Annotated in this window: 46 protein-coding genes, 1 tRNA gene, 3 rRNA genes and 1 riboswitch (2 of these 51 only partly in view); of the genes, 9 read left to right on the plus strand and 41 right to left on the minus strand. The window is 58.5% G+C overall.

Annotated elements, in window-relative coordinates; translation table 11 throughout:
- Nucleotides 1–131 carry the end of an MBL fold metallo-hydrolase gene (locus I6E51_RS09445; protein ID WP_197110062.1) on the plus strand. The gene continues 970 nt to the left of window position 1, outside the view, so 131 of the gene's 1,101 nt are visible here — the last part of the coding sequence; its start codon lies beyond the left edge, outside the window; it ends in the stop codon at nucleotides 129–131.
- A 152-nt stretch (nucleotides 132–283) separates the two neighbouring features.
- On the opposite strand, the gene I6E51_RS14425 is transcribed toward I6E51_RS09445, so the two are convergent.
- The 3 genes from I6E51_RS14425 to I6E51_RS09455 all read right to left on the minus strand — a co-directional run bounded on the left by I6E51_RS14425 (nucleotide 284) and on the right by I6E51_RS09455 (nucleotide 3,147).
- The gene (locus I6E51_RS14425; protein ID WP_255530054.1) at nucleotides 284–409 is read right to left on the minus strand and encodes a hypothetical protein; all 126 of its coding nucleotides are present in this window, start codon (nucleotides 407–409) and stop codon (nucleotides 284–286) included.
- A gap of 262 nt (nucleotides 410–671) precedes the next feature.
- Nucleotides 672–1,175 (minus strand): hypothetical protein, encoded by a 504-nt coding sequence (locus I6E51_RS09450; RefSeq protein ID WP_197110063.1) that lies wholly within the window; start codon nucleotides 1,173–1,175, stop codon nucleotides 672–674.
- Between the two features lie 1,105 nt (nucleotides 1,176–2,280).
- Nucleotides 2,281–3,147 carry a hypothetical protein gene (locus tag I6E51_RS09455; protein WP_197110064.1) on the minus strand — a complete coding sequence of 289 codons (867 nt, stop codon included), beginning with the start codon at nucleotides 3,145–3,147 and terminating at the stop codon, nucleotides 2,281–2,283.
- Between the two features lie 477 nt (nucleotides 3,148–3,624).
- Here I6E51_RS09455 and I6E51_RS09460 point away from each other — a divergent pair, with 477 nt between their 5' ends.
- Entirely contained in the window at nucleotides 3,625–5,220 is a 1,596-nt protein-coding gene (locus I6E51_RS09460; RefSeq protein WP_197110065.1) for a hypothetical protein, read from the plus strand.
- Between the two features lie 169 nt (nucleotides 5,221–5,389).
- Here I6E51_RS09460 and I6E51_RS09465 read toward each other — a convergent pair whose 3' ends face one another.
- From I6E51_RS09465 to I6E51_RS09480, 4 genes are all read right to left on the minus strand, one after another.
- The gene (locus I6E51_RS09465; RefSeq protein ID WP_197110066.1) at nucleotides 5,390–5,668 is read right to left on the minus strand and encodes a hypothetical protein; all 279 of its coding nucleotides are present in this window, start codon (nucleotides 5,666–5,668) and stop codon (nucleotides 5,390–5,392) included.
- 171 nt (nucleotides 5,669–5,839) lie between these two features.
- A complete protein-coding gene (locus I6E51_RS09470) occupies nucleotides 5,840–5,980 on the minus strand; it encodes a hypothetical protein (RefSeq protein WP_197110067.1) in 141 nt (46 codons plus the stop codon).
- A gap of 1,032 nt (nucleotides 5,981–7,012) precedes the next feature.
- Nucleotides 7,013–7,492, minus strand: coding sequence for a hypothetical protein (locus I6E51_RS09475; RefSeq protein WP_197110068.1), 480 nt, complete (start codon nucleotides 7,490–7,492; stop codon nucleotides 7,013–7,015).
- Between the two features lie 875 nt (nucleotides 7,493–8,367).
- A complete protein-coding gene (locus I6E51_RS09480) occupies nucleotides 8,368–8,634 on the minus strand; it encodes a hypothetical protein (RefSeq protein ID WP_197110069.1) in 267 nt (88 codons plus the stop codon).
- A gap of 852 nt (nucleotides 8,635–9,486) precedes the next feature.
- Here I6E51_RS09480 and I6E51_RS14645 point away from each other — a divergent pair.
- The gene (locus I6E51_RS14645; protein ID WP_197110070.1) at nucleotides 9,487–9,702 is read left to right on the plus strand and encodes a helix-turn-helix domain-containing protein; all 216 of its coding nucleotides are present in this window, start codon (nucleotides 9,487–9,489) and stop codon (nucleotides 9,700–9,702) included.
- Nucleotides 9,703–9,894: 192 nt separating this feature from the next.
- Nucleotides 9,895–10,773 (plus strand): hypothetical protein, encoded by an 879-nt coding sequence (locus I6E51_RS09490; RefSeq protein WP_197110071.1) that lies wholly within the window; start codon nucleotides 9,895–9,897, stop codon nucleotides 10,771–10,773.
- Nucleotides 10,774–11,500: 727 nt separating this feature from the next.
- Here the strand turns inward: I6E51_RS09490 and I6E51_RS09495 are convergent.
- From I6E51_RS09495 to I6E51_RS09540, 10 genes are all read right to left on the minus strand, one after another.
- Nucleotides 11,501–12,370: a hypothetical protein gene (locus tag I6E51_RS09495; protein ID WP_197110072.1), complete on the minus strand. Its 870-nt coding sequence runs from the start codon at nucleotides 12,368–12,370 to the stop codon at nucleotides 11,501–11,503.
- Nucleotides 12,371–12,585: 215 nt separating this feature from the next.
- Nucleotides 12,586–13,497 (minus strand): co-chaperone YbbN, encoded by a 912-nt coding sequence (locus I6E51_RS09500; protein WP_197110073.1) that lies wholly within the window; start codon nucleotides 13,495–13,497, stop codon nucleotides 12,586–12,588.
- Between the two features lie 145 nt (nucleotides 13,498–13,642).
- The gene (locus tag I6E51_RS09505) at nucleotides 13,643–14,845 is read right to left on the minus strand and encodes a tyrosine-type recombinase/integrase (protein ID WP_197110074.1); all 1,203 of its coding nucleotides are present in this window, start codon (nucleotides 14,843–14,845) and stop codon (nucleotides 13,643–13,645) included.
- A complete protein-coding gene (locus I6E51_RS09510) occupies nucleotides 14,845–15,048 on the minus strand; it encodes a helix-turn-helix domain-containing protein (RefSeq protein ID WP_307783896.1) in 204 nt (67 codons plus the stop codon). The genes I6E51_RS09505 and I6E51_RS09510 overlap by 1 nt, the downstream gene beginning before the upstream one ends.
- Before the next feature lie 278 nt (nucleotides 15,049–15,326).
- The gene (locus tag I6E51_RS09515; RefSeq protein WP_197110075.1) at nucleotides 15,327–15,926 is read right to left on the minus strand and encodes a hypothetical protein; all 600 of its coding nucleotides are present in this window, start codon (nucleotides 15,924–15,926) and stop codon (nucleotides 15,327–15,329) included.
- Between the two features lie 60 nt (nucleotides 15,927–15,986).
- Nucleotides 15,987–20,069 (minus strand): AAA domain-containing protein, encoded by a 4,083-nt coding sequence (locus I6E51_RS09520; RefSeq protein ID WP_197110076.1) that lies wholly within the window; start codon nucleotides 20,067–20,069, stop codon nucleotides 15,987–15,989.
- Nucleotides 20,070–20,148: 79 nt separating this feature from the next.
- Nucleotides 20,149–23,274 (minus strand): type I restriction endonuclease subunit R, encoded by a 3,126-nt coding sequence (locus I6E51_RS09525; protein WP_197110077.1) that lies wholly within the window; start codon nucleotides 23,272–23,274, stop codon nucleotides 20,149–20,151.
- Entirely contained in the window at nucleotides 23,274–24,554 is a 1,281-nt protein-coding gene (locus I6E51_RS09530; RefSeq protein ID WP_197110078.1) for a restriction endonuclease subunit S, read from the minus strand. Before I6E51_RS09530 ends, I6E51_RS09525 begins: the two co-directional genes overlap by 1 nt.
- Nucleotides 24,551–26,503 (minus strand): class I SAM-dependent DNA methyltransferase, encoded by a 1,953-nt coding sequence (locus tag I6E51_RS09535; RefSeq protein ID WP_197110079.1) that lies wholly within the window; start codon nucleotides 26,501–26,503, stop codon nucleotides 24,551–24,553. Before I6E51_RS09535 ends, I6E51_RS09530 begins: the two co-directional genes overlap by 4 nt.
- 105 nt (nucleotides 26,504–26,608) lie before the next feature.
- Nucleotides 26,609–27,046, minus strand: a complete 438-nt coding sequence (locus I6E51_RS09540) for a hypothetical protein (protein WP_197110080.1) — start codon at nucleotides 27,044–27,046, stop codon at nucleotides 26,609–26,611.
- A 377-nt stretch (nucleotides 27,047–27,423) separates the two neighbouring features.
- On the opposite strand from I6E51_RS09540, the gene I6E51_RS09545 reads away from it, so the two are divergent.
- Nucleotides 27,424–28,179: a uracil-DNA glycosylase gene (locus I6E51_RS09545; protein WP_307783898.1), complete on the plus strand. Its 756-nt coding sequence runs from the start codon at nucleotides 27,424–27,426 to the stop codon at nucleotides 28,177–28,179.
- A 63-nt stretch (nucleotides 28,180–28,242) separates the two neighbouring features.
- On the opposite strand, the gene I6E51_RS09550 is transcribed toward I6E51_RS09545, so the two are convergent.
- The 5 genes from I6E51_RS09550 to thiM form a co-directional block, all read right to left on the minus strand.
- Nucleotides 28,243–28,968, minus strand: a complete 726-nt coding sequence (locus I6E51_RS09550) for a hypothetical protein (RefSeq protein ID WP_197110081.1) — start codon at nucleotides 28,966–28,968, stop codon at nucleotides 28,243–28,245.
- A gap of 358 nt (nucleotides 28,969–29,326) precedes the next feature.
- Nucleotides 29,327–29,400 (minus strand) — tRNA-Pro (locus tag I6E51_RS09555).
- Between the two features lie 76 nt (nucleotides 29,401–29,476).
- Nucleotides 29,477–31,030, minus strand: a complete 1,554-nt coding sequence (locus tag I6E51_RS09560; protein ID WP_231599715.1) for a bifunctional hydroxymethylpyrimidine kinase/phosphomethylpyrimidine kinase — start codon at nucleotides 31,028–31,030, stop codon at nucleotides 29,477–29,479.
- Entirely contained in the window at nucleotides 31,027–31,722 is a 696-nt protein-coding gene (gene thiE, locus I6E51_RS09565; protein WP_197110082.1) for a thiamine phosphate synthase, read from the minus strand. The genes I6E51_RS09560 and thiE overlap by 4 nt, the downstream gene beginning before the upstream one ends.
- On the minus strand, nucleotides 31,719–32,528 hold the full coding sequence (thiM, locus tag I6E51_RS09570; RefSeq protein ID WP_197110083.1) for a hydroxyethylthiazole kinase: 810 nt from the start codon (nucleotides 32,526–32,528) through the stop codon (nucleotides 31,719–31,721). Before thiM ends, thiE begins: the two co-directional genes overlap by 4 nt.
- A riboswitch (TPP riboswitch) is annotated at nucleotides 32,520–32,611 on the minus strand. It overlaps the preceding gene by 9 nt.
- A 181-nt stretch (nucleotides 32,612–32,792) precedes the next feature.
- On the opposite strand from thiM, the gene I6E51_RS09575 reads away from it, so the two are divergent.
- A complete protein-coding gene (locus I6E51_RS09575; protein WP_197105411.1) occupies nucleotides 32,793–34,301 on the plus strand; it encodes an MDR family MFS transporter in 1,509 nt (502 codons plus the stop codon).
- A 200-nt stretch (nucleotides 34,302–34,501) separates the two neighbouring features.
- Here the strand turns inward: I6E51_RS09575 and der are convergent, their stop codons facing one another.
- From der to I6E51_RS09635, 12 genes are all read right to left on the minus strand, one after another.
- A complete protein-coding gene (gene der, locus I6E51_RS09580; protein ID WP_197105410.1) occupies nucleotides 34,502–36,022 on the minus strand; it encodes a ribosome biogenesis GTPase Der in 1,521 nt (506 codons plus the stop codon).
- A 14-nt stretch (nucleotides 36,023–36,036) separates the two neighbouring features.
- Entirely contained in the window at nucleotides 36,037–36,711 is a 675-nt protein-coding gene (gene cmk / locus I6E51_RS09585) for a (d)CMP kinase (protein ID WP_197105409.1), read from the minus strand.
- The gene (locus I6E51_RS09590; protein ID WP_197105408.1) at nucleotides 36,708–37,790 is read right to left on the minus strand and encodes a prephenate dehydrogenase; all 1,083 of its coding nucleotides are present in this window, start codon (nucleotides 37,788–37,790) and stop codon (nucleotides 36,708–36,710) included. Before I6E51_RS09590 ends, cmk begins: the two co-directional genes overlap by 4 nt.
- Complete coding sequence (locus I6E51_RS09595; RefSeq protein WP_197105407.1) at nucleotides 37,787–38,560, minus strand: pseudouridine synthase; 774 nt, start codon at nucleotides 38,558–38,560, stop codon at nucleotides 37,787–37,789. The genes I6E51_RS09590 and I6E51_RS09595 overlap by 4 nt, the downstream gene beginning before the upstream one ends.
- Nucleotides 38,547–39,128, minus strand: a complete 582-nt coding sequence (locus I6E51_RS09600; protein WP_197105406.1) for an SMC-Scp complex subunit ScpB — start codon at nucleotides 39,126–39,128, stop codon at nucleotides 38,547–38,549. Before I6E51_RS09600 ends, I6E51_RS09595 begins: the two co-directional genes overlap by 14 nt.
- Nucleotides 39,118–39,960 (minus strand): ScpA family protein, encoded by an 843-nt coding sequence (locus tag I6E51_RS09605; protein ID WP_197110084.1) that lies wholly within the window; start codon nucleotides 39,958–39,960, stop codon nucleotides 39,118–39,120. The genes I6E51_RS09600 and I6E51_RS09605 overlap by 11 nt, the downstream gene beginning before the upstream one ends.
- Nucleotides 39,944–40,831, minus strand: a complete 888-nt coding sequence (locus I6E51_RS09610; protein ID WP_197105404.1) for a ParA family protein — start codon at nucleotides 40,829–40,831, stop codon at nucleotides 39,944–39,946. Before I6E51_RS09610 ends, I6E51_RS09605 begins: the two co-directional genes overlap by 17 nt.
- Nucleotides 40,832–40,991: 160 nt before the next feature.
- Complete coding sequence (locus I6E51_RS09615) at nucleotides 40,992–41,927, minus strand: site-specific tyrosine recombinase XerD (RefSeq protein WP_197110085.1); 936 nt, start codon at nucleotides 41,925–41,927, stop codon at nucleotides 40,992–40,994.
- A 23-nt stretch (nucleotides 41,928–41,950) separates the two neighbouring features.
- Entirely contained in the window at nucleotides 41,951–42,583 is a 633-nt protein-coding gene (locus I6E51_RS09620) for an NUDIX hydrolase (RefSeq protein WP_231599716.1), read from the minus strand.
- Nucleotides 42,573–44,273, minus strand: coding sequence for a CTP synthase (locus I6E51_RS09625; RefSeq protein WP_197110086.1), 1,701 nt, complete (start codon nucleotides 44,271–44,273; stop codon nucleotides 42,573–42,575). The genes I6E51_RS09620 and I6E51_RS09625 overlap by 11 nt, the downstream gene beginning before the upstream one ends.
- A gap of 155 nt (nucleotides 44,274–44,428) precedes the next feature.
- Nucleotides 44,429–46,141 (minus strand): DNA repair protein RecN, encoded by a 1,713-nt coding sequence (gene recN, locus I6E51_RS09630; protein ID WP_197110087.1) that lies wholly within the window; start codon nucleotides 46,139–46,141, stop codon nucleotides 44,429–44,431.
- Nucleotides 46,138–47,082, minus strand: coding sequence for an NAD kinase (locus tag I6E51_RS09635; protein WP_197110088.1), 945 nt, complete (start codon nucleotides 47,080–47,082; stop codon nucleotides 46,138–46,140). The genes recN and I6E51_RS09635 overlap by 4 nt, the downstream gene beginning before the upstream one ends.
- Nucleotides 47,083–47,341: 259 nt before the next feature.
- On the opposite strand from I6E51_RS09635, the gene I6E51_RS09640 reads away from it, so the two are divergent.
- From I6E51_RS09640 to I6E51_RS09650, 3 genes are read left to right on the plus strand one after another with little or no spacing between them, the layout of a single operon-like run.
- Nucleotides 47,342–47,593 (plus strand): SHOCT domain-containing protein, encoded by a 252-nt coding sequence (locus I6E51_RS09640; RefSeq protein ID WP_197110089.1) that lies wholly within the window; start codon nucleotides 47,342–47,344, stop codon nucleotides 47,591–47,593.
- Nucleotides 47,593–49,059, plus strand: a complete 1,467-nt coding sequence (locus I6E51_RS09645) for a multicopper oxidase family protein (RefSeq protein WP_197110090.1) — start codon at nucleotides 47,593–47,595, stop codon at nucleotides 49,057–49,059. Before I6E51_RS09640 ends, I6E51_RS09645 begins: the two co-directional genes overlap by 1 nt.
- A gap of 16 nt (nucleotides 49,060–49,075) precedes the next feature.
- Nucleotides 49,076–49,495, plus strand: a complete 420-nt coding sequence (locus I6E51_RS09650) for a DUF302 domain-containing protein (RefSeq protein WP_197110091.1) — start codon at nucleotides 49,076–49,078, stop codon at nucleotides 49,493–49,495.
- 23 nt (nucleotides 49,496–49,518) lie between these two features.
- On the opposite strand, the gene I6E51_RS09655 is transcribed toward I6E51_RS09650, so the two are convergent.
- The 7 genes from I6E51_RS09655 to I6E51_RS09685 form a co-directional block, all read right to left on the minus strand.
- Nucleotides 49,519–50,313, minus strand: a complete 795-nt coding sequence (locus I6E51_RS09655; RefSeq protein WP_197110092.1) for a TlyA family RNA methyltransferase — start codon at nucleotides 50,311–50,313, stop codon at nucleotides 49,519–49,521.
- Complete coding sequence (locus I6E51_RS09660) at nucleotides 50,306–50,458, minus strand: hypothetical protein (RefSeq protein ID WP_197110193.1); 153 nt, start codon at nucleotides 50,456–50,458, stop codon at nucleotides 50,306–50,308. The genes I6E51_RS09655 and I6E51_RS09660 overlap by 8 nt, the downstream gene beginning before the upstream one ends.
- A gap of 2 nt (nucleotides 50,459–50,460) precedes the next feature.
- Complete coding sequence (locus tag I6E51_RS09665) at nucleotides 50,461–51,495, minus strand: HAD-IIA family hydrolase (RefSeq protein ID WP_197110093.1); 1,035 nt, start codon at nucleotides 51,493–51,495, stop codon at nucleotides 50,461–50,463.
- Complete coding sequence (locus I6E51_RS14240) at nucleotides 51,449–52,834, minus strand: hypothetical protein (RefSeq protein ID WP_231599717.1); 1,386 nt, start codon at nucleotides 52,832–52,834, stop codon at nucleotides 51,449–51,451. Before I6E51_RS14240 ends, I6E51_RS09665 begins: the two co-directional genes overlap by 47 nt.
- Before the next feature lie 90 nt (nucleotides 52,835–52,924).
- Nucleotides 52,925–53,041, minus strand: a 5S ribosomal RNA gene (gene rrf, locus I6E51_RS09675).
- A 181-nt stretch (nucleotides 53,042–53,222) separates the two neighbouring features.
- Nucleotides 53,223–56,340, minus strand: a 23S ribosomal RNA gene (locus I6E51_RS09680).
- A 511-nt stretch (nucleotides 56,341–56,851) separates the two neighbouring features.
- Nucleotides 56,852–57,671 (minus strand): 16S ribosomal RNA (locus I6E51_RS09685); it runs 705 nt beyond the window's last position.
- The 16S, 23S and 5S rRNA genes sit together here, the layout of an rRNA operon.

Genomic DNA, 57,671 nt, shown 5'->3' on the forward strand with positions numbered 1-57,671 from the left:
CTCAGCATTTTGCGAGGTGGCAGGCGAACCACGTCCATCCGGACAAACATCCCAGCCAACCTTGCTGGAACACCCACCAGAAAGGGTCATTTCAGCAGGCACCCCAAAAACCAAAAATCGAGCTGTCCTAAGAACTCAACCTGCCGCGGAAACGCTGGCCATTTTCCTGCCGCTGATAGGGGCGTTCCTCCCGACCTCCGAAATTTATTCTCGACTGGTCTCTAATAGCTCGGGTTGCTATCCAATATTGGCAGGCGAGCTCACCCGTTCGGCGTCCTCTTGCTTAGGATGCGCCCGCAAGGACTACAACGGTGGCTGTGATCCACCAAAGTTGGAGGTCGACGCGGCACACAATAGTGATCTCCAAAACTGTCAGTCCGACGAAGTCGGTAAGCATTTCAAGCGTCACGTGCACGCTGTCGCACTAAGTCCGGGCTGCCCGGACCTGCACACATCGGACCGTGGATGGCTGTGAATAAGAGCGAGGTAGAGGAATTGCGCTTCGACCCGCTCGTTAAGCATTAGCTATTGAGACCCGGCCGATGCCACAGCGACTTGGGGCGCTGAATGAGTCATTCGTGTGAGAGAGGCGGTAGTTCACGCCACGCGATAGGTCGGGCGCGCAAATCTTGCACACGATCTTTGGGCTGCGGGGTGACGTTTTGCGAGCGTTACTCTTCGGAGGTCGCGTTCACGCGCGCGATCGATTCGCCATCGAGAATTCGTGCACTGTCAGGCATCGAATCCAAGCCGTTGCCGGAGCGGAGCGCTGCATTGAGTGTTTCGGAGTCCTCCGCACTCATCAAATATGCGAACACCGTGAACTCGCGCCGATCGACTTCATGTTCATCTTCGGTGCCAATTATCACTTCGAGGGTCTGGCTGCCGTCGGTGCGCGGAATGACGCCGGACTGCGGGTAGTAGAGGTCGTTTGGGGCAAGAATAACCACCCAGATGCGGTCCTTGGACGCGGCGTAGTTGATTATGTCAATTGTGATCTGGAAATTTCGACTCCCCGTCTCGGATGCCCCAGTGAATAGCGTCGCGGATGGCGCGACGCCCGCTTCAACGACGGGCGTAGGCGGAGTGCTGGAGATCAGATTAGAGCTTGGTTCTTCGACTACCGGCCGAATCAACTGAATGACTGTAATAATTCCCACAACGATTGTGAACACTGAAGCGACTACGGCGAGCCATTTTAAGAGCTTCTTCAGCTTGAACCTTCGGGGTCGCTGAGGAGAAACCGGTTTCATCTGTCTCACGGCAGTGTGTGCAGGAGTCTGAGCCATGCCCCAGTATGGCATCGTGACGATCTGCCTGGGAGGGCTGACACTTCGCCCAAAGCGAAACATCCCGGCCTCCGGCAGCGGAACCAAGCTGGGGCGGTAATCGCGCCGATTGTTGGCGACGCTGCGCCTGAATTGAACGCCGCGATATCAGATAACGGAACTAGTTCGACTCCCTCCAAACGCGCGAGCTCGCTCAGCGGGACATCGCTTGTAGTCATGACAGCGCTACATCGGTCGCTGGTTCCGTACTAGTCGGCATCGGCATGTGCGGTTGAAGCAGAGAAACGTCAACGTCAGTAGATCATCGTCGTCGAGTTTCGAAGTCGCAGATGGAAAAAGTAAGGATCGAATAGAGAGCGCACAGTGCCACTACCCCGACAGGAAAGTTGATATCGCTCATCGCGTGCCTATGACACCTTTTATGGCAGCGAGCTCTAGCGTCGCCCCAACCCTGGTAATCCCCCTGGACACTGTCCAGACGTTAGACGACGAACGGCGACTGGCTTCGGAGCCGCCCTTGCACCAGCCGCCAGTCTGGCGATTGGTATGCCCGGATATGCCGTCCCTAGCATTTGAGCCCACCTTGCGACCACACACGTTGCACATCTCGCGTTTCCTGATGGTGGTCTGTCGCTCGATAGGTTTTCGTGCTCGATGGGTTTCTTCAGCAGCAAACACAGACTTTTTACGATTGAGCTCGGCCGGCTCCTTCGGAAATGGTCGCTTAAGCACACCCTTCATCTCAGAGCGCGCGGTTCTCACGAAAGGACACGTACCTTCACCATCGGGATGAGAGTCTACGAATTTATCTCGTCGAACTTGCACTTCGGCAAGGCACTCCGGGCAGCGGCTCTGAACGGCCATCGAGCTAACGCTTTCTCGTTGCGCCAAGGCAAATAGTGCAGCAGCTGGTAATCCGCTGATACACCAGCAGCATGGAGTGGATTCAGGAATCGCTCAAGAGGAGGGAACCGCCGGATTTCGCTAGCGCTTAGGCCTCGTCGAGCTGAGCCGCCTCGATCCGGGCAGATGCGGGCTGCGATTCTTCACTTCCACCCGGGGTCGGCTCATCTTCGAATTCTTGATCGATGGTCGCAGCATCCTCGCCACGATGGCCTGGCTTCGTCAGTTCCAAACTTGCGAGATGCTTTTGGAGTCTCTTCGACATGGGAAGGAACGTGCCCAGCGTAAGACCTCCCGAGAGAACTGCGCCGACAATCGGAATCGCCTTAGCGACGCCACCTGCAAAAATCTTCTTGGTCATGTTGGTCCCGATGTATCCCGCGACCTTCTTGACCACTGGGTAAATGACTCCCTTGGTGAGCGCCTTCTGTGGGAGTTTCTTCGCCACGTTCGCGGCGATCATGCCCGCGACTTTCGCTACGCCGCTTTGTGCGATCTGGATACCGAACATGACGCCCACGAAAAGGATGAGCATGCTCTCCGTCGCCTCGTCGAGTTCCTCGTCCTCAGCGAACAGATCGGGCCAACTGTACAGATAGGCGAGCTTCTGAGTGATCCGAAGCATGTGTCCCATATATTGAGCCAGGTCGGCTGGCACCGTGCCAAGCATCGCAAGCCCACCAGGTATCCCTGCGACTGCCGATAGCCCGGTCACCTTCGAAGTTTCGTACCCGATCGAGGTGTTCGCTACTTGGGTGATAACCGACAGGGGGACGCCCGCGGCTGCCGGGCTTTCGGCCACAGCGATCTCGATTTGCTCCGCAGTGCAATATCGCTTCAGCGCAGAACGCAGATACGCCGCCCGATTGATCCGAACACCGGGGAGCTTTGCAGCTGCATCCAGCACCTGGGTAAATTTGTTCCCAGTTTCTTCAAGATCTTTGGTGTCCGCCATTTGAGTAATCCTACTGATTGTGGACCGACATCAAAGGATTCAAGCGTGCAAGTCTCATTTTAGTCCGCTCAACTCTGGGAAGCGATCATGCCATGATTCGTGATCCCTGCAAGGAAGCCGGAGAAGCATCGGAGGCGGTGCGCAGGCAACACTGCTCGCTAGGGCACTACCTCTGGTTCGCCGTGCACGAAGCGATCCAGGTCAGACACTTAGCAGTTTGGATCCAGCGTGTTGCGTGCTAAGCGACACGACCAAGCCCTGGTTGTTAGAGGAAAGACGCTGATAATTACTCAGAACCGGGTCGATATCTCGATTCGCCCGGAACTCGGATTCCCACATGTGTCGTCTACGGCCGTCAGAGGAACGTCACCTGACACTTAGCGAATGCCATTAGGGACGAACCCTTCCATACATTCGGCGCGGCGCAGCGCATTCAGGATCACAGGCAGTCCCGATCGCTATCAATAAGATGTGAAGATGTCTTACGAAACTCCCGCATACTATCGCGCCCTCAAAGAACTCAACTGGGCAATGAGTGAGCGGAAGTACCGGCAGGCTTTCGTTGCCCTGAAGGCAGGTATTCGCGTAATGAGACGTCAACTTCGCGCGATGAGCAAGGACGGCACCACAGCCCTCGTATACACCGGAAGTTTGATCGGTGCAGGGGGTGCGGTCGCAGCGCTGATGAACAACTCCAAAGAGTTCGATCTCATGGACGATATTTCCACGTATTTCGTTAATCCATCCAAGTTGGGTATCGAACAACTCCGCCAAGATGGGGCTGCGATTGAACGAATCCGGGAAACGCTTCGTACGACAACGGAAGTTTCACTCGATGGATTGAAGCGAGCTGCGGACCCGGAAGTTCGCGGTCGCCTTTCACGCTTGATTTCATGGATGGAAAAGAACTCTGAACTATCTGTCGAAAAGCTTGATGATCTAACGATTGTCCGAGCAGGCCCGTCTGTCCGCAAGCCAACGGTCGTCGATCCGACCTTCCGCGATGGGCAAACTCCATGCAACCCGGTTCAAGTGTGGCTTCCGCCGTTTGAGGACGAGGACGAGGACGAGGACGAGGACGAGAATGAGGGCAACGTCAAAGTCGCGCGCAGCACCCACCGTCTAGCCCCTTCCGAGCGGCTTCCGGGCGTAATGCATACCTACGCGCTGAGAGGCGGATTTTGGTTAGTCGGGTACCCCCGAACACTCCCGAATGGGGAAAGCCAAACGAAAATTATCGTGAAGTCTAGGGTCGGTGAGACGCTGCGTAGCTTCGTCCTCAAGCAATACGTGGTGCGCGTTTTTTCGAGCTTTCAGCGCGAAAACATAATCATTTTGGACTCGACCCTCGGTGTAGCTGTCCTCGATTTAATGGGTAGACACATTCACGGGTTCTCGCTTGCCAAAAATCCCGAAGTTCAGTCGGTTTTGAGAACGTTGCGAGAAGACACCAAACCCAGAAATACCATCCGAGGGATAGACATCTCGCCAACAAGCGGAGACATAGCGTTCAGCGTTGTCGACCATGTATGGCGTTTCACGAGCGATGGGAGCCTGGTTTCGGCGTTTCATTTGACTCTTCACAACCCAACCGAGATGAGCGAAGCCCTAGTTCTCGCGCCGGGAAAGTCTTTAGCACTGCCTCATGCATTTGAAGGCGAATTCGAACTCCACCGAGATTGGATCTATTTCCTCCGGATCTCCGATCATGACGACTCAATGTTCATTTCCAGATACTCCGGCGATCTCATCAATATTCCCCGCTACGGAGAGTGCAAGCGACGGTGGGATATTTTTGCACCGGCTGAAGACATTCTAGAATCCGAAGACCAAATAATCGCCTCGACTTGGTCGGGCACCTCTGTCATCAGCGCGGATGGGTCAATCTCACGTTTCCCATATAGCGGCACTTTCTACTCCGAGACGCAACTCGTAGGCGGCGGTCTCTTCAATCCCAAGAGCCAGACCGGCGCTGATGTTTTTCCCGAAGGGCGAATTCAAGGGCTGTATCCAGTAGCTGGGAAACTCCGAGTCGAGACGAGGGCAGAATACTTCGATGTTGAGTTTCCCTAAGGCTAGAGTCAGAATCCTTCGACCATGTCACCGCACGAGCTTATGCTCGTGCAGTCTCCAAAGTCTCAATGCACGACAGACGAAGGACGCGTGAGCCAAGTGCCTGGATCGCCGACGCATAGGCAGCGCTCGCCCGTTCCAGACCCACTCCATCGTCAGGATGCTTCAACTACGCAATGCCGACGCTCACCGAAGAGATCACGACTCGATCGGCATTGCCCGACACCTCATACAGCACCGTCGCCTTTTCCTGATGATCGACCGCCTTTTCGAGATTGTCGGCACGGTCACCGATTTCACGATAGGTGCATGCCGTCGCAAGCCCGTTGTGTGCATTAGCGAGGACGTCGTCATCTTTCGCGCGACGAACCCACTTCACTGCTTCTAGGTGGTCATGGATGGCCATCTCAATGTTCTCGCTCCGCACCCCCGTCACCAGTTTTTTCACGCGTTTCCCGTAGCTACCCCGCCTTTGGCGCGCTGAGAATCGGTGCCAATCACCTCCCAGAGATCTCGTGCCGACTCGTACGTGCGAAGCGCCTCGTCAAATCGCTTCGCCGGAGGCGTCTGTAACCGGCTCCCAATTGCGCTCCCGTAGCGGTACTGTGCCTCCGCCCGCTCAAGTGGGTCGCGTGCGAGATTCCACACCATCAAGATCACCCAGCGCCAATGCCAGGGCTTTCTCTGTTGCACTCGTGCGGTCACCAAAGTAGCCGCCGTACGCGTCACTAGCCTCGGCGCCGGTACTGTACTCAGACATCTCCAACTCCTCCGACCAGTCGAGTTTACGAGTCGAACGGCTCGCGCCAGACTGCCAGTTCGATCACGAAGGACGCATCAACGCATCGACAGCGGCGAAGTTTAAATTCAGCTACAAGAACCACCGACCCGGTCATCGAGACAGGGACGTTGAAGTCTGCCTTCATACGTAATTTGGACACACTCCGCCTGCAACCAACAGCATCAGCGTCTTGAATCTAATAGGACCCGTTCATCCAGAGCGAAGGGTGAACCTAGGCCGAAATCCGCTCGTCTGCACTCATCGTCAGGCCCGAATCGTCCTCACAAAAAGACAAGATCCCTCCAGATTGAAATCAAGAGGGATTCTGCGGTGAGTATTTGAGGCAGTTTTTAGAAAGACTTTTTTTGTCGGCTGTTCGCGAAACCCTTCAGCGTACAAAGGTGAGCCACGACGAAGAGGCGGGTCCCTTGACCGCAGGACGTTCTTCCTACGTTTGCATTCGGGCGAACCAAGGACGACTTCGGGCTGCACACCGGGTTCGGACCCGTAAGTGCACGTCTGGGCACACTGCGCGCAGCTTACATTCAACGTAAACGCGACGATGCCTAATTCTCACTCGTCGTGTGACCGTAAAACTCGGCTAGCTTGTCTCTCAACAGCTTCGCTGCCTCTGCGGCGGTCAACGAGAGAATCGTATCTTCGCCTACGCCTTCCTTACTCAGCGCCCGAACCAAGTAAAGCGGTATCGGCTCTCGTACCGTTACCGATTGAGGCGCGCCCCTGTCGGGCAATTTCTGATTCTGCACGCAATCCCAGAAGGTTTTGGCCTCGACCAAAAGCTGTTGACTAAGGATGTGGGCCCACATGGTCCGGCCGTAGGTGGTTGAGTTTACAGGCTTTGAAATCCTCGTCCGGAGGATACGCCCGTCCCACAGTGACAACTCGTAGGTTCGATGGTGGCTGACTGGTTTTCCAGTAGCTCCTCTAACGAGCTCCCAATTCTCAGTCGAACAGAAATCGTCGTGATGTTCACGAGTCGCGGCAGGGTATTTACTCACCGCCGGACTCGAACCAGTCAACGAGTTGTTCGTCGGTCGAAATCTTTACGAGTTGAACTAGCGCCCAATTGCTCTCGTGGTTTGGAACCCGCTGAAGTCGCTCTTCCCAGTCCTCGGCGTATTCCCTAAGTGAAAGTACTAAGTCAGAAAGCGCATCATCAACCGTCGCCCCTTCTGAGACGAATGGTCGACCTTCCATCAAGGCCACCGTACGGCCTTCCTCGCTGGCGATGGTTACTCGCGGTGAGACCGCGCCGAAGAAATACGAGCGCAAACGGTCGACGGGTACAACCGCCGAGAGTTCACCATCTCGTCCGACCGTAACGATACGGCCGCGCGAGGTGGCGTCGAACACATCTTTTAGGTGTGTTCGAGTATCGGTAAAAGAGCCGTAATCGGCAACGATTGACATTTTGACCTTATTCTTCGCGGGAAATCCCACATTCGCGTACATGATGTACATGATGTACATCAAGTACATGTTACGCCAGCAAGCGTAACAATTGACACCCCCCTGTCAATCTTGCTGCTGTGAATGTTGCATTTTTGCAAATGGTTTGCAGTAGCTCCATCACTATTCTTAGCCCTAAATGCGAAGCAACCGTATTCAACGTCTCCTGTTGGACCATAAGTTACTCGGCGCTCAACAAATCGCGCCATTATCTATTGCTCCGAAAACAGCGCCGACGCCAGCACGCCTCATTGGCTGGAACGAGCTTGTCGCCGACGAGAGTCCTCGCATAATGATTCGCGGTTTTTCGATCAAACTCACCGCAACTATGCTCTGCAACACCCGTCGCACTCATGGGCGCTTACGTCCTTGCCTCCGCGCAAATTGAAGCCGATATCGTCCGGATCAGGATGTCCAAGCCCGTGCTCGCATAGGCGTTCAGCCGTCCGTCTGTCGGATCTCCATTGGATAGGCCAAGTGACCATGTGATGAGTGGACGGGTTGTGTACCCAGCAATTCGTGCCTTCACACCGTCGAGGGCGGTGCACGTTCGTCAGGATTCCGTTGGCCAGCGCAACCAAACCGCCGGCCGCGAGGTCCGCACTTTCGGCGATGAATTCTGGGTCATCGGGAGTCACTTCTTCATCCATCTTTTGCCTCGTTTTAGTTCATTGAAGTGTTACTGATTGGCTGAATCTCAGGTCCAACAGGCCCGACATCGTGCGAACGTCGGCTGCACGGAAGCTTCAGACTCCGTGGATCGCTCGCGATTAGTGAATCGCCTCACTGAGTCCCGTCTCAACGTAAATTGCCTTCAAGATTTACATTCATGTTTCGCGAATAGATCGGGGCCGAGGAGGTCAGGTTAGGTGATCTATGGGTAGGCGCGTTGTCATTTATCCGCCACGCTCAACCGCCGATGCCCACACCCAGGCCCGATGCTCCTCCCCCGTTGGCGTCTTCCAGCGGACAGCCACAGCCCGCGGAGTCCACGCAACCACTTCAACATCGAGCTTTGTTGCGATACCCGCATAGCGAACCCATGCCTGAGCCAGAACTGCAACCGGTGTCTTCGTGAGGGGGTGAAGGTCAAGTTCCAGCTCAGCTTCAGAAAGCGTCTCCGGCATTCCACGCATTGTCATCTCATCGACACGCGCATTCATACGAGCGTCGATCTGTGCGGCGTAGCGCTTGTTTGACCCGATGGCGAGGCTCCCTTTGAAAGCGTCCGGCCACGCAATGCGATTCTAGGGGCTGGCCCTGACGTTCGAAGTGCGCAGGGGGCGTCGGGGCCGCCCTATCCCGTTTGTCGTCCATACTCGTCGATCATTCTCGACGCAGCGAGGGACAACCACGCTTGCCGCTCTGGACATGAAAGCCCGTCCCTCCATTGGCGGACAAGCTGGACTCGGCTTTGACTCATGCGACAGTCAACTATCTGCCTATTTTGCGAGCGAATCCACCCGGCTAGTTTTCGCTCTTGAGGATCAGATGACCTTCGCCGAGGCTGTCGCTCGTACTTCGTGAAGAAGGAATGCGTCGCCTCGAAAAGCAACTCCCACTGATCTTCTCGCGGTGACCACGAAAAGCCCGGGATTACGTCGAGCCGCAAGAACTGGAATTCGCTGAGATCCGACTCCTTCTTGCGTTGACGTTGCACCCAAGCGTGCAGGCGGGCCTCATCTAGCACTCCACTTGCCCCTGATGAATACGAACGCGGCAATCGTCCGAAACGGCACACAAATGAGTCAACTTGTCGCACTTGCGCAGCCCAGCGCGCGGCGAACGAGGATACTGAACTCTCGGTGTGCATGGCACGATACTCCGCCGCTGCAAACGGATCTTGGTCTTTGAATTCGGCCACTAGTTCCGATCTGTCATTCTTCAAAAACTCCACGGAAACGACCTTCCTGGGCCGGTCCTTCCGTGCCCGCCATTTCTATGCGCGGCATGATCCGATCAAGCGTGGATAGTCGAGGCTTACTGCTCGGTCACGCTTGGAGTACCTTCCCCGCATGGCCACACATACGGAACCTCCTCGTGATCCTGACTGGATCACTATCGTCGAGGCGGCAGAGCTTCTGCGTTGCAGCACGAAGACGATTCGGCGGATGATCTACGACGGAGATATCTACGCAGTAAGAATCGGAAAACGTATGATCCGGATCAGGGCAAGCTCACTCCGAGAAATAGGCGAGCCGATGGCGTGGCGAGATCCCCAGCAAGATTGAATCGACAGCGATAATTTCGGACTCCGCTACTCCCTGAAAGGGGCCGCTAGATGGTCTGCAATTCGACGTAAACGGACCGATAAGAGTGAGTCGGGGCTATTGCGTAACGATACTGAGATCGAACCAGTATCGCTCGTACGAATAGGTAAAAGAGCAGGTCAAATGTCAGTTGTTTCCACTACAGTCTTCTTCATGGACGCCCTTTCTGCCCCAAAAGCAACCCGTAAGCGCCGCCGGAGTTTCGGAGCCGTCCGTCCCTCTTCTGGATCGCGTTTTCTCGCTTCCTATTCGGGGCCGGATGGTGCTCGTCACCAGGCTTCGCATTCATTTAGCTCTGCCGAGGATGCAGCTCGTTGGCTTTCGTATATCAATGAACTGAGGTCAACTGACGATTGGAACCCCGATGTGGCAGCGTGGGTGCCGAGCGTCAAAGTCTTGCGCGAGTTCGAAACGATGCAAAACGATGGGACCGCCGAAGAACTCAAGTGGCACATGCTGCACGCGGCGAACCTTGAACGGCTGTATTGGGATCGTAAGCTGCTCGGCCATGAGGTAGGGCGGCGGACAGTCGTGACCGATATCGACATCTGGTCGCTCGGTATTGAGTCCTCGTATGAAGAACTATTGAGGTCGCGTGCCGAGAGAGCACTCAGCCAATTGAAGTCTCTCGTGGACGAAGAATCAGGAAGAATGCAGCCCTGGCAGGTGGACGGAGCTCCAACTGTAGAACGCGAGCCGCTTACGGAGTGCCCTAGCGACCTCAAGGTCCACTTGTCGCTTCGCGCCGCCTGGCGTGCACCACTAGTTGATGTAGTCGATCTTGAAGTGCAAGTCACACTGCCGCCTGTCAGCGCCGGCTACGACCAAAAAACTGTAAATATGATGGTCAGGGACGCACTCGGAGAGTTGTTCGAAGCGGAGTATCTGGGCGCCGACCCGATTGAGGATGTACTCCGGTTTCAAATAGTTGATGAAATCGTCGTTTACACCTCAACGGCCATCCCCGACTGTCTGACTCTCTCCGGCTGGTCAATTGATGTGACCGGAGAGCCGTTCGAAGCCTGTAGATAGCCGGTATACCTATACGCAGCGGCTCCCGCCCTCCACCGCAAAGGTCGACTCGAACCAAGAGTTGACCGGGGATCGGAGACGAAATATACCGCAGGGCACGCGGAGGGCTTCTCTCCACTCAAAGGGACCTCCAGTCGCGCTCCCGAGTGAGTATGTTCTTCGCGCGAAAAATCTCCGGAGTCTGACTGCGAATGAAATCTCTGAATTCGTCGGACGCGCCATTTCCGCCCCACACCCATTCCGCGACAAGCGGCTTTGCTTCGGTCATCCACGGCAACGGCACTTCACCTCGGCTCAACATAGCGTGAGCGAATGCAGTCGCGATAAGAGTCGCGTATCGCGGATCCGTAACCGGCTGCGGCGCTTCGAGCACAACCCTGGGAATTGTCACGTGGTCGAGTGGCTGAATGATTCGGCTAACTGCCTCTGTCAAATGGCGAATTGCAGAGGGCTCATGTCCGAAGGCAAGGGCATCCTGAATCACAGCGGCGGTCTCTTCCGCGGAGATGAACCGGGGCTCAGCCTTCATAGTCCCAATCGTAGCGAGACCTTTACAGCTAACGCTCCGAATCGCGGCGACGACCGCACCCCTCGGAGCGGACCGCCACGAATGCCGTGAGTTTTGGGCATCACGCGGCTTGAAAGCTGACGAGCAAGCGCCCACGTATGCCTCGCTCAAGATCTGAGATAGTTCAATACTCGACAGCAACATGGCATGGCTAATGCGCTAGATGGGATCGCCCGAACCGATCGCTTCACGGTATCGAACCATCAATTGCGTCGTTTCTCGCCAGTTCTTAGTCTGGCCAGCTTCGCGTAGCCATTGCCCGACGAAGCCCTTGGCGTAGCGAACGCTGCCTCGAAGGCCCATCAGGATGCCCAATCGGACGCGAAGCGGGGGCTGCTTTCGTTGGTTGAACGACGGCAGCCGCACGTAGATGCTTTCGATTCCGGCGTAAAACGATAGTCCATAGACGAATGGGAGCAGAGCGAACGGCAGCCAAACCGACATTGCAACGGTGCGGCCAAGCAGTGGCAAATCCAACGTCCAAGCGTTCAGGACAAGCCACACCGTTGTGTATGAAAGCATGCCTAGTCCCACGACGACTAATAAGCCATCCATGAGCCTCGCTGCCGCCAAGTTTTCGCCACCGCTGTGCCTCGCGTATACGGATACAGCGGCTGCTAGGACGACGACCGACTGGAGGAGGATCTCTGCGATCAGATTCAGCGAAGTCAGATTCACATACAGAGCCACGATGGCGCCGTCGCCTATGCTTTCCATCACGACACGACGAGTTATCTCACCACCACTTTTAGCGTTGATCGAGCGGAACAACATCGGGAATCCCACACCCAAGACGACGATCACCGTGTCCTTCAGCATCGGCCACTCCCAAGCGCGAAGCAGCCAAGACAGGCTAATCCAGCTTGCGGCGTAGAGCACATAAACCAGCGTCGGACCCCAAATCTGGTGCGCTCCGAGGAAGACTCTTATGAGCTGGACGAGCGCCTTTCGCGCGCCGCGCTTGGTTAGGCCGAAGACCGCGAAGGCAGCGAAGAGTAAGAGAGAGGCAATTTCGCGGTCGGTGAACATCAACACGATTATGGACCTGACCACTGACTTCCATCGACCTGACGCCCAAAACTAGCAACATTCAATAGCCGCAAGTTACCGACTGCACAGCGCCCCATCTGTTGCTCCCCGGCGAATGCCTTGTCGAGTCGACGATCCACTAGCGTCGGTTGCTCGGCACGCTGCTGCGCTCAAACCGCCAAGGGGGCCATGCATAACTGCCTCACCGGTCTCGTTTAGAGGTACTCGGCGAATTCACGCCTGAGGTCAGGGACCGAATGCATCCCTACATAGGACTTGACGACCGCCCCTTTGGCTAGGACCTTGAATACCGGGATCGGATCAGTCTCAAATCGCTCAGCTAACTCTGGACAATTATCGACGTCCACAACGAGCACCATGACTCGTGGAGAATGAGCAGACGCGAAGGCATCCAACGTCCTTTTTGCATCTTCCCAAAGCTTCCCTTGCCATGTCGGGCCGAATCCAACAAGAACGGGACCGCTGTGGCTAGAAACAAGATGATTAAAATTATCGTCAGTCGCTACGGTTGCGCGAGTTCGAGATTCTGCCGGCGGGGCGAAGGCCGACGACGCTGGATTGAGTGACTGGTTACGTGTTCGCTTTAAAAACTTGATTTCCCTCCGACCGGTTAGCTTCTCTGGCAGGTCATTGGAATAACGTCGCACCGGCGGCCACGAATAGGTTCGCGATAGTCGCCGCCAGGGAAATAGCGGTGATTGCCACTGAATAGTGAGATAAATTCCTTGACCGGGTCGAATAGTGAATCGGAGTTCTCCGTCGCGAGGTGGATCGCCAAAGGAAACCTCTTCGGGTTCATACGCCTCGACGGTTAGGTTCTGTCCTCTATCGAGCGCGGCCCGCGTCGTGAGATCGCCGCCTTTAGTAGAAAAACCGTTGTCGTCTAGCGAACCCGCGATCACCTCTATGTGTCGGAGTGGATTCGATCCCACGGACGTGATCGTGACGAACAAGGACGGCGCTACGGAGTCGTCGGAAACGTCTGATCTCACGGTGAGGCGAGCTCGACCCCAAACTGCCCAAACAACACCCGCGAACGCGATTACCCCGGCCAGCACCGTTATTATGTTGGCGATCAGCCCAAACCAAAGGAGAAACGTGTTCATAGGGTCAGTGTAAGCCGATCCGACAACGTGGGTGGTGGGCCCTCGCTCCGCTCTCAGGCTTCTCTTGAAGCCAATATTCGCAAGGAATCGCCGAACTTCATCTGGGTCGAGGACGGGCACTAATTCGCTTATACGCCCGTCGAGGCTAAGACTCTTGTGGTCCCCTCGGCGCCAAGCTCTCAAGCACCGACGCTGTCAGCGGGTTCACCATCGGATGCACTTCGATGTAGTGCTGCTTCGTGACTTCTTCACTGGAATGGCCAAGCATCTCCGCAGCAAGGGCAGCTCCCGACCCGCGTGCGAGCGTCGTGGCGACTGTCTTCCTGAACGTGTGGGGTGTCACCGCAGCGAGGTCCAGACCGGTAAGTAGCGGCGAACGATCTCGGATTTCCCTCCACTGGCGCCTTACGTTATTCGGCCACAACGCAGTTCCCTTTCGAGATCGAAACAAGAGCGTTTCCGGTTCCGGCTCCCCCATCGATGCGATTTGGCGACGCAACGCCTCCGCAGCGAATTCTGGAACAGCAACCATCCGCGATTGCCGCGCTTTCTTCGGATGGTCCTGACGAATGAGCCCGTCCTGCTTAGTGTTGACGAGAGTGCCGGCAATCGTCACCACGGCGGGGCTTGTCGTGACATCGACATCACAGATCCTCAAAGCCAGAACTTCGCCGATTCGGGTGGATGTTCCCAGCAATACTTCGATGATTGTTGCGAGCTGACCGTCCGGTCGTGGCCCTAGGACAGACGCCCCTGTGCGCCAGTCGGATAGAGCGGAACGGACAGCGTGCAGTTCATCCCCGCTAAGAGCCCGGGGCGTCATGTCAGATTTTGGAAGCCGACCCGCATCACGCACAGGATTCGAGGAGATCGCATCGTGCCTTGTCGCCAATCCCATCATCAGAGACAAGACAACGCGGGCATGTTTACCTTTCGATACCCCCTCGCGTGCCAACCGCTTGAGGGTTGCATCAACCCGACCGACAGTGAGCTCACGAAGACGGAACTCACCCAGAAGAGGCAAGATCAGATTTCGAGTATCGCGCTCGTATAGCTCCAAGGTCGTCTGATTCAAGCGGCGTTCTGCCCGGACCTCCTCAAGCCAGAAAGTTGCGAGATCCTTCAGCTTCGTCTCGCCCGTCAGTGCCGCATCACCGACCGGGATTATCCGGTCAGCGATCCGCTCACGCAGCGTATGCTCCGCGGCAGAAATGCTTGCACCCGAAGCCTCAATCGGCCGGACAACACCATCCAAGTCACGAATTCGAGCCTTAGCGACGAAGCGGCCGGACTTCTTTGTCGTCGTGATTTTTCCGTAAGTCCCGATCGCCAAAGCTTGGCGACCCATCAGCGCTGCCCCTGGACATCAAGCCACGCCTCGACCGCGGCCGGGCGCCACCTCAACTGGCTGCCCACCTTTATCGCCGGCGGGCCAGTGCGTTTCAGGCGCCAGTCGTAAAGCGTTTTGGGGCTCACGCCCAGATAGTCGGCGAGGGTGTCTACGGAGAAAAGGCGCTCAATTGTTGGCGCGTCGAGGGTTGAAGTGTTCACGTAGAGTCATGTGCGCGGCACTTTCGAGATGGCTCGAAAAATCGTCGAGTTCACATGGAGGATCGGCGTAGCGCGTGAAACGAGTCATATGGCTGAAGGTGCAACCGAAACCCTCGCCCCGTTTCGTCGAGCTCCATCCGAGCTTCCGCTTCCACGCAGCGGTCAAGCTCTACGTGACGCTGAGTTCGAGACGCTTCGCATACCTACAGGCCGGAGCCGTTTGGCAAGATGAGCCGAAATCGACGCAAATTCTTTACACAGATATCCGCTCTGCAGGCTTAAAGGTCATCGAGCGCTGCCGCCTTTGTTTGCCCGCTCTCAAATTCTTCGAACGCTTTGCCGACGTACTCAATCTGCAAATCGATATCGAAATTGTCCCCGGTTATGACAAGCCAGATATGAGTGTCGCCGGAAGACCATTGGTAGTAGCGGGTCATGTGCCCAGCTGCGACCGCCAAACCATACTCCTGCGGTGAATCCTCGTAGAGATCGTTGCTCCAGTACTGATTTCTTTCGATGGCCTGGCCGTACTTCGACGTCAAAAGCTCGTCGAGAACTGAGAAGTCTCGAAGGTTCAGCGCGTAGTCCGAATGGGGTTGGGTGATGATGTACTTTGCCCTGACCAGAGTGTCGGACACGAAAATATACAATGCAGTAGCCGACAACCCAGCGATCGTTACCGCGTAGCCAAGGGTGGCGTCAACGCCGCCATCGGGCTCGCGCCCCTCACTCGCTTTGACTTCGGCGCGAGTGGCTCCCCACTTTGCACGTCTAAAACCGCCGGTCTCAACAGTCGAGCTACTTGGCGGGACCCGCGTCCAAGTTCCGTCACTGCTCAGCTCCACGCGCGTGCCATCTGCCATCATCGCTTCAACCATGGGAAAACTCCTTCTTCAATAATTCGCGACAGATCTATGCCAAGACGTCGCATCGAAAAATTACTCATTCAACCTATTCAAGTTCGCTTGCGCTTCTGAAATGCGTCGTAGGATTTTGGCGCCGCGCCGCCCGAATCCGAGTTCGCTCATGACCATTGATAACTCGTCATCGGAGCTCCGAACCACCTCATCGCTTCGCAGCCATCGGACCATGCTTACTAGGTCCGTCATGTTGTACTCATCAATAGGGAGCCCCCGTCTCAACGGTGGACGCACCCCCGCCCTTTGCCCGACGGGCAGCTCCCATTCGATTTCGGATTCTGCAGGAGAAGCTTTTGTCTCGGCATCAGAGTGCTCGACCGCTTGTTCGAAAGCGGCAAGAACTGCCGCCACTTCACCCGCGGCATCGTTAAACCAATCGGTGCTCCAGATGCGATGAAACACCCAACCGCGGCGTTCAAGAAGTTGTTGTCGCAGGCGATCTCTTTCGCGAGCCGTGTGCCCGGAGTGATACGCGGCTCCATCTGCTTCAATAGCCAGCACATGTCGACCCGGTTTTGTCGGGTGTCTTGCCGCAAAGTCCAACCGGTAGGAGCCGACGCCGACCTGGCAATCGAGGCGTATCCCTGCCGCTTCCAGACGGTCACGAACGTCGATCTCGAATGCGTTCAGCGGTATGTCTCGGTTAGGGCCATCGCCAAGATCAGTGCCTCCTGCTGCGACAAATCGCACAAACTGATACATCAACTTGTAGCCCCGGCTGTCGTGGCCGTCCTCCGTTAAGTCATCTGGCGAAAAACTGCTGACCAGAGTTAGCCGTAGACGGGCCCTGCTGATCGCGACGTTCAGCCTTCGGTCCCCGCCGTTCTGCAGCAGAGGCCCCCAGAAAAGTCGAAGTTGTCCGTCTTTGCTTTTCCCGTAGCCAACAGTGAGGATAACTGCGTCCCGCTCATCACCTTGGACGCGTTCGATCGATTTCACGAAGAATGGTTGCTTGGCGTTTAGCTTCTCGAATAGGCCAGGATCGTCCGAAAATGCTTTCTCCAAAGCAGCCTCAAGTCGATGCTGGTGCTTAACACCGAAGGCGATTACGCCTAGCGACTCGTCAGGATGACGCAGAGCGTGATCTTTGACAGCCTCAACTACTGCGGCGACTTCTGCTTCGGGGCTGTTTGTACCGCCAGCGATGCCCGGGCTAAATGGAACCTCGATATGACTGATCGCGTCTGGACTATCCGCTGCGGGGAACGTGGTCAGAGAGCTGTCATAGACGTACCTATTCGAGACTGCGATCAGGCGTTCGTCACGGGAACGATAGTGCCATAACAATCGCCGAGACTGCCCTGCCAACAGGCGATCCATGGCGAATAGAATACTCTCGGCATCCCGGGTGAGCGAGCCCAATCGGCGAGGAACCGGTCGCTCGTCTAGCGGCTGTTCAAGGGACGCATCCTCATCCAATTCATCCGAATCTTCAGGATCTTCGAGTGTTTTCGCGAAGAACTCTGTCGGAGGAAGTTGACGGCTGTCTCCTGCGACGATCAACTGCCCGCCTCGAAGGATCGCCGGTATGGCATCTGCCGGCTTCACCTGGCTCGCTTCATCGAAAATGACTAAATCGAAAAGTTGATGTCGTGGGAGTAGTCGCGACACCTGCAATGGACTCATCGCCCAGATTGGTTTAGCTGCGAGCATTACATCGGGCACTTCACGAAGAAGTTTTCGAACTGGAGTGAATCTAGTTTTGCGCGTGACTTCCTTTTTGAGTATGAGGTGCTGCTCAGGATTCGCGTCTAGTTCACGCTTCAGTCGCTCTGCAGCGATTCGACGTATGCGCACCGCGTTAGCTTCCAGATGTCCAAGATCGGCACGTTGGAATGTAGCCGTTGCACGATTCAGATCGCGGCCACTGACCGCAGATAGTTCAGGGTCGAATAGGAGAGCTTCGTCGAGCAGCGAAGCGGAAACGACCCTGTCGAGGTACCGGGGAGCCCTGTCCGGCACTTCGTGACCAATATCTTCACGCATTCCTAGCTCCGCCAGCAACGGACCCAGCCCTGCCGCAACCAGCTTTGAGCGCAAGGCAGACGATCGCGGCATGACTCGTCGGCTCTGGTTTTTCGCCAGGGTCACGAAATGCCTTGGAATATCTTGGATCGGGGCGTTGACCAGTGAAATTCCTTGAAGCGAAGTATCTAACTTGGCCAGGCCATCCCGGAAGGCGAGCGCTTGATCGACCTTTGGTCTCCAGTCGCGAGCAGCTGAGTATTCCGGGCGTCCGATCCAAGAGATTCTGAGGTTCAAAGCAGCGCCCAGTGCATCCCCTCTTGTTGCTCTCGGTAGATGTCGGACAATCGATTTGGCTCTTCGGAGCGCATCGCGGCGTGCGGCGCCAGAGAGTTTTAGCTGCGCGACTTTTCTATATGGTCTGCTGATCGTCAAAAGCGAGTCGCGAATCTCATCCGTCGAATATTGCAGATCGAGACCTTCTGGCATCAAATCTAGAATGCGATCGCGTTCGCGGAGCTGGTTCGCGAATTCTGCTAGGTCTTCCCAGGTGGCTGGCAGCGGGAGCCCAAAGGTACCGGCCAAGGTCGTCATCTCTTCGGCAACGAGAGAATACTGCGACTGTAGGTGGGTTAGAAGCTCGTTTGACTGACGTAGTGCGTCCTCATTGATAATTCGGTCCGGGGACCATCCCACCGCAGTTGACCAGCCCGCCTCAAGCGCACCCAACTCGCTTAACTCCGAGAGGGCAGCGCGATGCCGCACTACGTCTAGTTCAGTCCATGCGCGAAGCGCAGATGCCGGGATTCGCAGGTCGGTTTGAATCTCCAGCGGTGTAGTAATGGAAAGTGCAATCAGCTCGGCGACGCTTATGCCCCAACCGCGGGTCGGGAGGTGGATTGCGGCGTTGTGTCGAACAAGGCGATCACGCGCTTCCTGCAGCGAAAAGTGGAGCTCGTCGGTGCGGGCGATTCCGGCGGTGCTCTGTTTATCTAAGGCTTCTTGGAGCTGGTCTGCTACGAAGCGTCTAGAACTTGCAGCCGCAAAAACGTCAAGAACAAGATGGCTGAGATCGACTTGATCGAGGCGTTCAAGAACCGCAGAAACAGCGGCGCGCTTCTGCGCGACGAAGAGTACGGAGCGACCTGCTGCAGCGGAGGTTGCGATGATATTCGCGATGGTCTGACTCTTGCCAGTTCCTGGTGGTCCTTCAACCACAAGGTTGCGTCCTTCTAGCGCGGCGTTGACGACGTAACTCTGACTTGCGTCTGCATCAAGAACCAAGAACTCGGCTTTGACAGGCATATAGTCAGGCGTAGCGGTAGTCACCTCGTCGGCGACTGAGCGAACGCGCGCCGCTGCGGAAGCATCTCCCGATAGGGCCGTAACGATATCTGATCGACCTAGGGCTTCTAGATCACTGACGTCATCCACCATCGGCTGTTTTGCATAGCTGAAGGCACCGATGAGAATTGTCGAATCGATTTCGAACTCGGCGATGTCGTCACACGCGTCCTCTACTGCGAGTTGCATGTTCTCGATGTCATCGAGTTCACCTTCGTAGTCCAACAGCATGTCGTCGGCAATTCGACCCTTGTCGGCATTTAGGACGTGCGTGAGGACTCCATTGATCTGAAAGTCATCGAGCAGCCGAAGGTCCCAAGCTTGCTGCGCACCTCGACGCAACTCAATCGCAATCGGTCGGAGAAGCAAAGGTGCTCTCGGACGGGTGTATTTGGGTCTGCGTTGTTTGGTTTCAGGTTCGATCTCAGCTTTCCCGTCACCAAGCTCAGCTGCTTCGGCATCAGCGAGACCGGGATTCCCCTCGGGGTCCCACGACACCATTCCGGCGGCGAGGTAAGTAACTGAAATACCGTACTCTTCGACAGCTTCACGCTGTTTTCTGGCCAAAGCAACGCAGGCTTTTTGCGCCTTAGCCAGAGATTCAGCGTCCGTGAAAAGTTCAGAGAGTCGAACTTGGTGTCCCGCCATCAACTTCGCGAGCCCTGCCCTCGGAGATCCGTCAAGCACCAGCGTGGACGCACCGTTGCGGTAGTTGAGAAGCCTATTATTGCCGCCGACGTCAATTAGACCGTTGCGCCATTCTTTGGTAGCAGATTCTATGGACTGGCTCATGTCTTCTCCTTTGAGAAGTTCGAACTGGATGCCCTGTGGGAGTTTGAGAGGCCAAGAGGTTGCCGAGACGCTTCCGATGTCATTTCATCGCCGCGGATCGCTCGGCCTCAGCACGCGTCTGTTCGTACAGCCCCATCGCGAGCAGCACGTCCTTGACCTTGCCGAAGTCTTCCATCTGAAGCAGCGCTTTGTACGCGCCGTTGAGACCGCTAGCGGAGCGATACATCGCGTCTTCGAGTTCATTCACAATCGTGGGTGAACCCTCGAAGTCAGTCTCGGTGTTCGCAATAGCTTCGGCTTGAAGCTGCTCGTTCTCAACGACGTGGCGCAGGAGTGACTCGGCAGCGTTTACTCCGTCGACCTCTTCGATGCCGGTGCCGGCGAAGAGCTGGTTGATCTTGTCGATTACCTCTTGCAGCAGTCCGTAGCGAACTTCGCGTGGCTGGCCTGAACCAGCCCCCTTGAACCCAGTGAGCTCCCCCGACTTGTCCGGAGTGAGCTTCAAGTTCTTGGAGTCGAGCTTGCGCAGCCGGTAGTGGGTGAGCACGATCTCATCGGTGTTGATCTCCGACTGAACCGCTTCTTGGCGTTCGATCACGCGACGGTACACACGCAGGAATATCGCCCACTTTTCGATGTCGGTGTCGCCGTAGTCCATGATTTGCGACAGGAAGTCATAGGCACGCACGAAGGCGTTCACGGTTCCGCGGAAGTCTTCGAGCCGACCGATCTCAAGGTCGTCGGGCGCCGTCTCATCGTTCGCGGTGTTCCAGCGGTCCCAGAACACGTCGCGGGAGGCTTTGATGTGGGAGTAGAGCGCGTTGTGGCTGCTCTTGGTGAGCCACGCGTTGACCACACCATCCACATCGTGTTGATCGATGATGTTCATGCCGCGCAGTTTGTTGAGCATGTCGTGGATGATGTTTCGGTCAGACGGTGTCGTGAGTTCCGCATCCTCGTAATAGGTCTGAAATGCTTCCAGAATCACATCGGGATCGTTGACGAAATCGAGGATGTACGTGTTCTCTTTACCGGGGATTACCCGATTGAGTCGCGACAGAGTTTGCACCGCAGTGATGCCGGAAAGTTTCTTGTCGACATACATGCCCACGAGCAGTGGCTGGTCGAAGCCGGTCTGGAACTTGCTGGCGACGATCATCACCTGGAACTCGTCCCCGCCGAATGCTTTCTCCAGCGAGCGCCCTTTCAGGCCGGTGTTCATCGAAGTCTCAGTGAGGTCCGTCGACCCTGACTCGGGATCGTTCACCGAACCCGAGAACGCGACGAGAGCACCAACTTCACCCTGCAGTTTGTGATCTGCGAGGTATTTATCGATCGCAATCTTGTACCGCACCGCTTCTTTTCGGGAACCGGTAACGACCATCGCTTTCGCACGGCCACCGAGCTCGGTGCGCACGTTGGCCCGGAAGTGTTCGACGATGACGGCGACCTTCTGGGCAATGTTGGTGGGGTGCAGTCGCACCCAGCGCATCAGTTCGCTGTTTGCCTTGGAGGTATCTATTTCCACGTTCTCTTTAGAGGCACCCGAGTGTGCGATCTCGAACGCGAGGTCGTAGGAGATGTAGTTCTTGAGCACGTCGAGAATGAAGCCTTCTTGGATGGCTTGCTTCATCGAGTAGAGGTCGAACTCTTTCTTGACCCCGGTTTCGTCTTCGCGCCCGAACAGCTCCACCGTTTTGCCTTTGGGCGTGGCGGTGAAGGCAAAGAAGGAGATCGTGCCGACTCCGACTTTTCGCGCCATGAGGTCGGCGAGAACATCTTCAACGTCGGTCGTCTCTTCGCCAGCGTCAACACCGTCCGCGGCACTAGCGTCTGCCGTTGCTGGCTTGCCAGCCGTAAGCACTTGCTTGAGGGATGCTGCGGCTTCTCCAGTTTGGGATGAGTGGGCTTCGTCGGCGATGACCGCATACTTGCGCCCAACAAGACCTTCGTTTTCTTCGATCACGCTCAGCGCATGAGGGAACGTCTGGAGAGTCACACCGATGATCTGCTTGTTGGTCAACAGAGCGTCGGCGAGCTTCTTCGACTTTGAGGCGTCCCCTCCCCCTGTAATGGCTTGAAACACGCCAGGTGTGGTTTCGAGCTCCTGTACCGCGGCTCGCAGTTGCCCGTCGAGCACTTGCCGGTCGGAGACGACGATCACGCCGTTGAAGATCTTGTTGCCGGCGTCGTCGTGCAGCTGAGCCATCCGGTGGGCAGTCCAGGCGATGGAGTCGGTCTTGCCCGAGCCGGCGGAGTGTTGGATGAGGTAGTTGTGTCCGGGACCTTCGGTAGTGACAGCGTGTTCGAGCTTGGTGACGGCTCGCCACTGGTGGTAGCGCGGGAACCGCAAGTAGCGGGCATAGGCCTTTTTGCCGTCGAGGGAGTCGACGTGTTCTTCGAACCGGTAGTGCAGGAAGCGTCCGATGAGGTCGAGCCACGTTTCGCGTTCGAGGATTTGCTCCCAGAAGTATGAGGTTGGGCTGGTGGTGCCGTCGGCGGCTACATTGCCTGCACCGTTGTTCTTGCCGCGGTTGAACGGGAGAAAGCGGGTGTTGTTGCCGTCGAGCTTGGTGGTCATGTGCACTTCTTCGTTGGTGACAACGAAGTGAACGAGAGCACCACGCCCGAACGTGAGTAGTGGCTCACCGTCGGGTTTGCGGTCGTGCGCGTACTGCTTGAGACCTGCTTTGAGGTTTTGGGTGAGGTCAGTTTTGAGTTCGATGGTCGTGACGGGGATGCCGTTGACGAAGAGTACGAGATCGATCCGGTTCTGGTTGCGGGTCGAGTACTCGACCTGGCGCATGACCCGTAGTCGGTTCTTCGCGTAACGCTCGGTTGTGGCGGGGTTTAGCGCGGTTGCGGGGCGTGCTTGAAAGAGACTGAATTTGGCGTTGAGTACGCTGACGGGTTTCTTGATCGCGTTGAGTGTTCCTCCGGAGCTCATGGGGTCGGTTTTCATGACCTGAACGATGCGGTCAAGGATCTGTTTGCGTCCCTGATTTTGTGAAACTTCGGATGCGTCGGGCTTGACGATCTTGTCGAGCTGTTCTGGTTGGGTGTCGTTCAGCCACGCCCAAATGTCATCAGGGAACAGAGCACGCTCGCGGTCATACCCAAGGTCGTCCGGTGAGTACTCCCACCCGTGCGCTGCAAGGTAGTCGCAGATTTCTGTTTCGAAGGTGTCTTCATGATGTAGCTGCATTACGCCACCGCCCCGTGTTCACGAACATCAATCTTGCCGGTCACTGCTGCCGAAATAAGTGCTGCGCGGCGTTCGCGGGAAAGCGCGATCGCTTCTTTTGCGTCAGCGATCGTTGCGTCAAATTCAGCGATGTGACGATCAAGGTATCTCACAAGAGAGTGTTGTTCAGCGCGGCTCGGAACCACTATTCGAAGGCTGAGGAAGTCTTGGAAGCTCAGATTCTGCATCGTCGCGCTTGCACCAACGCTCAGAGATCGGAGCTGTGCACGGTAGTAGTCCGAGCGCGTCCAGTAGTAGACGAAAGCGTTCTCTGAATGCGGGAACTCAATTTGCCAGAGCTTGTCGGACAGGAAAAGATAGTCACTCCCCTTGTCAACCAGTGCACCTGTTCCGACAAGGTCTGGCGTGTTTGCCCGATTGATAAGTAGGCTTCCCGACCGGACGGCGCCAGTAACCCGGCCCAAGTCTTCGTCAATAACCCGTTTATTCTCGGACGGGTCAAAGAAAGCTTTTGAGACGCTTCCGGTTTTAAGGACTCCGATCTCTGCTTCCACCGCACGCGTTTGATAACCGTTGACGCTAGTGCCGGATTCGTACAGTGGAGCAAGCCGACGAAGTGGGATCGATTGCCAATGCTGTGGCATTTGGTCGACCCATTCGACACCGCTGTCTTTCATGGGGACGGTCGGGTCGAGGCCCTTGGTGACGGCGTGGCTGATCGTCGCGGCACGCCGCTCGGCGAGCAACCCGATGAGTTCCTCCTGATCCGCGATGAACGCGTCAATCTCCGCCGTCTCCCGAGACAAATACGAGACAATCTCTGACTGCAAGCGAGGACTCGGGAAATCGAACTTGATCGAGCCCAGTTCGCTGAGTCCTATCCGCGGAGTACGGACGTTTGAGCCTTCAGCGGAGCCGATGCCGCGCAGAAGACTAGTCATCTGACTAACGAACCAAGGGGTTTTTATGAGGTAAGTGAGATACTCCGGGTCTGCGAGCGAAGTGGGCCTCATCACCAAATAATCCGGGCTAACTAATCCTTCAAGGGGAGATACACCAACGGCTCCTTTGTAGGCACTCATCCTGTTAAGTACGAGATCGCCGGGGCGACAGGTTTTATAGATGCCGAGATCCTCAGCCCTGGGCGCCGCGTCGTCAATCTCTGATCGCAGAAGCACTCCTCGATACTGCGAGACCGAGAGTAGAGGTAAATCGGTGGCACGCTCACCTGCGCGGGAATCGATTGCTCTAAAGGTCGCCCACATAGGCATGACAGTCATGCCTTCACCGCTTCGAGCCGCGCACGAATCCGCCCGAGTACCGCATCGAGGTCCTCGTCGATCTCTTCGAGGGAGCGCGGCGGCACGTACTTGTAGAAATGACGAGTGAAGGGAATCTCGCAGCCTTCCTTCGTCTTTGACTCGTCGATCCACGCATCCGGCGCGAAAGGCTTCACCTCACGATCGAAGTGCTCGTGAATGTCCTCGCCCCACGGCACGTTCTCGGTGTCGCGCAGTGTCGGGTCCGCTTCGGGGCGCTTCTTAGAATCCACAACGATCGGTGCCAAATCGTCCCGCTCCGACAAGCCCGCAACAAACGCCTTCAACTGCGCCGCGCTGAGCACAACATCAGCCGCCTTCAGCCGCGACTCAATCTGCTTACGGAAAGCCGCGGCATCCGTCATCGACTCGACCGGAACCGCCACAACCTGCTCAGCAAACGCCGACCAATCCGCGTTCGCCTTCTCTAACGCCTTCACCTCACGGGCAACCGCGAAACGCTCAGAGTTCAACGCCCAGTTCAGGCGCAGCGGCCGCTCGACAGTAATAGTGCGGTAGAAAAAGTCCTCCGTCGCAAACCACTTCGAACGGTCATCCTCAGCCGTGCTGTCATACAGCTTCACCAACGCGGCGATGTCCTTCTCGCCAAGCTCGTTACGCTTCGAACCCAAACCCTTCCGCATCTTGCGGAACAGCTTCGAACCATCAATTAGCTGAACCTTGCCCACACGCTCCGGGCTCTTCTTCGTCGACAACACCCAAATGTAGGTAGCGATACCCGTGTTGTAAAACATGTCCGACGGCAACGCAATAATCGCCTCCAACAAGTCACGTTCAAGAACCCACTTGCGGATGTTCGACTCGCCCGAACCCGCACCACCCGTAAACAACGGGCTACCGTTCAACACAATCGCCGCGCGACCGCCACCATCCTGGGCCGGACGCATCTTCGAAATCAGATGCAACAAGAACAGCATCGAACCATCCGACACTCGCGGCAAACCCGGACCAAAACGGCCCGCAAAACCACGCTCCTTGTGCTCTTCGGTGACCGCCTTCTGCTGCTTCTTCCAATCAACACCAAACGGCGGGTTCGAGAGGCAATACGAGAACGTGCTGTTCGTGTGACCGTCATTCAGCAGGGTGTCGCCGAAGACAATCGCATCCACCGACTGGCCCTTAACCGTCATATCGGCCTTGCAAATCGCGTACGACTGCGGGTTGATCTCCTGCCCCGCCAATGTCAATGTCGCACTCGGGTTCGCCCGACGGATGTGATCCTCCGCCACCGACAACATTCCACCCGTGCCTGCTGTGGGGTCGTACACCGACCGCACCACATTCTGCTTCGCCAACGTCTCAGACTCCGGCGCCAGTAAGACGTCGACCATCAACTCAACAACGTCACGCGGCGTGAAGTGCTCACCAGCGGTCTCATTCGAAGCCTCCGCGAACTTGCGGATCAACTCCTCGAAGATGTGGCCCATCTCCTCATTCGGGACCGTCGCCGGGGACAGATCGACCTCTGCGAACTTCTGGGCCACCAAGAAGAGCAGGTCGTGTTCTTCCAACTCGACTAGACGTTCGGCGATCTTGTACTTGTCGAAAATGTCCTTGACGTTCTCGGAGAAACCATTGACGTAATCGAGAAGGTTTGCAGCGATGTTCTCCGAATCACCGAGCACCGATGCCATGTCGAAGCGTGACTCGTTCCAGAACGAATACTCGTGACCGGCCTTATTGCGCAGCAGTGATGCACGCACCGGGATCTCCTGCTTCTTCGCCTCTTCCACCGCAGCGAAAACAGCTTGCTTGGTGGGCGCGAGCACGGCATCCAAACGGCGCAGCACCGTGAACGGAAGAATGATGTCGCCATACTGGTGGGCTTTGAAACTGCCCCGCAGTAGATCAGCGATTGACCAAATGAAAGTGGCGTGGTTATTGCTCAAAACTTAGTACCCCTCATTAACACGTAATTCGAATGCTATCGGGAATCGCAGACAATGCAGTTAGGCCAGTGGAGCGCAGGATTGTTGGTCCGCGGCTCGTGACCGCTACTCGTAAATCTCGATAGAACTGGGGTCGTAGAGTTCGATCTGGGCCACGCCTTCGTAAAGTGTGATGCGGCCCGAGGTGCACAGCGTCACTCCGCCCGCGATTGGCTCCAATGCACCGATGTCCCACACCACAATTTGGAAACGGGCTGGGTCGGGATAATCACGACCGAGATTCAGGAATACGTCGTCATAGGAATTGCCACCACCGGCGAGCGGTCCGCAAACGCGTTGTGTGGTCCCGGCGTGGGCGGCAGCTTCATTCCACGCGATGCCGCCGCCAGGCTGCTGCACTGTTTCCGCGGGCGTAACGGCTGTCTCGCAGAGACCATCAGCACTAAGAAGTTCAATGGCTCGCGACCCGAAGTGGTCCGAAAGCGAATCGCAGGTGTCGGTTCCGAACTGCTCTGCCGAGCTTTTCCCGGAAACATAGTCCACGAAAACGTCGTACTGGCTCGAACAATTACTACTCAACCAATCTAGTTCCGCGTTTATCGCACCAGCAGTGTCGTCAGTCTTCACACGATGCAACACTGTCGTTAGGACGTCGGTGCAGCTAACTGCGGGCTCAGTTCGGACCTGACTCGACTCGTAGCTCGTGCACCCAGAGAGCAGCACGAGCATTGATACGGTCGCTGCCAGCTTCGGAAAGGCTCCGCCTCGAATCCCCATGATTCATGAGCCTCGCAGATCGCGCCGCCCGTGGTCAACGTCTTCGTGAAGTGGTCCCGAACTCGGCTCACCTCGAAACTGGGTCATGTGTGGCGCAATTCGACGCATGTGCTCTATCGCCTTGGCGATATAGGCTCGCCGCTGTGATCTCATCCTCTCCGCGCTCTCTGGGCAAACCTGACATGCTCAGTCAGCGTCTCGAATTGGCGCGCTCTGCTCGTGCATTCGCACCGCTGGCAGCGTGGATTGAACAGCTCAGAGACGGCCGGGCGCGTTCCGGACTAATGACAGAAGTTCCGCTGATGGATCCGGCGGAGGCTGGCTTCGAAGCACGAGTGCTTTTGTTGATGGAAGCGCCCGGTCCGATGACGAACACATCGAACGCGCGTCGAGGTTCAGGATTCGTATCGTCCGATAACGACGACGCGACTGCACACAATCTCTGGAATGCGCGACAAAGTGCAGGACTTCATCACGGCTCTCTCCTATGGAACCTCGTCCCGTGGTATCTCGGTCCGGCGAGGAAGAAGCCTGCTATCGCTGATGTTCGTCAAGGGGCCGAACACCTGCGCGAGCTAATCACGTTGCTCCCTGAGCTGCACACTGTCGTCACACTTGGGCTCTTTGCTCGCAAAGGTTGGACCAGGTTTGGACGCCCAAATGTCGGCATCGCACTTCGAACTATCGACACCTGGCATCCGTCCCAATTGGCGATGAATCAGGCAGGCAAGCGCGAGCACCTTGAAGCGGCGCTCACGCGAGCGAACCGCGACTGGCGCAACGACCGCGAAGCCGCTGGGGAAGTCCAAATTGACCATGACAGGCAAGGGGCTCCAGTCGCGCACTGGTACTCCAACCGCGACGGCGACCGGATCGACCTTCACCCACGTTGGTGGTGAGGGGTTCGACGACGCATCTGCCGAAGGTTCAGCTCGTGAGCGTTTCGACCATGTCGTCTCGCGTCAGCTCAAGTTCGATTTGGCCCAGGCATCAATTCGACTATTTCGTTCCCGAAGAAAAGCGGTTGCGTTGTCTCGATACTCCCGGTACTGCTCTACATCGCGTGGAAGCGCGGGAGTAGTGCCAAACTCCCCGAACGGTGTGAAGAACTTGACTCTCTGTTGGTGTTCATCCCAAAGATCTTGAAGCAAAAAGTGCTCTAAATAACCGTCGAAATTCTCAAACAGATCGAAGAAGTCACGGTAATTATTGAACGTCTTGCTCAGAGGGCTTTGCTCACCCGAATAGTGACGTCGGATTGCTTCCACTGTAAAGTCCAAGCGATCGGCAATCCTAGAGTTCATACCGCGAGCACCGTTGATGGTGAGTGTGCCTTTACGCCGCTCACCGGGGAATACGAGCGCGCCAGCCATTGAATGATTGTGGACCTGAAACTCGTCGAGCTCTGCGCTGTCTAGCTGGTTCGTGATTGGCTTCATGCGCAACCATGACCGAAATGTTGGCACGACGGTATCGCTGGCCAGAAAGAACTTGCCCCTCTCTGATTCGTGAAAGAGATAGCAGCGCTTGCGTGTCGTTACTAGGTCAAACGAATCGCCATTCGGTAGCGGCTTGCTCCATAGGAGCTGGTGGTACCGACGAAGCTTCTTACTTGTCGAGTCAGGGTCTCCTCGTCCGGCGTCATCGCGGGAGTCAAAGTAGGGGTCGATGTTCGGGTCGTCGCTCATAGCCGACACCATAGCGATGTGCGGAGACATTTGTGCCTTGTTCATTCGCGATTCGAGAATCTCGCTTACGGTCTCAAAACGTGAGGCCGAATCGTTGCGGCCGCATCGCGGCGACAAGGTTTCTTCATCGATGTACGTTTGGGGCTCTATCCTCGGTTCTCAAACGCCAGAGAGGTTTCACACCCACCTGTGAAGAGCACGGCAAGCATCACGACGGTCGCCACACAGACTTCTAACTTACGAAGCCCATCTTGCAGTCCGTGCGTCCAAAGTGTTGGGTTTGTGTTGGATTGCGCACTGGCATCCTAAATTCCCATAGAAAAAGCCCCGGACTTCGTGAGAAATCCGGGGCATATTGTCGGGCTGACAGGATTTGAACCTGCGACCCCCTGACCCCCAGTCAGGTGCGCTACCAAGCTGCGCTACAGCCCGCGACAACTCGAATAGCTTACCGCGAAATCTGAGCGCCGATGTTCAGAATGGGGCCAAAAGGGCAACCGGGGCCAAATCAGTTCGACGAGATGCCGTGCGCGGCGGCGAAGAACTCGCGTTCATGCTCCGTGGATGCCACGAAAGCGGTGAGCATTGCATCCCGAACCGGAGGGGTCGCGTCTGCGGCGAGCGCCGTCACTATCGTGATGGCCTGCTCTGTGGCATCCGTGAATGCGTCATCCGCATACGTGGTCAGCCAGTCGGCGTAGCGGTGCTCAGGGTGCGCCAGCGGGTGCAGTCGCGACCCGACGTCGTGGTAGACCCAGAAGCACGGCAACAGGGCTGCGGCAAGGACCGCGTAGTCACCACGGGCTGCCGTCGCCAGCAGATGATTCAGGTACCCCGTCGTTATCGCACTGGGCGAAGCCGAGAACAGCTCACCGGCCACCGACCACGACTCGTGCAACTGCAGCTCCGTCACGATGCACCCCTCGGCACTTGATGCCCAGAACGCTTGTTCCGCTGCGGTGGGTGCCAGCCGGGCAGCTTCGGCGAGCGCCCGCGCGTAATCGCGCAGGTAGAGCGCATCCTGAGCCAGGTACCAGACGAAATCAGCCCGCTCGAGGGAACCATCCCCCAGCGCCCGCACAAAGTCACCATCGTCGATCTGCGCGCGCACAGAAGCGATCTCCGCCCACCACTGCTCGCGCACCTCAGCAGCGGTCAACGCCGTCTCTAGGCCGCCGCGCTCCCACAACCCAGCAAAGTGACTAATCGGGCCACGCCCGCTCCCCACCTGCAACGCCGCACCGGCACGGATGCTTTCGCTCAACCACCGCTTCGACTCCCCCACAGCGGCAGCCCACTCACCGCCGGCCGCAATCCGGGTCGCGAGCGCACTCGACAGCGAACAGCCGGTTCCGTGGGTGTTGCTGGTCTCTATACGGATGCCAGCAAACTCGGTCACGACAGCAGCGTTCCCTGCACGGGCATCCACCAGCGCATCCGGAGCCTCGGCCCCGCTCAAGTGTCCGCCCTTAGCGAGCACGCGCACCCCGTAGGAGGCAGAGACCCGCGCCGCCTGCTCCAGCACCTCAGGCCACGTCTCAGCGGCGGGTTCTGCGGCGATGATCGCGAGCTCAGGAATATTCGGCGTGACAAGGTCACACACCCGCACCAGGTCGCGCAGCGCCTGCTCGGCTTCGGCATCCAGCAGTCGGTCGCCACTCGTGGCGACCATCACGGGGTCGAGCACGATCAACGGAGGCCGCACAGTCTCAAGCCACGCCCGCACAACGCCAACGACCTCAACGGTGCCGAGCATGCCGATCTTCACGGCATCGATTGCTACATCGTCGCTCACCGCATCCAGTTGCTCGCGCAAGAACTCAGCGGGCGGCACATGCACTCCGCGCACCCCCTGCGTGTTCTGCGCCGTCAGAGCCGTGATCGCCGCCATCCCGTAGCCACCGTTGGCTGCGATCGACTTCAGATCGGCCTGGATACCCGCACCACCCGAAGGATCGCTGCCAGCAATGCTCAGAACGCGAGGAACCCGCAGACCGCTACCGTTACCGCGACCGCTTTCGCTCCGTGTCTGGTCCCGTAGCCCGCTCCGTGCCCCGCTCATGCGTCTTCTCCTTCGTCTTCGGCCGCTGGTACGCCAGCCCACGCTGCGGCGAGCGCGCGAGCCGCCTCTCGCGGATCAGCCGCACCACAGATGGCAGACACCACTGCAGCACCGTCTGCACCGCCCGCACGCAGCAGCGCGAGGTCATCCGGCCCCACCCCACCGATCGCCACGGTCGGTCGCTTACTCGCCGCAATGAGCTCGACCATGCGATCGTGCCCGAGAGCATCCGGAGCGTCCTTCTTTGTCGTCGTGGGATGCAAGGCCCCGATGCCGACATAGTCGACACCCGCCGACCCCACACTGGCGTCGTACAGTTGGTCGTCAGTCGATGCGCTCAGACCCACAATCGCCCCCGGGCCTACGAGCGCCCGCACCGACGCTGCGGGCAGATCGCCCTGCCCGACATGCACCCCAGCAACCCGAGCACCCATCTCGCGCGCAGCGAGATAGACATCGACTCGGTCATTGACGAGCACAGGCACCTTCAGCGCCACCGCCGTAGACACCCGCAGCACCAGATCAAGGAAGTCGCGGGCGGGCATGTCTTTCTCGCGCAGCTGCACGATCGTCACTCCCCCGGCCACAGCCTCGTACACGAGATCAACGAGGTCATGCCCGGCAGCCTTCGCCTGAGCCGAATCTGTCACCAAGTAAGTGGAAAGGTCGAAACTCTCTCGGAAGCCGCTCATGCGATCACCGCCCGTTCTGCAATATCGTCCACCGAGACTTCGCTCAGGGCATCCAACAGCGCTACCGCAAAGCTTCCCGGCAGTGCCGAACGCTCCGCCGCGAGGTCGGCCGCTACCGTGTACACGCTCGTTGCCGCCACAGCAGCAGTCAGCGCATCCGGAGTCACCGCCGCAAATGCCGCCATGATCGCGCCAAGCGCACAGCCACCACCCGTCACCTTCGTCAGCACCGGATGCCCGTTAGAGAGCCTCACGACACTCACGCCATCGGTCACCATGTCCGTCGCTCCCGATACCGCGACGACACCGCCGGTCACCCGCGCGAGCATCTGGGAGGCGGTGAGCGCGGCATCCACACTGCTCGTGCTGTCGACGCCTCGACCTCCCGTGCCCAATTCGGCGAGCGCCAGAATCTCGGAGGCGTTGCCCCGCACGATGGAGGGCCCGAGGTCCCGCAGGCGATACGCGAGTGGTGTGCGCACCGGCAGAGCCCCTATGGCGACCGGGTCGAGCACCCAGGGCGTTCCGGCAGCATTGGCGGCCGGTGCAGCTTCAAGGGCTGCAGCGCGCTGCTCTTCGCGACAGGTACCGAGATTGATGAGCACTCCGGATGCCACGCCAGCGAACATGCCGGCTTCTTCCGGGATATCCACCATGGCCGGCGCTGCTCCCACAGCAAGCAACGCATTGGCAGTGAAGCCCACCACCACACTATTGGTGATGCACTGCACGAGAGGCGACGTCGATCTCACCGCCTCGAGCGCATCTTGAGTGGCGGTCAAAAAGTTTGGTGGCGTACGCGACATGCACGACATCCCTTCGCTAGTTCTAACTAGATCAGGTTCGACGGGTGTGTTCTCAGCCCCGCAGGGCACCCCGTGTCACAAGTTGTGCCTCAACGATAGCGGCTTGGCACGGTGTCGTGTTCGCCTCAGGCGAAAGGCAATGTGGACTATTTCAGTGCCGGATGTCGTTGCACCAAGCGACAATAAAGATGACGCGAGATCTGTGCACCCTTTTCAATCCCGGCTGCTGCTTCGTCCTACCGCTTCACACACGACAGGATTTCTATGACCAGCACGGCGCCGATCACCGGCAGCATCCCTCTTTTTGACCCCAACGATGACGGGCCAGCCAGCCCGGTCGATAACAGCGGCCGCAACCGTTTGGTCATCGGCCTGATGCTCGCTGCCACCTTCGTGGTGTTCCTCAACGAAACCTCGCTCGTCGTGGCGATCCCCCGCATCATGGAAGACCTCAACATCGAGCCGAGCACCGCTCAGTGGTTGTCGACGTCGTTCATGCTCACGATGGCCGTGGTGATTCCGATTACCGGATTCCTCATCCAACGCTTCACGACGCGTGGCATCTTCATCACCGCAATGTCTCTCTTCACCATCGGAACTCTGCTGGGGGCTATGGCGCCCACCTTTGCCGTGCTGATTGTGGGACGGGTGATTCAAGCCTCCGGTACCGCCATGATGCTCCCCCTGCTGATGACAACCGTGATGACTCTGGTTCCTGCCGCAACTCGTGGCAAGACCATGGGCAACGTTTCCATCGTCATGTCGATGGCCCCTGCCGTCGGACCAACCGTTGCTGGCCTCGTCTTGGCCGTCTTCGACTGGCGCTGGGTCTTCATCGTCATGATCCCCATCTCCGTCACCGCTCTCCTGCTCGGCATCACGAAGGTAAAGAACGTCACCGACCCCCGCAAGGTATCGATTGACATGCTGTCGGTCATCCTCTCGGCCATCGCCTTCTCCGGCCTGATCTACGGGCTCTCCAGCCTCGGAGAATCAGCCGCCGGAGACTCTGTTCTCATCGCCCCAGCCATCCCCATCAGCGCCGGCGCCATCAGCCTCGTGTTGTTCATCATCCGCCAATTGAAGCTGCAGAAAACAGACAGTGCCCTTCTCGACCTGCGCACTTTCGCTGCCCCCGGCTTTGCCGTCGCAATCGGCCTCATGATGGTCATGATGGCCGCCCTCTTCGGCACCATCATCCTGCTGCCCATGTTCACGCAAAACGTTCTCGGGCTCGAACCCATCCAGAGCGGACTGCTCGTACTGCCCGGCAGCCTCGTCATGGGGTTCTTGAGCCCCTTCGTTGGCCGCCTCTACGACAAAGTCGGCCCGCGCCCCCTCATGATTCCGGGCTCGATACTGGTGAGCGCATCGTTGTGGAGCTTCACGCTGCTCTCCGAAACCAGCTCACCGTTCATGGTCGTCGCCATCCACGTCCCCATGAGCATCGGACTCGCGTTCATGTTTACGCCGCTCTTCACCTCGGCGCTGGGCACGCTCAAGCCACACCTGTACTCGCACGGCAGCGCCACCATCAGCACCGTGCAGCAACTTGCCGGCGCTGCAGGCACGGCACTGTTCATCGCGCTCCTCACGGTGCAGTCGGTCGCCCTTGCCGCTGAAGGCGCGCCAGAGGCCACAGCGCTTGCTGGTGGTGTGCGCCTCGCGTTCATGGCCGGCGGCATCATCTCGCTCTTCGCGATCGTCGCCACGTTCTTCGTGAAGCGTCCCGAATCCGAAACGGCTCCGAGCGACGCCCCTGTCGCTCACTAACTGCACGGTGTGAGCGGACCGCCAACCGGCATCCGCTCACTCCCGGGCGTCACACCCCGGGCGTCACACCCCGGGCGTCACACCCCGGGCGTCACACCCCGGGCGTCACACCCCAGCGGTTAACGCACAAACGGCGAGCCCCTCTCGAAAGAGAGCGGCTCGCCGTTCGGCGTTAAGCCGAAGCTTGTGACCTCGAGAACCTACTTGCGCTTGCGCTTCTCACGCACACGCATGTTGACCTGGATGGGGCTGCCATCGAAGCCGAAGATCTCACGCAGTCGACGCGTAATGAATCGACGGTACTGCGGGTCCAAGAAGCCGGTCGTGAAGAGCACGAACGTTGGCGGGCGGCTTGATGCCTGCGTACCAAAGAGGATGCGCGGCTGCTTGCCACCACGAAGCGGGTGAGGGTGCTCCTGCGTCAGTTCGGCCAGAAGCGCGTTGAACTTACCGGTCGGAATGCGGGTATCCCACGACGCCAACGCCAGCTCAAGAGCCGGAACGAGCTTCTCCATGTGACGACCGGTCTTAGCCGAGATGTTCACGCGAGGAGCCCAGGCGACGTGCGCGAGGTCCTTGTCGATTTCTCGCTCGAGCAGGTCGCGACGTTCGTCGTCGAGAAGGTCCCACTTGTTGAAGGCCAAAACGAGCGCACGGCCCGATTCGAGCACGAGGTCAACGATCTTGAGGTCTTGAACGCTGAGCGGCTGGCTGACATCGAAGATGACAACAGCGACTTCAGCCTTTTCCAGTGCAGCGCTGGTGCGCAGCGTTGCATAGAAGTCAGCGCCCTGCGCCAAAGCAACACGACGACGGATGCCGGCCGTGTCAACGAAGCGCCAGAACTTGCCGCCGAGCTCAATCTGCTCGTCAACCGGGTCGCGAGTCGTGCCGGCGAGGTCGTTGACAACAACGCGCTCTTCGCCAGCAGTCTTGTTCAGCAGGCTCGACTTGCCGACGTTCGGGCGACCGAGGATAGCTACGCGGCGCGGGCCACCCACTTCTTCCTTGGCGACGGTCGAAATCTTCGGCAGAACCGTGAGCACGTGGTCGAGCAGGTCAGCAACACCACGGCCGTGAACGGCGGATGACGGCCACGGCTGACCGAGGCCGAGGCTCCAGAGCGCTGCGGCATCCGATTCCTGGTGGATGTCGTCAACCTTGTTGGCGACCAAAATCACGGGCTTCTTGGTGGCGCGCAGCATGCGCACGACGTGCTCGTCGGTGGAGGTGGGGCCAACCGTGGCATCCACAACAAAGAGCACAGCGTCGGCGAGGTCGATAGCGATCTCAGCCTGGGCAGCAACCGAGGCGTCGATGCCCTTAGCGTCGGGCTCCCAGCCGCCGGTGTCGACGATGGTGAAGTGACGGTTGTTCCACTCGGCCTTGTAGTTGACGCGGTCGCGGGTGACACCGGGGGTGTCCTCCACAACAGCTTCACGACGACCGATGATGCGGTTCACGAGAGCTGACTTGCCAACGTTCGGGCGACCGACGATCGCGAGAACCGGCAGGGCAGGCAGGTAGTAGATGGCATCCGGGTCATCGGATGCGGAGTCGAGAACCGCGAGGTCGTCGTCTTCGAGGTCGTAGTCGCTCAGGCCGGCGCGGAGCGCAGACGTGCGCTGAGCAGCCTCTTCTTCGTTCATTCCCGAAAGACGCTCAACCAGATCTGGGTTCAGTTCGGGAAAGTCGTCTTCGGCGGGCGAATGATCGGCCATGGGTAGTCCTTTGTTTACATGCTGGAGCGAACAAAACTCGCGACGGCCGTCACGGTTTGATCGAAGTCAAGATTGGTGGAATCAATGGTGATGACTCCATCGGCGGCGTTCATGAAGTCCACGACTTTGGAGTCCTGCGCATCTCGATAACTGAGTTGTTGCGCGGTTGTCGTGCTCGATTCTCCGGAGAGTTCGGCCGCACGTCTTCCCATCCTAGCTTCTTCACTGGCTGTGAGCAGAATTCGAGCCTGAGCGTCCGGTGCAACCACGGTCGTGATGTCGCGTCCTTCGACCACAATTCCGGGTTTTTCGCTCCCCGCGATGATGCTGCGGAACAGGTCGACCATGTACTGCCGCACTTCGGGCACGCGTGCGATGTTCGAGACAACGCCCGTGATGCGGGGTTCGCGGATGTCGTCGGTCACGATCTCCGAGTCGACCTTCACAAAGTAGTTGTCAGGGTCAATCCCGATCGAGTACTCAAAACGCGGGAGCGTCTCGATGACGTCACCGGGCCCGAGGGTGTCGACACCGCGCTCGAGGCAGTGCAGGGCAAAACCGCGGTAGGCAGCGCCAGTGTCGAGGTAGTCGAAGCCGAGTTCGCGAGCAGTCGCTTTCGACACACTCGACTTTCCGCTGCCGGCCGGGCCATCAACGGCCACCACAACAAACGACGGGTTCTTGTTCACGCGAAAGTCTCTGCAATCTTCCAACCACGAGCTTCAAGCTCGCTTATCAATACGGCTTCCTTTTCGGGCAGCACCGAGATTTCAGCCAAACCGAACTGGGCACCCGGTGAATGCTCAAGGCGCAAGTCTTCCATGTTCACGTCGGCTTCGCCGATTTCGGTGAGCAGTCGGGCGAGCTCGCCTGGCTTGTCGTCGACCATGACGACGAGTTGGCTGTAGTGCTTGCTCGTTCCGTGCTTGCCGGGAATCCGCGCGACTCCGGCGTTGCCGCCGGCCAAAACTTCGGCGAGGGCACGACGGGCACCCGGAGCATCCGGAGTCTCGAGCGCCTCAATCGCCACACCGAGCTCGGTCTGCAGCTCGCGCAAAATCTCCGCAACGGGGCCCGAGTTTGCCCCCAGAATCTGCACCCACAGCTCGGGGGCGCTCGAGGCAATGCGGGTCGTGTCGCGCAGCCCTTGACCAGCAAGAGCAACTGCGGCATCGGATGCTCCCGCCAACCGGTGCGCGAGCAAACTCGCCACCACCTGGGGAACGTGCGAAATCAGAGCCACCGCGTTGTCGTGATCGGAGGCTGACATCGCGACGGGAATAGCACCCAGCTCGATGACAACATCTTCGACCGCGCGACGACGGAAGGGCTCTCCCCTGCCGATGACCCAGGGCCGACCGATGAACAGGTCCGCGCGGGCCGCAATGGCGCCGCCACGTTCGCGTCCAGCTAGAGGATGCGAGCCAACGTAGCGATCAAGGTCGGCACCCAGCGCAATAAGTTCCTCGAGCACGCCCACCTTCACGCTCGCGACATCCGTCACCGTGGCACGCGGCCAAGCAATGAGTTCGCGAGCGACAACCTCGGCGGTGACATCCGGCGGAACCGCCACAATCACGAGCGTCGGCTTATCGTCAGCCTGCGGCGCACGACCAGCGCCATAGTCAATCGCGAGGGTTGCGTTCGAGCGCGACGCATCGTGCAAAATCACATCGACGCCCTTGGCCCGCAGGCCGTGGCCGATGCTGGCACCGAGCAATCCCGCACCAACGATGCGTACTTGCCCAGTGATGCGGCCTAGGTTCACGACTGTTCCTCGGCCTCGCGGGCAATCGTCAGCACTGCACCCAACTCCACCTTCGTGAGGTTGCGAGTCTTTCCCAGCCCAAGGCTTCCGAGGTTCAGCGGACCAAACTGGCGACGAACGAGTTCGATCACCGGGTGGCCAACTTCTTCCATCATCCGGCGCACAATGCGGTTGCGGCCCGAGTGCAGGGTGAGCTCCACCATTGTCTGGTCGTTGGATGCTCGGCCGAGCGATCGCGCCTTGTCGACGGCAATCGGGCCGTCCTCAAGCTCGATGCCCTTCATGAGCTGCGAAATTGTTTGAGCGCTCACGGTGCCTTCGACCTTGGCGATGTAGGTCTTCATCACGCCGAAGGAGGGGTGGGCGAGCACGTGGGCAAGTTCGCCGTCGTTCGTGAGGACAAGCAGGCCAGAGGTCTGCACGTCGAGACGGCCGACGTTGAAGAGTCGTTCGTCGTAGTTGCCGGTGTACTGCATCAGGTCGGGGCGACCGCTCTCGTCGGACATGGAGCTCACCACGCCGACGGGCTTGTTGAGCATCACGTAGCGCTTGGTGGTGTCGAGCTGGATCGCACTACCGTCCACCGTCACGCGGTCGGTCGGCTTCACGCGACGGCCAGCTTCTTCAACGACCTTGCCGTTGACCGCAACGCGGCCCTGGTAGATCAAGTCTTCCGAAACGCGACGCGATGCCACACCGGCAGCGGCCATTACTTTTTGAAGGCGTTCGCCCTCGGGATTGCTGGGGCCTGAGCCATTAGCGTTGTTCATCAAAACCGTCCGTACCATCAGATAAAAGTGGCGAGATGGGAGGCAGCTCGGCAATGGAGTTGATCCCCAGTTGCACGAGCATGAGCTCCGTTGTTTCGTAGTGGATGGCGCCCGTCTCGTTGTCGGTAAACGCTTCCGTAATAAGTCCTCGACTCAGTAGCGTACGCACTACTGAGTCAACATTCACCGCACGCACGGCAGCAATGGCTCCCCGGCTGATCGGTTGCTTGTACGCAATGACCGCAAGAGTCTCCAGCGCGGCCTGACTCAACCGCGATGGGTTTTGCGTATAAACGAAGTCGCGCACGGCCGAGTCGTAGTCTTCGCGCACATAAATTCGCCAGCCGCCACCGACTTCGCGGAGTTCAAAACCGCGTCGCGGGCCATCGCCTTCACCGTCGAAATCGGCGCACAGTGCAGTGATTGTCTTGCGGATCGCCGCCACGGGTGCGTTCAGGGCCGTTGCGAGGCTCACGAGGCTCTGCGGCTGGTCGGCAACCATGAAGATCGCCTCGAGCCCGCGGGCGAGGTCGACAACGGGGGTGGCTGTATGTTCGTCAGTTTCCATAATCTGCTCCCAGATTAGCGAGGCTATCGTCTGACCAGTGTTCTGCAGTCCAGCGCACGGTCAGTTCGCCTAAGGGTTCGATCTGTTCAAAGGCAACATTGCCGCCGCGATACAGCTCAAGCACAGCCAAGAAACGCGCCACAACAACGCCCTTCAACTCGGCGCCCGCGATCAATTGGCGGAACGTCTTCGGCTCCCCCGCGCGCAACAGCGCGACGACATGCGCAGCCTGTTCGCGGATGCTGATGAGCGGTGCGTGCAAATGGTCGAGTCCCACGCTCGGAATCTCTCGCGGCGTGAACGCGAGGGTCGCGAGGGCGGCGAAATCGTCGAGGCTGAGCGTCCACACGAGTTCGGGAGTTTGAGTGCGGTATTTCTCTTCCAAGCGCACCGATCGCACGGTGCGCGTCGCTTCCGCCTCGAAGTGCGACCCAAACCAATCGCTGGCCTGTTTGAACGCGCGGTACTGCAGCAGACGCGCAAAGAGCAGGTCGCGCGCTTCGAGCAGCGCGACGTCTTCGGCATCCACGAGCTCACCCTGCGGAAGAAGCCCGGCAACCTTGAGGTCGAGCAGCGTGGCAGCAACGACCAAAAATTCGCTGGCCTGATCGAGCTCGTCGATGTCATCCGATCCGTTTTCGGATTCGAAATCGCGCAGGTACGCAATGAACTCATCTGTGATGCGCGACAGCGACACCTCGGTGATGTCCAGCTCATGCTTGGTGATGAGAGACAGCAACAGGTCAAAGGGCCCATTGAAGTTGTTGAGAGAGACCGAGAATCCTGGTGCGGATGCCTCGGTCTCGTCCACGTCGCTAGGCGACGGCGCCACGGGCGATCAGCTCTCGCGCCACCTGGCGGTAGGAGTGCGCCGCAGAGTGGTCGGGGGCGAAGGTCGTGATGGGGGCACCGGCCACGCTGGCATCCGGGAACTTCACGGTGCGACCGATAACGGTCTCGAGAACGTCGTCACCAAAGTTTTCGACAACGCGTTCGAGCACTTCACGCGAGTGCAGGGTGCGCGCGTCAAACATTGTCGCGAGGATGCCGTCGAGCTTGATCGCGGGGTTCAGGCGATCCTGAACCTTCTCGATTGTCTCCACGAGCAGGGCAACACCGCGCAGCGCGAAGAATTCGCATTCGAGCGGAATGAGCACGCCGTGAGCTGCCGTCAGCGCATTGACGGTGAGCAAACCGAGCGAAGGCTGGCAGTCGATGAGGATCACGTCGTACTGGTCGCTGACCTTGCGCAGTACGCGCGCCAGGATCGTTTCGCGAGCGACCTCATTGACGAGGTGCACTTCAGCGGCCGAGAGGTCGATGTTGGCTGGGATGACGTCGAGACCGGGAACTTTGGTGTGAACGATCGCTTCTGCCGGGTTCTTGATTGTGCCGAGCAGCAGGTCGTAGATCGTGGGCACATCGTGAGTGGGAACGCCAAGGCCCGCCGAGAGCGCACCCTGAGGGTCGAAGTCGATGGCCAACACGCGGCGGCCATATTCAGCGAACGAGGCGCCAAGGTTAATCGTGGTGGTTGTCTTGCCGACGCCACCCTTTTGGTTGCACAGCGAAATGATGCGTGCCGGGCCGTGGCCCGTGAGCGGTGGGGGTTCCGGAAAAACTGTGAGCGGCCGGCCGGTTGGGCCCATTGCCTGAACATCCAACCCCGCCAGCGTCGATTCGTTCTCGCGCTGTGTCGTCATACCAAAAGTTTACGTCGCGCATCCGTCGCAGCCCGCGCTCCCACGCGCGGACACGGCAGGGTCGCCTCTACCAAAGGTTGAAGGTTTGGCAGCGCGACACGCGGGTTAGCGGGGTCGCCGATCAGCCAGCCACGGCATCCCGTCACTCCCCCGGCGCTCGCTAACGTGCTCGCGGATGCGCCGTCGTGTACATGTCACGCAGCGTGTCAGCGGTGACCATGGTGTAAATCTGGGTTGTCGCCACCGAGGAGTGCCCCAGCAGTTCCTGCACTACGCGAACGTCGGCACCGCCCGAAAGAAGGTGCGTCGCAAAGGAGTGCCGAAAGGTGTGCGGCGAGATATCGATCTCAAGTTCTGCACGCTCGGCAGCGGCCTGGATGATCAGCCACACGTTTTGACGAGACAGCCGAGCTCCCCGCGCCCCGAGAAACAACGCCGGGGTGGCCGCCCCCTTCGCCGAGAGCACCGGACGAGCACGCACGAGGTACTTCTCGATAGCCGACTGCGCAAAACTGCCGACGGGAACGATGCGCTGCTTGTTGCCCTTGCCGAGCAGGCGCACAATGTCGCCGTCGATCATGTCGTCGACGTTGAGTGCCGTCACCTCAGAAACGCGGGCACCGGTGGCATAGAGAAGCTCGAGCAGCGCAGTGTTGCGAAGCGAAATGACCTCATCGCCGGGAAAGGATGCCAGAACGGCAGCCATCTGGTCGATCGTGATCGCCTTCGGCAATCGCATCGCTTGCTTCGGAATCGCGACGGTATGCGCGACGTCCTCCACCGCGAGCGATTCGTCGACGAAAAACGTGTGCAGCCCGCGCACTGTCGACAGCATGCGCGCGACCGAGGAGGCCGCGAGCGGACGCTCGGCATTCACTCGCAAGCTGTGCGCAAAGGCGGTCACGTCATCCGCTGACACTGCGGCGGGCGTACTGAGACCGCGCGTACTGAGAAACGACAGATAGCCGTCAAGATCGCGGCGATACGCTGCGAGAGTGTTCGCCGAAAGACCGCGTTCGATCGCCAGATGCCGCAGATAGCGTTCTGCGGCGATCGCAATCGCACTTTTCGCTACGGGGCGCGCCGGCTCGGTCATGTCGCTCAACCTACCGCGAGAGGCTATTCAGCGTAGTTTCGCGGATGCCGCGGCCACGGTGCGTCTGGTGCACCTAGCGTGTTCCAGCCACGGTCGCGTCCGAGTTGCGCCGCCAAGAGACCGAGGCACAGGATCGAGTTCTGCACGCGCCGCTCGAGAACCGCCTCAACGGCATCCTCCAGCGGAACCCAGCGCAACTCGATACCAGCTTCTTCCGCATAGCGGTCAAACACTTCCCCGGTCGCACTCACACCACGGGCCAAGTAAATGCGCACGGCTTCATTGCTTCCGCCTGGCGAGGTCAGCATTTCGCTGAGCACATGCCACGATTCGGCTTGCAGGTCGGTTTCTTCGGCCAATTCGCGCTGAGCCGCCAACAGCGGTGACTCGTTCACGACATCGAGCAAGCCAGCCGGCAATTCCCAATCACGCAAGCGCACCGGATGCCGGTACTGCTTGATCAGGAGCACCCGGTCGCGCTCATCCATGGCCAGCACCGCAACGGCGCCGGTGTGGTTCACAAATTCGCGAGTGATCGCAGAACCGTCGAGCTGAAAACGCTCGCGGTCGACGTTCCACACGTGGCCAGCGAACACCGTTTCGGCGCTCAGCAGCTCCGGTGTGACGCGGTCGTCGCTGAGTTCGTTATGCATCATCCTGCTCAGTCACCTCAAAGAGGCGGCTGGACTTTTGGCGCTCAATTGCAGCGGCGACCAGTCCGCGGAACAGCGGGTGGGCACGGTTGGGGCGTGAGAGCAGCTCGGGGTGAGCCTGCGTTCCCAAGTAGTAGGGGTGCACCTCGCGCGGCAACTCGACGAATTCGACGAGGGTGCGGTCGGGCGAAATTCCGGAGAACTTCAGTCCGGCATCCGCAATCTGCTGGCGGTATTCGTTGTTCACTTCGTAGCGGTGACGGTGACGCTCGGCGGCCGTCGGTGCTCCGTAGATTTCTTCAACGATCGAGCCGGGCTCGAGGTCGGCGTTGTAGAGACCGAGACGCATCGTGCCGCCCATGTCTCCGCCCGCGAGGATGTCGACTTGCTCGGCCATCGTCGCGATAACCGGGTACTTGCTGTCGGCATCGAATTCCGTTGAAGATGCGCCTTCGAGGCCGGCCATGTCGCGAGCGTACTCAATGACCATGCACTGCAAGCCGAGGCAAATACCGAGGGTGGGGATGCCGTTCTCACGAACGAATTTGAGGGCGCCGAGCTTGCCTTCAATGCCGCGAACACCGAACCCACCGGGAACGATGATTCCGTCGAGATCGGAAAGTTGCTTGGCCGCGCCTTCGGGAGTTTCGCACTCGTCAGAGGGGACCCAGCGAATGTTAACCTTGGCGCTGTTGGCGAACCCACCGGCGCGCAGCGCTTCGGTGACCGAGAGGTACGCATCGGGCAGGTCGATGTACTTACCGACTAGGCCGATCGAGACCTCGTTCTTGGGGTTGTGCACGGCTTCGAGCAGTTCGCTCCAGCCATCCCAGTTCACTGACTTCGCTTCGAGCCCGAGCTGGTTGATGATGTAGGCGTCGAGGCCCTGGCTGTGCAGCATTTCGGGGATGTCGTAGATGCTGGAAGCGTCGGTCGCGTTGACGACGGCGTCTTCTTCAACGTCACACATGAGCGCGATCTTGCGCTTGTTGGACTCGGAGACGGGGCGGTCGCTGCGCAGCACGAGAGCATCAGGCTGGATGCCGATCGAGCGCAGCGCGGCAACCGAGTGCTGCGTTGGCTTGGTTTTCTGCTCACCGGATGCCGCCATGAACGGAACGAGCGAAACGTGGACAAAGAACACGTTCTTGCGCCCGAGCTCGTGGCGTACCTGGCGAGCGGATTCGATGAACGGGAGGCTCTCGATATCGCCAACAGTTCCACCGATTTCGGTGATGATGACGTCAGGCTGCGGGTCTTCATCGCTGAAAGGGCCGGCGGCCTGCAGGCGCATGCGGCGCTTGATTTCGTCGGTGATGTGCGGGATGACCTGCACGGTGTCACCGAGGTATTCGCCGCGACGCTCTTTGGCAATCACTTCGGAGTAGATCTGCCCGGTAGTGACGTTGGCAGCCTGATTGAGCTTGATGTCAAGGAAGCGCTCGTAGTGCCCGATGTCGAGGTCGGTTTCGGCGCCATCATCGGTGACAAAAACTTCACCGTGCTGGAAGGGGTTCATAGTGCCGGGATCCACGTTCAGATAGGGATCCAGCTTCTGCATGACGACGCGGAGCCCGCGTGCTGTCAGCAGGTTTCCGAGACTCGCCGCCGTGAGGCCTTTACCGAGAGAAGAGACGACTCCTCCGGTGACGAAGATGTGCTTTGTTACGACCGCGTTTGTATTGTCCACCACGGGGTTCCATCCTATGCCTCGTTGAGCAGTTTTGTCGCCGCGCAGGGGTGTTTCGTTATCGGCTTAACAGCTAAGGCCGTCGGTGAGGCCGGAAATGTGGCGGAAAGTGTGCGCGAAAGTGAGTCCGAAACTGTGCACGAAACTGTGTCCGAACGTCAGCGACCGAGAGCAGCGTTTTCGAGGTCGTGCGCGGTCTGAATAAGCTCGCGGGCGTGGGCAAGGCCAGACTCGGAGTCGGGCAATCCCGAGAGCAGTCGCGCCATTTCTGCGATGCGCGCCTCCCCCTCAAGCTTGTGAACACTGGAGGCCGTGACCGATCCGTCGTCGCCCTTGATGACGCTGAGGTGGTTGTCCGCAAACGCGGCCACTTGGGCCAGGTGCGTGACAACAATCACTTGGGCGGTGCGGCTCAGCAGGGCAAGCCGTTTGCCGATTTCGATCGCTGCGGCACCACCGACACCCGCATCCACTTCGTCGAAAATAAAGGTCGGAACCGGATCGTTGCCCGCAATGACGACCTCGATCGCGAGCATGACCCGTGAGAGCTCTCCCCCTGAAGCACCCTTGCCAAGCGGACGCGGCGGTGCTCCCGGGTGCGGCTGCAACAGGATCGCCACTTCATCTTTGCCGCTCAGCGAATAGTCGCTGCGGTCTTCGACCGTGACCACGATCTCGGCGTTGGCCATCGCAAGGTGGGTGAGTTCGTCGGTGACCGCGGCAGCAAGCCGTGCAGCGCTACGAGATCGCACGTCGCTCACCTTGGCTGCGAGCTCGATCAGTTCTGACTGACCTGCTTCGACTTGAGCCCGCAGCTCATCGATGCGGGTGGAGTCGTTATCGAGTTCCAGCAAGCGTTGGCTGCCGGTGTCGAGCACATCGACGACATCGTCGAGGCTCACGCCATGCTTGCGCACGAGAGCGGCAAGTTGGCCGCGACGATCTTCAACCTGTTCCAGTTCGCGGCTGCCATCTGAATCCAGCCCGGCGAGGTAGCCAGAAAGATCAGTCGAGATTTCTCCCAGTGTGATGGATGCTGCCGCTAAGGCCTCAGCGATGGCGGCAAGTTGCGCGTCGTGCTCGGCGACCCGCTCAAGCCCTCGTTGGGCGCTGGCAAGCAGGGCCACTACATCGGAGCCTTCCTCCGCGTCATCCGCCGACAGCACCGCGTGGGCGCCTTCAGCGGCCAGCCTCAGACCTTCGAGGTTCGCCAGACGATCGGCTCGTTCCGTCAGCTCGACGTCTTCGCCGCGACGCACGTCGGCGGCTTCAATCTCATCGATCGCGACGCGGAGTTCGTCAGCCTCGCGACTGCGAAGATCGCTTTCCGCAACGAGTACATCGAGTTCGCCCTGGGCCGCCTGCCAACGACGGAACACTGTTTGATACTGCCCGAGCACGGTCGCGAGTTCGGCTCCCGCATAACGGTCGAGCGCATTTCGCTGAGCCGTCGACGACTTGAGGCGGATCTGCTCAGACTGGCCGTGAACGACCACGAGCTGGTCGCCCAGCTCGGTGAGCACACCGACCGGAGCACTACGACCGCCAACCACAGCACGGCTGCGACCCTCACGCGCAACGGTGCGCACAAGAAGAAGCTCTCCGTCGTCGAGGTCACCGCCGGCGTCGCGCACGCGCTCAGCGACCGCAGACGTGGGGTCAATGACCCATCGTCCCTCCACGGATGCTTGATCGCTATCGGCCCGGATGGCGGCAGCATCGGCCCGCTCGCCGAGCAGGAGGCCCAGGGCGGTCACGACCATCGTCTTTCCCGCGCCCGTCTCGCCCGTGAGCGCGGTAAACCCGGGGCTCAGCGGAAGTCGTGCTGAAGCGATAACACCGAGGTCGCGAATGGAGATCTCTTCGATCACGAGTCGGTTCCCTCCTCCGATGCTGGCCCACGCCATCCGTTGACCGGCAAATTGAATTTCTTGACAAGACGATCGGTGAATGGTCCTTGCGACAGTCTGGCTAGTCTCACCGGCACCGGTGAACGTCGCACGATCACACGAGCACCACGCGGAAGATCGAAAGCGCGTCGGCCATCGCACCACAACACGCCAATGCCCATATTGCGATCGAGAACCTCGACGGCGAGGGCCGAGTCTGGCCCCACGACAATGGGGCGCGCAAATAGCGCGTGAGCGCTTAGAGGAACAAGCAAGAGAGCATCAAGGCTCGGCCACACCACCGGGCCACCAGCGGAGAACGCGTAAGCGGTAGAGCCGGTCGGTGTGGACATGACGACGCCGTCGCAGCCGAATGAGGAAAGCGGTCGGCCATCGACCTCGATGACCACTTCGAGCATGCGCTCGCGACTCGCTTTTTCGACGGTCGCTTCGTTCAGCGCCCAGGTTTCGTAGACAACCTCAGAATCGACCTTCACGCGCACCGACAGCGTCATGCGCTCTTCAACGAGGTAATCGCGAGCCAGCGCGCGCTCCACAGTGGACGTGAGTTCTTCGCGTTCGCTCTCGGCCAAGAAACCGACGTGACCCAGGTTCACGCCGAGAAGCGGTGCACTGCAGCCCCGCGTCAGTTCGGCTGCGCGAAGAATTGTGCCATCGCCGCCAAGCACGATCACGAGCTCGAGCTCTCCGGTTTCGACTTCGTTGCCGAGGCGTCGCACCGGCGAGAGGTCGGGTTCCGCCTGCAGAATCGTTTCGTAGCTATCCGGCGCAAGCACCGGCACGATGCCTGCGCTGATGAGTTGATGGCACACCGAGATGGCGGCCGTCAGCGACTCCGCACGACCGGTGTGAGCGATGACCAGAATGTGACGATCAGAAGCATGAGAGTTCTCGGACTGCACCGTGCACCTCTCATTCGTAGTGATTGTTCGATTTGCCGCCACCGGCTGGTGGGTCGCGGCGATAGCAGAAACCTGCGTTAACCATTCTGTCGGATTCCCACAGCCACGTGCGCCCTGCACACGATTTTGGGGATATTGCTCCTGTGCACACGGGCGAATCCCAGCGTGGAGCCGAATCAGTTCACGCCCAGCCGCCTGTATACCTCCGGGGGTATCGTGTGCTGTGCGGCACAATCCGATGCGAAAGGAACCAAATCTAATGATGTGGAACTACGGAAACATGGGATGGGCTTGGGGATACGGCGTGCTGGCAGTTGTCGGCGTCGCCCTGCTGGTCTATGTCATTGTTCGTTTGGCGTCGAGCACGTCAAAGAGCAACGAAAAACCAGCGGACCCGAGGCACGATGAAGCCTCCGGCGCCAAACGAATCCTCCAAGAACGCTTCGCTCGCGGGGAGCTCACTGAGGAACAATACCGAGAGCATCTTCGGGTACTCGACGAGTCCCCGTAATGCGCGACATCAGCCGGCGTAACGCTCTGATCCTCGGCGGAGTCGGAGTAGCCAGTGTCGCTGTAGGCGGCACCGGTTTCTTCATCAATCAGCGTCACCCCTCGTCATCGTCGTCGGGAACCGTATCCGGCAACGCCTTCACGGAGCCTGTAGAGCTGCGCAGCAGAGACGGCGTGCTCACGGTCGACCTCGAATCATCGCCCCAACGGGTAAGCATCGCTGGCCGGGACGTAAACGCACTGAGCTGCAACGGTGGCCTGCCGGGCCCCACTCTGCGCGTTCGTGCGGGAGACACCCTCAACGTGAACCTCAACAATGGGTTGGCAGATCCCAGCAACTTGCACGTTCACGGGCTCCACGTCTCCCCTAACGACAACAGCGACAACATGTTCGTCACGGTCGCGGCAGGAGAGTCCTTCGACTACCAATACACAGTGCCGGCCGATCATCCACCTGGCGTGTACTGGTATCACCCGCACCTCCACGGTTTTGTCGCCGAACAGGTCTTTGGCGGGCTTTACGGAGCCATCATCGTCGAAGACGCAGAAGTGATCCCCGCTGACCGGGAGCGCCTCCTCGTCATCTCCGATATCACCATCACCTCAGGCGGAAACATCCCATCGGCGTCGCCAATGGACGAAATGTCCGGGCGTGAGGGAGACCTCGTGCTTGTCAACGGGCAGCTCACGCCACATCTGACCGCGCAACCTGGTGAACGCGAGCGATGGCGCATCGTCAACGCCAGCGTTTCCCGCTACTTGCGACTGCGTCTTGATGGACAGCAAATGACCCTGCTTGGAATCGACTCCGGGCGGTTTGAAGCCCCACAGGAAGTCGACGAAATCCTGCTCGCGCCCGGCAACCGGGCAGACCTTCTGGTCACCGGTAGTGCCGGAACAGCCACACTGCGCACCCTCCCCAATGACCGCGGCTCGGCTGACGGGATGATGATGGGCGGCGACACCTCTCGAAGCATCGAAGAAATCACACTGGCCACGTTTACCGTGGTCGGCGAGAACGTCGACGCGCGACCAACGATCCCGCGCCAACCTGCCCAGCGCGACCTCCGCACAGAAACTGTGAACGCGAGACGCGAATTGGTCTTCGCCATGGGCATGGGCGGCGGCATGGGTGCAGGCATGATGACCCCCACGATCAACGACCGCCCATTCGATGCCAGCCGCATCGACACCACCGTGCAGTTCGACAGCGTCGAGGAGTGGCTGCTGACAAACACCAGCACCCTCGATCATCCGCTGCACCTGCACGTCTGGCCAATGCAAATCATTGAACAGGATGGGCAGCCCGTCGACACCCTCCTGTGGCAAGACGTCGTAAACATTCCCGCACGCAGCACCACCCGTGTGCGGATCGCGTTCGAGGACTTCAGCGGAAAAACCGTCTACCACTGTCACATTCTCGACCACGAAGACAACGGGATGATGGGAATCATCTCCGCCAACTAGCACCAAGGAGACAACAATGAACTACGCACTCACCGTCACAGTCCCGCTCCCTTACGAGGAAGCGATTTCCGTGACGAAGCACGAACTAGCGAACCAGGGTTTCGGCGTTCTCACCGAAATTGACATCCGAGCGACCTTCACCACAAAACTCGGCGCCGAAAGCGCGGATGCGGTCGGCGACTACCTGATTCTGGGCGCATGCAACCCGGCCCTCGCGGAGCAAGCACTCGCCGCCGATCCTGACATGGGTCTGCTACTCCCGTGCAACGTCGTCATCCGTCGAAGCCAGTCGGCAGAGTCGACTACGGTTCAGACGATCAATCCCCAGACCATGGTTCAACTGAGCGAAGTCGCAGCAGTTCAGGCTGTTGCCGATCAAGCGGATGAACGACTTCGCGCCGCGCTAGCAGCTATCGAGGGCGCCAGCGGCAAGTAGTCCGACCTCAAGGCCTTCATCGCTCAGGCGATGGCAGCAACCTGCGATATCCACTCCGTCGGGTTGCTGCTGGCTGGGGCACTCAGCCACACAAGATACTCACGGTTTCCCGCGTTTCCCGCGATCGGTGACGAGATGACGCCTGCCGTGCCGAGACCAAGATCCCACGCCGCCCAGAGCACACCCATGATCGCTTCGTCACGAAGTGCGGCCCCGTGCACGATGCCCTCTCGAATGTTGGTTCGCCCAACTTCGAACTGCGGCTTCACAAGCAAAACAAAGTCTGCGGTTTCGCCCACCGAAGCGTGAAGCGCCGGGAGCACGGTGCGAAGCGAGATGAAGGACAGATCAGAGACCACAAGCGTGGGGATTTCGGATGTCCCGCTCAACTCCGCCAGAGATTCAGCGGTGAGATAGCGGGCATTCTCTCGCTCGATAACGCGCACTCGGGCATCCGACCGGATCAGGTCGACGAGTTGCCCGTGGCCGACGTCGAGCGCGATAACCTCGCGAGCACCTCGTTCGAGCAAAACTTGAGTGAAGCCGCCGGTCGACGCGCCAACATCGAGCGCGAGCTTGTCAGTCGCGTCGATACCGAAGGCGTCGAGACCCGCCACAAGTTTGTGGGCGGCCCGGCTTACGTAATGATCGGTCTCAGCGACCTCGATGACGTGGTCGTCGCTCACCGGAGTGGACGCTTTCGGAATCGCGATTCCTGACACCGTGACGAGACCGTCGGCAATCAGTTTGGCGGCGTGCGTGCGAGAACGCGCAAGACCGCGAGCAGCGAGAGCTGCGTCGAGCCGCACGCTAACCATTGCGCGAGAACGCGTCCTTGCCCTCGAGCTGCTGCTGCAGTTCGTCGTGAACCTGAGTGAAGGCGGCAGCTCGAGTTTCGAGCGGTTGGTCTTCGATCAGGCTCAGTCGTGACATCAGTCCATCGACCGGTGATTCATCGCTCATGCTCATGAATATAGCTCCGCTGGCACTTCAAGGGCGTAGATGGCGCTCCCCGAGTTCCAAATTGCTGCTGCGCCGGCACGCAATCGGTCGATGGATGTTCCGGCCGACGTCACGGTCAACCGTTGCCCTTCAAGGCGCACCGTCGCCGTTCCCACCGTCGTCATCACTGCGGCGCCGCCCTGCGTGACGATCGTTTCTGGATAGGGCTCATGCAGCCCACGCAGATCATCAACGATCATCGTCGGTCGCTCATCCGGGATACACGCCAGCACTTGCTTTGCTTGGTCAATGCCGGTCAGAACGAGAAGCGACGGGATGCCGGCCCTGTTAGCCCCGAGAATGTCGGTGTCGAGGCGGTCGCCAATCATCAACGCTTCGCGTGACTCGTAACGAGCAAAGGCCTCCTCGAAGATGGCCACTTCTGGCTTGCCAGCGACGATCGGCAGACGCCCAACGGCGGAATGCACTGCTGACACGAGGGTGCCGTTGCCGGGCGCTGTTCCGCGAGCCTGGGGAATCGTCCAGTCGGTGTTGGTGGCAATCCAGGGGATGCCGGAGTCGCCACCCTTGAGGGCGAACGATGCTTCTGCGAGATCTTTCCACCCCACATGCGGAGCGAAGCCTTGCACGACGGCCGCCGGCGAATCATCAGCCGACCGGGTGACCACGAAGCCTGACTTTTCAAGCTCGTTCGTCAGGCCGTCGCCACCAACAACCATGATGGTCGAACCGGCAGGAACGATAGCGCGCAGCAGGCCCATGGCCGCTTGAGGCGAGGTCACCACGTCGCGCGGTTCCACAGTCAGTCCGAGTTCGCTCAAGTGCTCCGCAACGGATGCGTCGGTGCGCGACGCATTGTTCGTAATGTAGGCAACTTGCGGGCCATCGATCGCGTTCATGCTCTCGACGGCATACGGAATCGCATCCGGACCGCGATAGATCACTCCATCAAGGTCCGCGAGTACGAGCGCGACGCCCGTGAGAGGTGTCCTAGCTGACACGCTCGTCGTTTCCGTCGTCGTTCCCGTCAGTTTCATTAGTGACTTCCAGAGGCCCATTTGCATCCTCAACTTCTACTGCGGTGTCGTCGGATGCCTCGAATTCGAGCTCTTCTTCAATGACTTCGATTGTGGCGTCCTCGTCGTCGCCGAGCGCCGCTTCTGCGACATCCGCGCGAGCAAACCAAATGGCCGCTTCATCGTCACGGCCGAGCTCTTCGAGCACGGTGCCATAGGCGCCGAACAAAGCAGGGCTGTAGGTGAAGGCCTTATCGGGATCGAGCTGCGGAATCTGCAACTCAACGAGCGCTTCTTCTGCATGGCCGAGGTCGAGGCGTGCTCCCGACATGGCAATAGCAAGCTCAGCTTGGACGGCCGAAGACAGCGTGCTGCGCTTCACCGAGCGACCAAGCTCGAGGGCCCGTTCCGGGCGCTCGAGTCCGCGCTCGCTATCGACCATCATCGGCAACTGGTCGTCACGACCAGTAATGCGACGGTACGTACGCAATTCGCGCAACGCCAAAGCGTAGTCGCCAGTCGCATAGGCGGTGATGGCGAGAGTCTCACGAACAACTCCGATGCGGCCTGCACGGCGCGCAGCAGAAATCGCATGCTGATGAGCAAGTTCAGGGTCTTCTTCGATGAGGCGCGACACCATTACCAGGTGAAGGGCGACACCCTCGGCGTTCTCTTTACTGAGGGTCTTGAGTTCGTTCGAAGCAACCCGGTCAAGCATTTTGGGCGTAACGCCCTCGGGAATCTCGGGAGCCTGGTGGTAGGCCCGAACCGAGCGGATGCCGAAGGGATCGCGATCCTCTTCAGGCTCACGTTCGCTTGCATCGCGGTCTCCGCGTGCTGGCGCTCCGCCCTTGGTCCAGAGTCGTTTCTCGTCGGGGCCACCACGGCGATCGGATCCGCGGTCAGGACGTCCGCCGCGCTCTGGGCGCCCTGAGCCATCGGAACGGAACGGGCGTGCCGGCCGGTCTCCCCTATCGGGACGATCGCCGGAACGCTGCGGACGGCTATCGCGGTCCCCGGAACGTGGTGGACGCGAGTCGCGGTCACGGTCACCGGAACGTGGTGGACGCGAGTCGCTATCGCCGGAGCGCTGCGGGCGACCATCGCGGTCACCGGCGGCATCGCGGCGTGGACGGCGGTCGTCACCCTCAGGCTTGTTGCGCCAAGGGCGGTCGGAGCCGGATGCTGGCTTTCCGCGTGCGGGTCCACCAGCGGCGTTGTCGCGGCGTGGTCTTCCATCGCTTGGTCGTCCCTCACCCGGACGTCCACCTGTGGGGCGTCCTCCAGATCGGGGCGCGCCAGAGCGGTTCCCGTGGGGTCGGCTGTCTTGCCGGCCGTCATTTTCTGAGGAATCGGTCATTCGTTGCTCCTGATTTTAGGGTGGGGACTTAACGCAAAATAGCCACCAGCTGTGTCTATGAAACACAGTGGTGGCTATTTTACAATTGAAGTCCGGCGGTGTCCTACTCTCCCACAAGGTCCCCCTTGCAGTACCATCGGCGCAGAGAGTCTTAGCTTCCGGGTTCGGAATGTAACCGGGCGTTTCCCTCTCGCTATGGCCGCCGAAACACTATTGATTTATGTATCAGTCTGGGCCAGTTCACATCACGGAGCATTCCACCGAGGTGGGTGCGCAGCAGTGTGTGCTGGGCGCAGTTCCCGACCGTAAATCGGGAACCACAAAGTGGACGCGAGAATTCTTCTCAGTCACCATTCGACAACCCTAAGGTCGCCCAGTGAGGTGGGGTGTTATCAATTTATCGACTTATTAGTACTGGTCAGCTCCACAGGTCGTTAGTCCCTGCTTCCACATCCAGCCTATCAACGCAGTAGTCTAGCTGCGAGTCTCTCGGCCTAAGCCATGGAAATCTCATCTCGAAGCTGGCTTCCCGCTTAGATGCTTTCAGCGGTTATCCATTCCGAACGTAGCTAATCAGCGGTGCTCCTGGCGGAACAACTGACACACCAGAGGTTCGTCCATCCCGGTCCTCTCGTACTAGGGATAGATCTTCTCAAATTTCCTGCGCGCGCAGAGGATAGGGACCGAACTGTCTCACGACGTTCTAAACCCAGCTCGCGTACCGCTTTAATGGGCGAACAGCCCAACCCTTGGGACCTACTCCAGCCCCAGGATGCGACGAGCCGACATCGAGGTGCCAAACCATGCCGTCGATATGGACTCTTGGGCAAGATCAGCCTGTTATCCCCGAGGTACCTTTTATCCGTTGAGCGACAGCGCTTCCACAAGCCACTGCCGGATCACTAGTCCCGACTTTCGTCCCTGCTCGACTTGTCAGTCTCACAGTCAAGCTCCCTTGTGCACTTACACTCGACACCTGATTACCAACCAGGTTGAGGGAACCTTTGGGCGCCTCCGTTACTTTTTGGGAGGCAACCGCCCCAGTTAAACTACCCACCATGCACTGTCCCTGAACCGGATTACGGTTCGAAGTTAGATATCCAATATGACCAGAGTGGTATTTCAACAATGACTCCACCTGAACTAGCGTCCAAGCTTCACAGTCTCCCACCTATCCTACACAGGCCACACCGAACACCAATACAAAGCTATAGTAAAGGTCACGGGGTCTTTCCGTCCTTCTGCGCGTAACGAGCATCTTTACTCGTAGTGCAATTTCGCCGAGTTCGCGGTTGAGACAGCTGGGAAGTCGTTACGCCATTCGTGCAGGTCGGAACTTACCCGACAAGGAATTTCGCTACCTTAGGATGGTTATAGTTACCACCGCCGTTTACTGGGGCTTAAATTCACAGCTTCGCCTTACGGCTAACCGTTCCTCTTAACCTTCCAGCACCGGGCAGGCGTCAGTCCGTATACATCGTCTTGCGACTTAGCACGGACCTGTGTTTTTAGTAAACAGTCGCTTCCCACTGGTCTCTGCGGCCCTGCAGCGCTCCCGGAGCAAGTCCGTTCACGCCTTAGGCCCCCCTTATCCCGAAGTTACGGGGGCATTTTGCCGAGTTCCTTAACCACGATTCTCTCGATCTCCTTAGTATTCTCTACCTGATCACCTGAGTCGGTTTGGGGTACGGGTAACTTGAACCTCGCGTCGATGCTTTTCTTGGCAGCATAGGATCACTGATTTCGTCCGTGAGGACTACCCATCGAGTCTCAGCCGTAATGAGAGACGGATTTGCCTATCTCTCGGCCTACATTCTTAGACCGGGACAACCATCGCCCGGCTCAGCTACCTTCCTGCGTCACACCTGTTAATACGCTAACCGCACCAGAATAGGGTCGTACGCTAGGCCCCACGCCTCACCCCGAAGGGATTGGTCTAGGGGATTCAGATACTTAGCATTACTGGATTGGTTTGGGCGGTTCTTCGTCAGTACGGGAATATCAACCCGTTGTCCATCGACTACGCCTGTCGGCCTCGCCTTAGGTCCCGACTTACCCAGGGCGGATTAGCCTGGCCCTGGAACCCTTGATCATTCGGAGGACGGGTTTCTCGCCCGTCTTTCGCTACTCATGCCTGCATTCTCACTCGTGTAGCGTCCACGGCTGGTTTACACCGCCGCTTCACTCGCCACACGACGCTCTCCTACCACTCCGTACGGCTGAACCACGAAGGCTTACCTAAAATACGAAATCTACAACTTCGGTGGTGTGCTTGAGCCCCGTTACATTGTCGGCGCGGAATCACTTGACCAGTGAGCTATTACGCACTCTTTCAAGGGTGGCTGCTTCTAAGCCAACCTCCTGGTTGTCTATGCAACTCCACATCCTTTCCCACTTAGCACACGCTTGGGGACCTTAGTTGGTAGTCTGGGCTGTTACCCTCTCGACGATGAAGCTTATCCCCCACCGTCTCACTGCTGCGCTCTCACTTACCGGCATTCGGAGTTTGGCTAACGTCAGTAACCTTTTAGGGCCCATCAGCTATCCAGTAGCTCTACCTCCGGCAAGAAACACGCAACGCTGCACCTAAATGCATTTCGGAGAGAACCAGCTATCACGAAGTTTGATTGGCCTTTCACCCCTATCCACAGCTCATCCCCTCAGTTTTCAACCTAAGTGGGTTCGGTCCTCCACGTGCTCTTACACACGCTTCAACCTGGCCATGGATAGATCACTTCGCTTCGGGTCTAGAACCAGCGACTAAAACGCCCTATTAAGACTCGCTTTCGCTACGGCTGCCCCACACGGGTTAACCTCGCCACTGATCACTAACTCGCAGGCTCATTCTTCAAAAGGCACGCTGTCACAGCTACTAAGGCTGCTCCAACGGTTTGTAAGCAAACGGTTTCAGGTACTATTTCACTCCCCTCCCGGGGTACTTTTCACCTTTCCCTCACGGTACTTGTCCGCTATCGGTCATCTGGAAGTATTTAGGCTTATCAGGTGGTCCTGACAGATTCACACGGGATTTCTCGGGCCCCGTGCTACTTGGGATACTCTTCGGACCATTGCAACATTTCGACTACCGGGCTGGCACCGTCTATGGCTGGGCTTTCAATCCCATTCGTCTATATCACTTTGTAATCCTTGCTGTACGGCAGTAACAGCTGAAAAGTCCCACTACCCCGACCATGCAACGCCTGCCGGCTATCACACATGATCGGTTTGGCCTCTTCCGGTTTCGCTCGCCACTACTAACGGAATCACGGTTGTTTTCTCTTCCTGTGGGTACTGAGATGTTTCACTTCCCCACGTTCCCTCTACCCGCCCTATATATTCAGGCGGGAGTCACTGAGTCGTCTTGCAACGCCCAGCGGGGTTTCCCCATTCGGAAATCCTCGGATCAAAGCTCTATTATCAGCTCCCCGAGGCTTATCGCAGATTTATACGTCCTTCTTCGGCTCCAGATGCCAAGGCATCCACCGTTTGCTCTTAGAAAATTGATATCACATGAGTATAAGAATCGATCGCGACACCTAAGTGCCGAGATTGACCAATGAATTATTCCCCACAACCAAAGCTGTGAGGGTCATCGTTTATTTCTTGTGATCCGACCTTTCGGTCAGATCTAAGATGCTCGCGTCCACTGTGTAGTTCTCAAAATACGGGCGGTATCCTCCACCACAACCCCAAAGGGAAGCAGTACCAGGATCCGTTAGACCCAAACACCCTTGACGGGTGTTCACGGTCCTAAGGTACGAACACAAATCTTACGATCCGTGGCCGGTCCCTCAGGACCCAACAACGTGCAAAGACCAGCACCCCTGAAACCCCTCGTTCCAACCGGCAAGCCGGCGTACTAAAGAAACAACAGTTCCTCTGATCACAATGTCAATGTTCCACCCATGAGCGCCGTCCAACCCGAACAGGCTGGTACGACTCGGCAACATAAATTCGTTCCCCACTAACTCTGTGTATACCGCAGAGACGAGAAAACGAGTTGCACGTGCTCCTTAGAAAGGAGGTGATCCAGCCGCACCTTCCGGTACGGCTACCTTGTTACGACTTAGTCCTAATTACCAATCCCACCTTCGACAGCTCCTCCCCTTGCGGGTTAGGCCACTGGCTTCGGGTGTTACCGACTTTCATGACTTGACGGGCGGTGTGTACAAGGCCCGGGAACGTATTCACCGCAGCGTTGCTGATCTGCGATTACTAGCGACTCCGACTTCATGAGGTCGAGTTGCAGACCTCAATCCGAACTGAGACCGACTTTTTGGGATTCGCTCCACCTCGCGGTATTGCAGCCCTTTGTATCGGCCATTGTAGCATGCGTGAAGCCCAAGACATAAGGGGCATGATGATTTGACGTCATCCCCACCTTCCTCCGAGTTGACCCCGGCAGTCTCCTTTGAGTTCCCACCATTACGTGCTGGCAACAAAGAACGAGGGTTGCGCTCGTTGCGGGACTTAACCCAACATCTCACGACACGAGCTGACGACAACCATGCACCACCTGTTTACGAGTGTCCAAAGAGTGAACTATTTCTAGCCCGTTCTCGTATATGTCAAGTCTTGGTAAGGTTCTTCGCGTTGCATCGAATTAATCCGCATGCTCCGCCGCTTGTGCGGGCCCCCGTCAATTCCTTTGAGTTTTAGCCTTGCGGCCGTACTCCCCAGGCGGGGAACTTAATGCGTTAGCTGCGACACAGAAACCGTGGAATGGCCCCTACATCTAGTTCCCAACGTTTACGGCATGGACTACCAGGGTATCTAATCCTGTTCGCTCCCCATGCTTTCGCTCCTCAGCGTCAGTAACGGCCCAGAGATCTGCCTT

This window comes from Salinibacterium sp. NSLL17 (genome assembly GCF_015864935.1).
Taxonomy (GTDB): domain Bacteria; phylum Actinomycetota; class Actinomycetes; order Actinomycetales; family Microbacteriaceae; genus Rhodoglobus.

Excerpts from the sequence above, each read along its gene's own strand:
- I6E51_RS09455 (WP_197110064.1), bottom strand. The coding sequence starts at position 3,147 with ATGGCGGACACCAAAGATCTTGAAGAAACTGGGAACAAATTTACCCAG.
- I6E51_RS09460 (WP_197110065.1), top strand. The coding sequence starts at position 3,625 with ATGTCTTACGAAACTCCCGCATACTATCGCGCCCTCAAAGAACTCAAC.
- I6E51_RS09470 (WP_197110067.1), bottom strand. The coding sequence starts at position 5,980 with ATGTCTGAGTACAGTACCGGCGCCGAGGCTAGTGACGCGTACGGCGGC.
- I6E51_RS09475 (WP_197110068.1), bottom strand. The coding sequence starts at position 7,492 with ATGTACATCATGTACATCATGTACGCGAATGTGGGATTTCCCGCGAAG.
- I6E51_RS09480 (WP_197110069.1), bottom strand. The coding sequence starts at position 8,634 with ATGAATGCGCGTGTCGATGAGATGACAATGCGTGGAATGCCGGAGACG.
- I6E51_RS14645 (WP_197110070.1), top strand. The coding sequence starts at position 9,487 with ATGGCCACACATACGGAACCTCCTCGTGATCCTGACTGGATCACTATC.
- I6E51_RS09490 (WP_197110071.1), top strand. The coding sequence starts at position 9,895 with ATGGACGCCCTTTCTGCCCCAAAAGCAACCCGTAAGCGCCGCCGGAGT.
- I6E51_RS09495 (WP_197110072.1), bottom strand. The coding sequence starts at position 12,370 with ATGTTCACCGACCGCGAAATTGCCTCTCTCTTACTCTTCGCTGCCTTC.
- I6E51_RS09500 (WP_197110073.1), bottom strand. The coding sequence starts at position 13,497 with ATGAACACGTTTCTCCTTTGGTTTGGGCTGATCGCCAACATAATAACG.
- I6E51_RS09505 (WP_197110074.1), bottom strand. The coding sequence starts at position 14,845 with ATGGGTCGCCAAGCTTTGGCGATCGGGACTTACGGAAAAATCACGACG.
- I6E51_RS09515 (WP_197110075.1), bottom strand. The coding sequence starts at position 15,926 with ATGGTTGAAGCGATGATGGCAGATGGCACGCGCGTGGAGCTGAGCAGT.
- I6E51_RS09520 (WP_197110076.1), bottom strand. The coding sequence starts at position 20,069 with ATGAGCCAGTCCATAGAATCTGCTACCAAAGAATGGCGCAACGGTCTA.
- I6E51_RS09525 (WP_197110077.1), bottom strand. The coding sequence starts at position 23,274 with ATGCAGCTACATCATGAAGACACCTTCGAAACAGAAATCTGCGACTAC.
- I6E51_RS09530 (WP_197110078.1), bottom strand. The coding sequence starts at position 24,554 with ATGACTGTCATGCCTATGTGGGCGACCTTTAGAGCAATCGATTCCCGC.
- I6E51_RS09550 (WP_197110081.1), bottom strand. The coding sequence starts at position 28,968 with ATGAGCGACGACCCGAACATCGACCCCTACTTTGACTCCCGCGATGAC.
- I6E51_RS09560 (WP_231599715.1), bottom strand. The coding sequence starts at position 31,030 with ATGAGCGGGGCACGGAGCGGGCTACGGGACCAGACACGGAGCGAAAGC.
- thiE (WP_197110082.1), bottom strand. The coding sequence starts at position 31,722 with ATGAGCGGCTTCCGAGAGAGTTTCGACCTTTCCACTTACTTGGTGACA.
- thiM (WP_197110083.1), bottom strand. The coding sequence starts at position 32,528 with ATGTCGCGTACGCCACCAAACTTTTTGACCGCCACTCAAGATGCGCTC.
- I6E51_RS09575 (WP_197105411.1), top strand. The coding sequence starts at position 32,793 with ATGACCAGCACGGCGCCGATCACCGGCAGCATCCCTCTTTTTGACCCC.
- der (WP_197105410.1), bottom strand. The coding sequence starts at position 36,022 with ATGGCCGATCATTCGCCCGCCGAAGACGACTTTCCCGAACTGAACCCA.
- I6E51_RS09595 (WP_197105407.1), bottom strand. The coding sequence starts at position 38,560 with ATGAACAACGCTAATGGCTCAGGCCCCAGCAATCCCGAGGGCGAACGC.
- I6E51_RS09600 (WP_197105406.1), bottom strand. The coding sequence starts at position 39,128 with ATGGAAACTGACGAACATACAGCCACCCCCGTTGTCGACCTCGCCCGC.
- I6E51_RS09610 (WP_197105404.1), bottom strand. The coding sequence starts at position 40,831 with ATGACGACACAGCGCGAGAACGAATCGACGCTGGCGGGGTTGGATGTT.
- I6E51_RS09615 (WP_197110085.1), bottom strand. The coding sequence starts at position 41,927 with ATGACCGAGCCGGCGCGCCCCGTAGCGAAAAGTGCGATTGCGATCGCC.
- I6E51_RS09620 (WP_231599716.1), bottom strand. The coding sequence starts at position 42,583 with ATGATGCATAACGAACTCAGCGACGACCGCGTCACACCGGAGCTGCTG.
- I6E51_RS09640 (WP_197110089.1), top strand. The coding sequence starts at position 47,342 with ATGATGTGGAACTACGGAAACATGGGATGGGCTTGGGGATACGGCGTG.
- I6E51_RS09645 (WP_197110090.1), top strand. The coding sequence starts at position 47,593 with ATGCGCGACATCAGCCGGCGTAACGCTCTGATCCTCGGCGGAGTCGGA.
- I6E51_RS09650 (WP_197110091.1), top strand. The coding sequence starts at position 49,076 with ATGAACTACGCACTCACCGTCACAGTCCCGCTCCCTTACGAGGAAGCG.
- I6E51_RS09655 (WP_197110092.1), bottom strand. The coding sequence starts at position 50,313 with ATGGTTAGCGTGCGGCTCGACGCAGCTCTCGCTGCTCGCGGTCTTGCG.
- I6E51_RS09660 (WP_197110193.1), bottom strand. The coding sequence starts at position 50,458 with ATGAGCGATGAATCACCGGTCGATGGACTGATGTCACGACTGAGCCTG.
- I6E51_RS09665 (WP_197110093.1), bottom strand. The coding sequence starts at position 51,495 with ATGAAACTGACGGGAACGACGACGGAAACGACGAGCGTGTCAGCTAGG.
- I6E51_RS14240 (WP_231599717.1), bottom strand. The coding sequence starts at position 52,834 with ATGACCGATTCCTCAGAAAATGACGGCCGGCAAGACAGCCGACCCCAC.